The organism is Oceanospirillum sediminis (genome assembly GCF_014164585.1).
Lineage (GTDB): Bacteria > Pseudomonadota > Gammaproteobacteria > Pseudomonadales > Halomonadaceae > Oceanospirillum > Oceanospirillum sediminis.
This window is the reverse complement of record NZ_JACJFM010000004.1, coordinates 115,344-170,839: the sequence shown is the minus strand read 5'-3', so window position 1 is coordinate 170,839 and position 55,496 is coordinate 115,344. Positions and strand designations below refer to the sequence as shown.

Annotated in this window: 65 protein-coding genes (1 of these 65 only partly in view); 19 read left to right on the top strand and 46 right to left on the bottom strand. The window is 46.7% G+C overall.

Annotated features, from left to right (window positions below):
• Nucleotides 1–724 carry the 3' portion of an MOSC domain-containing protein gene (locus tag H4O21_RS04955; protein ID WP_182807744.1) on the top strand. Its footprint begins 125 nt before the window's first position, so only the last 724 of its 849 coding nucleotides appear in the window; its start codon lies beyond the left edge, outside the window; it ends in the stop codon at nt 722–724.
• 89 nt (nt 725–813) lie between these two features.
• Here the strand turns inward: H4O21_RS04955 and H4O21_RS04950 are convergent, their stop codons facing one another.
• The 3 genes from H4O21_RS04950 to H4O21_RS04940 all read right to left on the bottom strand — a co-directional run bounded on the left by H4O21_RS04950 (nt 814) and on the right by H4O21_RS04940 (nt 4,440).
• Nucleotides 814–1,983 carry a flagellin N-terminal helical domain-containing protein gene (locus H4O21_RS04950; RefSeq protein ID WP_182807743.1) on the bottom strand — a complete coding sequence of 390 codons (1,170 nt, stop codon included), beginning with the start codon at nt 1,981–1,983 and terminating at the stop codon, nt 814–816.
• Nucleotides 1,984–2,848: 865 nt separating this feature from the next.
• Complete coding sequence (locus H4O21_RS04945; RefSeq protein WP_182807742.1) at nt 2,849–3,904, bottom strand: hypothetical protein; 1,056 nt, start codon at nt 3,902–3,904, stop codon at nt 2,849–2,851.
• Nucleotides 3,905–4,215: 311 nt separating this feature from the next.
• A complete protein-coding gene (locus tag H4O21_RS04940) occupies nt 4,216–4,440 on the bottom strand; it encodes a hypothetical protein (RefSeq protein ID WP_182807741.1) in 225 nt (74 codons plus the stop codon).
• Between the two features lie 559 nt (nt 4,441–4,999).
• Here H4O21_RS04940 and H4O21_RS04935 point away from each other — a divergent pair.
• On the top strand, nt 5,000–6,067 hold the full coding sequence (locus H4O21_RS04935) for a porin (RefSeq protein ID WP_182807740.1): 1,068 nt from the start codon (nt 5,000–5,002) through the stop codon (nt 6,065–6,067).
• A gap of 197 nt (nt 6,068–6,264) precedes the next feature.
• On the opposite strand, the gene H4O21_RS04930 is transcribed toward H4O21_RS04935, so the two are convergent.
• A complete protein-coding gene (locus tag H4O21_RS04930; RefSeq protein WP_182807739.1) occupies nt 6,265–7,245 on the bottom strand; it encodes a sensor domain-containing diguanylate cyclase in 981 nt (326 codons plus the stop codon).
• Between the two features lie 147 nt (nt 7,246–7,392).
• Entirely contained in the window at nt 7,393–7,881 is a 489-nt protein-coding gene (locus tag H4O21_RS04925; RefSeq protein ID WP_220495511.1) for an HPP family protein, read from the bottom strand.
• 167 nt (nt 7,882–8,048) lie between these two features.
• Between H4O21_RS04925 and H4O21_RS04920 the strand changes: the two genes are divergently transcribed.
• The gene (locus tag H4O21_RS04920) at nt 8,049–8,684 is read left to right on the top strand and encodes a TetR/AcrR family transcriptional regulator (RefSeq protein ID WP_182807737.1); all 636 of its coding nucleotides are present in this window, start codon (nt 8,049–8,051) and stop codon (nt 8,682–8,684) included.
• A 98-nt stretch (nt 8,685–8,782) separates the two neighbouring features.
• The gene (locus H4O21_RS04915) at nt 8,783–10,036 is read left to right on the top strand and encodes a DUF3095 family protein (RefSeq protein ID WP_182807736.1); all 1,254 of its coding nucleotides are present in this window, start codon (nt 8,783–8,785) and stop codon (nt 10,034–10,036) included.
• Here the strand turns inward: H4O21_RS04915 and H4O21_RS04910 are convergent.
• From H4O21_RS04910 to H4O21_RS04890, 5 genes are all read right to left on the bottom strand, one after another.
• Nucleotides 9,933–10,472: a DUF924 family protein gene (locus H4O21_RS04910; protein WP_182807735.1), complete on the bottom strand. Its 540-nt coding sequence runs from the start codon at nt 10,470–10,472 to the stop codon at nt 9,933–9,935. The two genes, H4O21_RS04915 and H4O21_RS04910, sit on opposite strands and share 104 nt — an antisense overlap.
• A 126-nt stretch (nt 10,473–10,598) precedes the next feature.
• On the bottom strand, nt 10,599–11,270 hold the full coding sequence (locus H4O21_RS04905; RefSeq protein ID WP_182807734.1) for a DUF3299 domain-containing protein: 672 nt from the start codon (nt 11,268–11,270) through the stop codon (nt 10,599–10,601).
• A 41-nt stretch (nt 11,271–11,311) separates the two neighbouring features.
• Complete coding sequence (locus H4O21_RS04900) at nt 11,312–12,607, bottom strand: ABC transporter permease (protein WP_182807733.1); 1,296 nt, start codon at nt 12,605–12,607, stop codon at nt 11,312–11,314.
• The gene (locus tag H4O21_RS04895; RefSeq protein WP_368737519.1) at nt 12,601–13,374 is read right to left on the bottom strand and encodes an ABC transporter ATP-binding protein; all 774 of its coding nucleotides are present in this window, start codon (nt 13,372–13,374) and stop codon (nt 12,601–12,603) included. The genes H4O21_RS04900 and H4O21_RS04895 overlap by 7 nt, the downstream gene beginning before the upstream one ends.
• On the bottom strand, nt 13,368–14,072 hold the full coding sequence (locus tag H4O21_RS04890) for a ZrgA family zinc uptake protein (protein WP_182807732.1): 705 nt from the start codon (nt 14,070–14,072) through the stop codon (nt 13,368–13,370). Before H4O21_RS04890 ends, H4O21_RS04895 begins: the two co-directional genes overlap by 7 nt.
• A gap of 234 nt (nt 14,073–14,306) precedes the next feature.
• Here H4O21_RS04890 and nth point away from each other — a divergent pair, with 234 nt between their 5' ends.
• Entirely contained in the window at nt 14,307–14,942 is a 636-nt protein-coding gene (gene nth, locus H4O21_RS04885; protein ID WP_182807731.1) for an endonuclease III, read from the top strand.
• 62 nt (nt 14,943–15,004) lie between these two features.
• On the opposite strand, the gene H4O21_RS04880 is transcribed toward nth, so the two are convergent.
• From H4O21_RS04880 to lexA, 11 genes are all read right to left on the bottom strand, one after another.
• Nucleotides 15,005–16,444 (bottom strand): histidine kinase sensor domain-containing protein, encoded by a 1,440-nt coding sequence (locus H4O21_RS04880; RefSeq protein ID WP_182807730.1) that lies wholly within the window; start codon nt 16,442–16,444, stop codon nt 15,005–15,007.
• A complete protein-coding gene (locus tag H4O21_RS04875) occupies nt 16,441–17,184 on the bottom strand; it encodes a response regulator transcription factor (RefSeq protein WP_220495510.1) in 744 nt (247 codons plus the stop codon). The genes H4O21_RS04880 and H4O21_RS04875 overlap by 4 nt, the downstream gene beginning before the upstream one ends.
• A 112-nt stretch (nt 17,185–17,296) precedes the next feature.
• Nucleotides 17,297–18,619, bottom strand: coding sequence for a tetratricopeptide repeat protein (locus tag H4O21_RS04870; RefSeq protein ID WP_182807729.1), 1,323 nt, complete (start codon nt 18,617–18,619; stop codon nt 17,297–17,299).
• A gap of 16 nt (nt 18,620–18,635) precedes the next feature.
• The gene (locus tag H4O21_RS04865) at nt 18,636–19,283 is read right to left on the bottom strand and encodes an energy transducer TonB (RefSeq protein WP_182807728.1); all 648 of its coding nucleotides are present in this window, start codon (nt 19,281–19,283) and stop codon (nt 18,636–18,638) included.
• A 96-nt stretch (nt 19,284–19,379) separates the two neighbouring features.
• Nucleotides 19,380–19,784, bottom strand: a complete 405-nt coding sequence (locus H4O21_RS04860; protein WP_182807727.1) for an ExbD/TolR family protein — start codon at nt 19,782–19,784, stop codon at nt 19,380–19,382.
• 2 nt (nt 19,785–19,786) lie between these two features.
• Nucleotides 19,787–20,422, bottom strand: coding sequence for a MotA/TolQ/ExbB proton channel family protein (locus tag H4O21_RS26255; protein ID WP_220495509.1), 636 nt, complete (start codon nt 20,420–20,422; stop codon nt 19,787–19,789).
• Complete coding sequence (locus H4O21_RS04850) at nt 20,406–21,857, bottom strand: MotA/TolQ/ExbB proton channel family protein (RefSeq protein ID WP_182807726.1); 1,452 nt, start codon at nt 21,855–21,857, stop codon at nt 20,406–20,408. Before H4O21_RS04850 ends, H4O21_RS26255 begins: the two co-directional genes overlap by 17 nt.
• Nucleotides 21,854–22,654: a DUF3450 domain-containing protein gene (locus H4O21_RS04845; RefSeq protein WP_182807725.1), complete on the bottom strand. Its 801-nt coding sequence runs from the start codon at nt 22,652–22,654 to the stop codon at nt 21,854–21,856. Before H4O21_RS04845 ends, H4O21_RS04850 begins: the two co-directional genes overlap by 4 nt.
• Nucleotides 22,655–22,869: 215 nt before the next feature.
• Nucleotides 22,870–24,294 carry a PepSY-associated TM helix domain-containing protein gene (locus tag H4O21_RS04840; protein ID WP_182807724.1) on the bottom strand — a complete coding sequence of 475 codons (1,425 nt, stop codon included), beginning with the start codon at nt 24,292–24,294 and terminating at the stop codon, nt 22,870–22,872.
• A 414-nt stretch (nt 24,295–24,708) separates the two neighbouring features.
• Entirely contained in the window at nt 24,709–26,337 is a 1,629-nt protein-coding gene (locus H4O21_RS04835) for a methyl-accepting chemotaxis protein (RefSeq protein ID WP_182807723.1), read from the bottom strand.
• Between the two features lie 503 nt (nt 26,338–26,840).
• Nucleotides 26,841–27,458 (bottom strand): transcriptional repressor LexA, encoded by a 618-nt coding sequence (lexA, locus tag H4O21_RS04830; protein ID WP_182807722.1) that lies wholly within the window; start codon nt 27,456–27,458, stop codon nt 26,841–26,843.
• 464 nt (nt 27,459–27,922) lie between these two features.
• Here lexA and H4O21_RS04825 point away from each other — a divergent pair, with 464 nt between their 5' ends.
• The 5 genes from H4O21_RS04825 (at nt 27,923) to H4O21_RS04805 (ending at nt 32,883) form a co-directional block, all read left to right on the top strand.
• Complete coding sequence (locus H4O21_RS04825) at nt 27,923–28,828, top strand: hypothetical protein (RefSeq protein ID WP_182807721.1); 906 nt, start codon at nt 27,923–27,925, stop codon at nt 28,826–28,828.
• A gap of 291 nt (nt 28,829–29,119) precedes the next feature.
• Nucleotides 29,120–29,689, top strand: a complete 570-nt coding sequence (locus tag H4O21_RS04820; protein ID WP_182807720.1) for a hypothetical protein — start codon at nt 29,120–29,122, stop codon at nt 29,687–29,689.
• 178 nt (nt 29,690–29,867) lie between these two features.
• Nucleotides 29,868–30,647 (top strand): DUF1826 domain-containing protein, encoded by a 780-nt coding sequence (locus H4O21_RS04815; protein WP_182807719.1) that lies wholly within the window; start codon nt 29,868–29,870, stop codon nt 30,645–30,647.
• Between the two features lie 122 nt (nt 30,648–30,769).
• Nucleotides 30,770–31,765 (top strand): GTP cyclohydrolase FolE2, encoded by a 996-nt coding sequence (gene folE2 / locus H4O21_RS04810; RefSeq protein ID WP_306667866.1) that lies wholly within the window; start codon nt 30,770–30,772, stop codon nt 31,763–31,765.
• Between the two features lie 221 nt (nt 31,766–31,986).
• Nucleotides 31,987–32,883, top strand: a complete 897-nt coding sequence (locus H4O21_RS04805; protein ID WP_182807718.1) for a PhzF family phenazine biosynthesis protein — start codon at nt 31,987–31,989, stop codon at nt 32,881–32,883.
• 31 nt (nt 32,884–32,914) lie between these two features.
• Here H4O21_RS04805 and H4O21_RS04800 read toward each other — a convergent pair whose 3' ends face one another.
• Together H4O21_RS04800 and H4O21_RS04795 are read right to left on the bottom strand one after the other, a co-directional pair.
• On the bottom strand, nt 32,915–34,180 hold the full coding sequence (locus tag H4O21_RS04800) for a response regulator (protein ID WP_182807717.1): 1,266 nt from the start codon (nt 34,178–34,180) through the stop codon (nt 32,915–32,917).
• A 235-nt stretch (nt 34,181–34,415) separates the two neighbouring features.
• Nucleotides 34,416–35,003 (bottom strand): DUF1131 family protein, encoded by a 588-nt coding sequence (locus H4O21_RS04795; protein ID WP_182807716.1) that lies wholly within the window; start codon nt 35,001–35,003, stop codon nt 34,416–34,418.
• Between the two features lie 93 nt (nt 35,004–35,096).
• Between H4O21_RS04795 and H4O21_RS04790 the strand changes: the two genes are divergently transcribed.
• Together H4O21_RS04790 and H4O21_RS04785 are read left to right on the top strand one after the other, a co-directional pair.
• Nucleotides 35,097–35,444 carry a YkvA family protein gene (locus tag H4O21_RS04790; RefSeq protein WP_182807715.1) on the top strand — a complete coding sequence of 116 codons (348 nt, stop codon included), beginning with the start codon at nt 35,097–35,099 and terminating at the stop codon, nt 35,442–35,444.
• A 101-nt stretch (nt 35,445–35,545) separates the two neighbouring features.
• Nucleotides 35,546–36,079: a lecithin retinol acyltransferase family protein gene (locus tag H4O21_RS04785; protein WP_182807714.1), complete on the top strand. Its 534-nt coding sequence runs from the start codon at nt 35,546–35,548 to the stop codon at nt 36,077–36,079.
• Nucleotides 36,080–36,117: 38 nt separating this feature from the next.
• Here the strand turns inward: H4O21_RS04785 and H4O21_RS04780 are convergent, their stop codons facing one another.
• Both H4O21_RS04780 and H4O21_RS04775 read right to left on the bottom strand, forming a co-directional pair.
• Entirely contained in the window at nt 36,118–36,444 is a 327-nt protein-coding gene (locus H4O21_RS04780; protein WP_182807713.1) for an antibiotic biosynthesis monooxygenase family protein, read from the bottom strand.
• Nucleotides 36,425–36,793: an NIPSNAP family protein gene (locus H4O21_RS04775; RefSeq protein WP_182807712.1), complete on the bottom strand. Its 369-nt coding sequence runs from the start codon at nt 36,791–36,793 to the stop codon at nt 36,425–36,427. Before H4O21_RS04775 ends, H4O21_RS04780 begins: the two co-directional genes overlap by 20 nt.
• A 190-nt stretch (nt 36,794–36,983) precedes the next feature.
• On the opposite strand from H4O21_RS04775, the gene H4O21_RS04770 reads away from it, so the two are divergent.
• Nucleotides 36,984–37,592, top strand: coding sequence for an ArsR/SmtB family transcription factor (locus H4O21_RS04770; protein WP_182807711.1), 609 nt, complete (start codon nt 36,984–36,986; stop codon nt 37,590–37,592).
• A 77-nt stretch (nt 37,593–37,669) separates the two neighbouring features.
• Here H4O21_RS04770 and H4O21_RS04765 read toward each other — a convergent pair whose 3' ends face one another.
• The 18 genes from H4O21_RS04765 to H4O21_RS04680 form a co-directional block, all read right to left on the bottom strand.
• The gene (locus H4O21_RS04765; RefSeq protein ID WP_182807710.1) at nt 37,670–37,813 is read right to left on the bottom strand and encodes a hypothetical protein; all 144 of its coding nucleotides are present in this window, start codon (nt 37,811–37,813) and stop codon (nt 37,670–37,672) included.
• Between the two features lie 118 nt (nt 37,814–37,931).
• The gene (locus tag H4O21_RS04760; protein ID WP_182807709.1) at nt 37,932–38,228 is read right to left on the bottom strand and encodes a hypothetical protein; all 297 of its coding nucleotides are present in this window, start codon (nt 38,226–38,228) and stop codon (nt 37,932–37,934) included.
• Nucleotides 38,228–38,713, bottom strand: a complete 486-nt coding sequence (locus H4O21_RS04755; RefSeq protein WP_182807708.1) for a lytic transglycosylase domain-containing protein — start codon at nt 38,711–38,713, stop codon at nt 38,228–38,230. Before H4O21_RS04755 ends, H4O21_RS04760 begins: the two co-directional genes overlap by 1 nt.
• Nucleotides 38,706–39,356, bottom strand: coding sequence for a DUF4376 domain-containing protein (locus H4O21_RS04750; RefSeq protein ID WP_182807707.1), 651 nt, complete (start codon nt 39,354–39,356; stop codon nt 38,706–38,708). Before H4O21_RS04750 ends, H4O21_RS04755 begins: the two co-directional genes overlap by 8 nt.
• On the bottom strand, nt 39,353–40,483 hold the full coding sequence (locus H4O21_RS04745) for an Lcl C-terminal domain-containing protein (protein ID WP_182807706.1): 1,131 nt from the start codon (nt 40,481–40,483) through the stop codon (nt 39,353–39,355). The genes H4O21_RS04750 and H4O21_RS04745 overlap by 4 nt, the downstream gene beginning before the upstream one ends.
• Nucleotides 40,483–41,202 (bottom strand): hypothetical protein, encoded by a 720-nt coding sequence (locus H4O21_RS04740; RefSeq protein ID WP_182807705.1) that lies wholly within the window; start codon nt 41,200–41,202, stop codon nt 40,483–40,485. Before H4O21_RS04740 ends, H4O21_RS04745 begins: the two co-directional genes overlap by 1 nt.
• 3 nt (nt 41,203–41,205) lie before the next feature.
• The gene (locus tag H4O21_RS04735) at nt 41,206–42,453 is read right to left on the bottom strand and encodes a hypothetical protein (RefSeq protein ID WP_182807704.1); all 1,248 of its coding nucleotides are present in this window, start codon (nt 42,451–42,453) and stop codon (nt 41,206–41,208) included.
• A gap of 220 nt (nt 42,454–42,673) precedes the next feature.
• Entirely contained in the window at nt 42,674–42,832 is a 159-nt protein-coding gene (locus H4O21_RS04730) for a hypothetical protein (RefSeq protein ID WP_182807703.1), read from the bottom strand.
• Between the two features lies 1 nt (nt 42,833).
• Entirely contained in the window at nt 42,834–43,145 is a 312-nt protein-coding gene (locus H4O21_RS04725; protein WP_182807702.1) for a hypothetical protein, read from the bottom strand.
• Nucleotides 43,146–44,015 carry a major capsid protein P2 gene (locus H4O21_RS04720; RefSeq protein WP_182807701.1) on the bottom strand — a complete coding sequence of 290 codons (870 nt, stop codon included), beginning with the start codon at nt 44,013–44,015 and terminating at the stop codon, nt 43,146–43,148.
• A gap of 1 nt (nt 44,016) precedes the next feature.
• Nucleotides 44,017–44,181 (bottom strand): hypothetical protein, encoded by a 165-nt coding sequence (locus H4O21_RS04715; protein WP_182807700.1) that lies wholly within the window; start codon nt 44,179–44,181, stop codon nt 44,017–44,019.
• Nucleotides 44,182–44,384: 203 nt separating this feature from the next.
• On the bottom strand, nt 44,385–45,092 hold the full coding sequence (locus H4O21_RS04710; RefSeq protein ID WP_182807699.1) for an ATP-binding protein: 708 nt from the start codon (nt 45,090–45,092) through the stop codon (nt 44,385–44,387).
• Entirely contained in the window at nt 45,067–45,585 is a 519-nt protein-coding gene (locus H4O21_RS04705) for a hypothetical protein (protein WP_182807698.1), read from the bottom strand. The genes H4O21_RS04710 and H4O21_RS04705 overlap by 26 nt, the downstream gene beginning before the upstream one ends.
• A 19-nt stretch (nt 45,586–45,604) precedes the next feature.
• Nucleotides 45,605–46,021 (bottom strand): hypothetical protein, encoded by a 417-nt coding sequence (locus H4O21_RS04700; protein WP_182807697.1) that lies wholly within the window; start codon nt 46,019–46,021, stop codon nt 45,605–45,607.
• Nucleotides 46,014–46,190 carry a hypothetical protein gene (locus tag H4O21_RS04695; protein WP_182807696.1) on the bottom strand — a complete coding sequence of 59 codons (177 nt, stop codon included), beginning with the start codon at nt 46,188–46,190 and terminating at the stop codon, nt 46,014–46,016. The genes H4O21_RS04700 and H4O21_RS04695 overlap by 8 nt, the downstream gene beginning before the upstream one ends.
• On the bottom strand, nt 46,162–46,353 hold the full coding sequence (locus tag H4O21_RS04690) for a hypothetical protein (protein WP_182807695.1): 192 nt from the start codon (nt 46,351–46,353) through the stop codon (nt 46,162–46,164). Before H4O21_RS04690 ends, H4O21_RS04695 begins: the two co-directional genes overlap by 29 nt.
• On the bottom strand, nt 46,346–48,337 hold the full coding sequence (locus H4O21_RS04685) for a replication endonuclease (RefSeq protein WP_182807694.1): 1,992 nt from the start codon (nt 48,335–48,337) through the stop codon (nt 46,346–46,348). Before H4O21_RS04685 ends, H4O21_RS04690 begins: the two co-directional genes overlap by 8 nt.
• Before the next feature lie 140 nt (nt 48,338–48,477).
• Nucleotides 48,478–48,702, bottom strand: coding sequence for a hypothetical protein (locus tag H4O21_RS04680; RefSeq protein ID WP_255487135.1), 225 nt, complete (start codon nt 48,700–48,702; stop codon nt 48,478–48,480).
• A 112-nt stretch (nt 48,703–48,814) separates the two neighbouring features.
• On the opposite strand from H4O21_RS04680, the gene H4O21_RS04675 reads away from it, so the two are divergent.
• The gene (locus H4O21_RS04675; RefSeq protein ID WP_182807693.1) at nt 48,815–49,090 is read left to right on the top strand and encodes a helix-turn-helix domain-containing protein; all 276 of its coding nucleotides are present in this window, start codon (nt 48,815–48,817) and stop codon (nt 49,088–49,090) included.
• 90 nt (nt 49,091–49,180) lie between these two features.
• Nucleotides 49,181–50,044: a hypothetical protein gene (locus tag H4O21_RS04670; RefSeq protein WP_182807692.1), complete on the top strand. Its 864-nt coding sequence runs from the start codon at nt 49,181–49,183 to the stop codon at nt 50,042–50,044.
• Nucleotides 50,045–50,667: 623 nt separating this feature from the next.
• Here the strand turns inward: H4O21_RS04670 and H4O21_RS04665 are convergent.
• Nucleotides 50,668–51,063 carry a hypothetical protein gene (locus H4O21_RS04665; protein ID WP_182807691.1) on the bottom strand — a complete coding sequence of 132 codons (396 nt, stop codon included), beginning with the start codon at nt 51,061–51,063 and terminating at the stop codon, nt 50,668–50,670.
• 30 nt (nt 51,064–51,093) lie between these two features.
• Nucleotides 51,094–51,261: a hypothetical protein gene (locus H4O21_RS25420; RefSeq protein ID WP_220495508.1), complete on the bottom strand. Its 168-nt coding sequence runs from the start codon at nt 51,259–51,261 to the stop codon at nt 51,094–51,096.
• A 209-nt stretch (nt 51,262–51,470) separates the two neighbouring features.
• Here H4O21_RS25420 and H4O21_RS04655 point away from each other — a divergent pair, with 209 nt between their 5' ends.
• Entirely contained in the window at nt 51,471–52,487 is a 1,017-nt protein-coding gene (locus H4O21_RS04655; protein ID WP_182807689.1) for a phage integrase, read from the top strand.
• Between the two features lie 357 nt (nt 52,488–52,844).
• On the top strand, nt 52,845–53,393 hold the full coding sequence (locus tag H4O21_RS04650) for a hypothetical protein (RefSeq protein WP_182807688.1): 549 nt from the start codon (nt 52,845–52,847) through the stop codon (nt 53,391–53,393).
• A gap of 89 nt (nt 53,394–53,482) precedes the next feature.
• Here the strand turns inward: H4O21_RS04650 and H4O21_RS04645 are convergent, their stop codons facing one another.
• Nucleotides 53,483–54,196, bottom strand: coding sequence for a S24 family peptidase (locus H4O21_RS04645; RefSeq protein ID WP_182807687.1), 714 nt, complete (start codon nt 54,194–54,196; stop codon nt 53,483–53,485).
• Between the two features lie 113 nt (nt 54,197–54,309).
• Here H4O21_RS04645 and H4O21_RS04640 point away from each other — a divergent pair, with 113 nt between their 5' ends.
• Together H4O21_RS04640 and H4O21_RS04635 are read left to right on the top strand one after the other, a co-directional pair.
• Nucleotides 54,310–54,813: a hypothetical protein gene (locus H4O21_RS04640; protein ID WP_182807686.1), complete on the top strand. Its 504-nt coding sequence runs from the start codon at nt 54,310–54,312 to the stop codon at nt 54,811–54,813.
• Between the two features lie 11 nt (nt 54,814–54,824).
• Complete coding sequence (locus H4O21_RS04635; protein WP_182807685.1) at nt 54,825–55,376, top strand: hypothetical protein; 552 nt, start codon at nt 54,825–54,827, stop codon at nt 55,374–55,376.
• Nucleotides 55,377–55,496: the final 120 nt, after the last annotated feature.

The following is a 55,496-nucleotide window of genomic DNA, read 5'->3' as shown; positions in this document are numbered from 1 at the left end:
TGGGAACTTTGTAACTCAGAGAAACCTTCCCCGAATGGCATCTGTATCCGTTGCTATAACCGATGAAACTTTATGCCTCAGTCATGCTGATCATGGTGATTGTCCAGTTCCTCTGGTTATGGCTGAAAATACTACTGCGGTGAAGGCTGTGGTATGGGGGGATGAGTGTGATGCATTTGATGAAGGCAATATTGTCAGCGAATGGTTAACCGGGGTGCTGGGGGAGTGGAAAGGTCAGTCTTTGCGTTTGGTAAGGTTCTGCGAAAACTATCAGCGCCAGGTTGATCCTGAGTATACAAAAGCAGATGTGGCTCATACCGCATTTTCTGATGGTTTTCCTCTTCTGGTGACGTCTGAGGCTTCTCTGGAAGCTTTGAATCAATCTTTAAGCGCAAAGGGAGCCTCACAAGTTACAATGGAGCGTTTCAGGCCTAATATCGTTCTGAAAAATACAGTTGCTTTTGAAGAAGATCGCGTTGATCAGCTGATGTCTGATAAAGGTTTTGTGCTGGCTTTGAGAAAGCCTTGCCAGAGATGCAAAGTAACCTCGATTGATCAGTTATCCGGAGAGATTGCTGAGCCGAAAGAGCCTCTGGCAACTTTAATAGCTATGAAAACACAGCCGGATCTGAAAGGTGCTTTTTTTGGTCAGAATGGCATTCTTTTATCCGGAGAGGGAAGCGTGATTCAGGTTGGAGATTTGCTGGAAATATCTTTGAAATAAGAGATGGCAGTATTCTGAGTGGGAAGGCAGAACCGATGCAGGTGATACTGTATCGGCTCTGGTCTGCTTATAAGAAGTATATCTGGTCGCTATCTGAGAAGAGAAAGAGCAATATTGGGTGTTTGTGTGGCCTGAGAAAGGATGGTGTTGGCACCTTGTAACAAAATCTGGTTCCTCGTCAGCTTGACGGTCTCAGTTGCAAAATCGGTATCGGCTACACGGGATCTTGCATCTTTGATGTTAACGATAGAGTTGGTATTAGATCTGATTGTGGATAACAAGCCGTTCTGTTCGGCTCCCAGTCGCGACCTCTGGTTAGTTACTTCAGTTGACAGGCCACTTAATGTATCGAGTAGTGTGTCTGTTGAGAAACCGTAAATCTGGTTTAATTGTTGATCGGAGAAACCGATAGTAGAGTGTACATCGGTATCGGCAAATCCGGTAAATGCACCTGCAGCGCCGGTCACTACGGCTGATTGCCCTGTTTGTGCAGACAGCTCATTGACCAGCAGTGTATTCATTTCATCAATATCCAGCTGAACAGCACTGTTGGTGGCCAGGGTACTGATCGCGCCGGTTCTTGTGCCGGTTAGTAAAGCGTCTGCAGCCACGCCAGCATCAGATTGATTATTGATCAGCATATAAGCCGCAACCATTTTACCCAGATCACCTGTTGCTCCCAGGTTAATACTGACCAGGGATAGCATCTGTCCAGTGATATTGTCGCTATTCAATGCTTTACCAAACAGAGAGGTCAATATTGCATTGCCTGTTGTTACTGTTTGTGGGCCGCCAGGTTCCGGGCGGGATTTGATCAGAAATCCTTCCTCATTTGATTCGTAGTTGAGAATGTTAATCGAGCCGAACAATGTGTTGTTTGCAATGAGATTATTGGTTTCAAGTAATGTTTTAAACTCATCTCCCAGTGCTACCCTGTCACTGCTTTCCAGGCTACGGTTTCCCCCCATAACACTGAGTTGATAAGCCCTTTGGAGGTTATTGTTGATTTCGGAAAGAGAGCCTTCAGCAATCTGGGCCATAGCAATACCGTAATTGGCATTACGGTTAGCCTGGGTCAGTCCGGTTAGTTGCGTATCAAACAGGTCAGCCAGCTGAACGCTGGCAGCATCATTTCGGGCGCTGGATATCCTGCTGCCTGTGGTTAGCTTTTCAATAGAAGAGTTAACCTGGTCCGAAATTTGCTGTACGTAGTACTGACCTTGTAACGCTGTCATGTTGGTATTGACGAGAAGCGTCATCGGGTCACCTCTGATTTACTGACCGAAGATTATTTCAGCCAGAAGGTTGAGATAAAAAAGTCGCAATGTTTGTCAGAGAGTGCAGTCATCAGTGGTTTGCTGTCTGGAGTGCAACCGACTTTCTGCCGTTCTGAGGTGTTTTATTCCGGATTGGTCTGGTCCCCGGTCCTTGTATCCGCCTCATAATGTTCAGAATGTTATTGCACACTGTAATATTGTGGCAAAAAGCTGCCGTTGTTGCTGGCTGGTCCCCGGCAATAACTGGCCGCTTTTGCTCGCAGAAAACATACTTCTGTATTGACTGTTCTCAGATGCTAAGGGTTTTTGTAACAAAGTGTCAGCACTCTGGGTCGTGCTGTGCCTTGTTGTAAATTTACTGGTATATACTCCTTGAGTATTTATCTGTATCCCTTGTTTCTGTGTGCTTATGCTCAGGAAAAGTTGGTCCCTTTTCCTGAGTATTTCAATAAAAAAAACAATGAGATAGCCAAGTTTTTCGAGAGTCAAACGATTTGGCTATGAAAAATACCTTTTGATTGTTTATTTAGAAATTAACATAGCCATCGGCTGATATTAATTAAACTTTAACGATTTTTTACATAATTATACCTTTAGGTGTATAAAGTCATGGTTTGAGTAAAAGCTCTTTACAAATATCAGCTTTCCTTGGGGGGATGCGGTACTCGGGCAGAGATCAGTATTGCTGATATTGTCTTTTCCTTATATGGGATAAGTCCCTGTGCTGCTTTCAAGAGGGGGATTGTGATCGTTAACCGGATGCAGAGCGGTCAGCTGCAACCGCTCTTTATTCTGTCGGGGGAAGGGGCGTGAGTATGGCGCAGACTTATATAACCCAGTCCGGTCATTACAACAACTTTAACAGGGTCAAATGCGTATAGATTTTCATCTGGTCCTCCTGTGACAGGTCAGCGATAAACTGATGCATAGGCGATTCAGACTCAACCTGTGTTTCCAGCCAGCGATTCAGATAGTGCTTCACGGCCTCTTCTGGTGACAGGTTACTGGTATCAATATCAGCCGGGTCTTTGGTCAGAGCCTCTTTTAACTTTTCAAGGCGACCCTCTGGCCGTAAAGCAGAGCCGTCTCCAAGTCTGTACAACGGGGTATGCAGGAAGGCCTTTTCTCCATCTCCTGTACCGGCAATTTGTTCAAAAAAGTCCAGATTGAGCATTTTGGTCGTAAAGCGCAGGTTTTTTTCCGGATTCAGTGCATAGTCAAGAAAGCCTTCTTCAAACTGAACAACGCCTGTTCCATCATTTGAGTATATGGCTTTGGCCTGTTCCACTACTTCCGGTTCATAGGGTTTGCGCTTATCAGGGTAAAAAAGCCCCGGGTATTTGGCTTCGTCATTACGATAGCTGGCCATTACAGTTCCCAGCCTGTCGACCTGCTCTGTATCCAGATTATTTTCTTTCGCATAAATATAAACATCTGTCAGGGCTTGTACGTCTTTTTCTTTCAGATGATAGAGGCTCATCTCTTTGATGAAAACGTTCTGACGTTTCGAACCTTTAAGCGGGTTTTCTGTGGTGATACCACTGCTATCAATTAGTTGTTTTTTCAGTGCATCAGTGTCGAGATCGTCACCGTACTGACTTTTAAGTGTATCGACCTGCTGATCAACCAGGTACAGGTTATAGCGCCCCACATCAATTCTGGCGCTAATTCCGAACAAACCCTGCTTTGGTTTGGTAAAGCCCTCCAGTGCTTCTTCCTGAAGGTTCTTTATCGCATGATCAAAGTCTTCCTGTCTGATCAGGCTGTTTGGGCTGAGTTTTGTTGATGATGCAGCTACTTGCACGGAAGCCTGAGCCGATTGCTGAATTTGAGTGCTTGCCGTTTTTGCCGGAGTCTTTGGTAACGATACGCCATTAGCATAGGTTGAGGGTTTTATATCCATAAGTTGCCTCATTCAATCCAATTATTTTATCTAAGTGCTTCGATTTCTCTCGCCTTGACTAATTAACCTATCGGCATGATGGATTGGAACATAAGGCAAAGTAGATTTACCCGAGTAGATCAGAAAGACAACAGGCAAAACCCTGATTACAGGTGAATGCCTGCGTAAAAGTTCTGCGGGAAGTGCTAAGAAATTGAGAAAGCTTGCAAAGCAAAGTTAATAATCGCGAAAAAAGCTGTAACGATACATTATGCCTCCTGATCTATTCCGCTATCAGGAGGCATGGCTTGACCTGTTTAATTCTGGCTTGATCAGGCAGACAAAGTCATTTCAGAAAACTTTTCACACATACCGCTTTGCGGGTATTCAGCCTTCAACCAGCCCATAATATCAGCTACAGACATAAGGCCTGTCGCTTTCTTCCACATAGGGCGTTTGTTATGGTTATCCGGGGCAGCAGTAAAACCAACCCATTGGGTATAGCCGTTTGCTTCGTGTTTTTTCACACTCAGCCCATGACTTATATTGATTAACATATTTACAATTCCTTTGTGTCTTTTTCCCTTACACAACGATATATCAAATGTACTTTTTGACCATACGGGATCAGACACTCTCTTAAGTTCTGGTATGACAAGAAGTGGTACGCAGGGCAGGCATAGTCTGATTTCAGTACTATCAGAGAAACCTGATTGCCCCGATAACTATTAACAGTGGTTTTCGTTTCTTCAGGACACGAACAGGTACTATCTTCTTATCAGCATTTTTTACGCCTGTCGTCACGATCTGGTTTTAAAGTGGACATACACACCCTGACCACTTTTAACGCAATCAACCGGAGCCAGTGTCTGCCTCTGAACAGGCTTATCGACAGTCAATCGATTCTTGAGCATATTGTTACACTTGTTTCAAGTACTGTCTGTTGATTTAGTCCTAATTAATCACTTGATTATTCTTCAGTCTTTAAGACTTCTTCATCTTTAGTTAAATACCATAAAGTGTCGCTATTTCAGGGCTAAAGCGCCATGCTAACTCTATTTCATGGCTCTCATAATCAAAGTGCACCACAACAATAACAACTTTGATGAGAGCATTATGAGAACGAAAACAATCCTCACCAGACTCTGCCCCATTGCTCTGGGTATCGCCGTTTCTGCACAGGCCAGTGCCGCAGTTACCCTGTATGACCAGGATCAGATGACTTTCTCTGCTGATGGCCACTTCAATGCCTTTTACACCCATACAGATAATGAAGAGACAAACGAAACGCAAAGTCGTGTTCGTATGGGCTTCCTGCCAAACTACATAGGTTTTAATTTTAGCAAACAGCTTGATAATCTGACGGTTGGTGGACGCTCTTCTTTCTGGGTGACGATCAATGATGGCAGTGACAACGTGACAGATACTGCAATCGACGTACGTCAGTTCTATGCAACGGTTGATGGCCGCTTTGGTCAGGTTCTGTTTGGTAAGGATTTTGGTATTTATGCCCGTACCAATATCTTCAATGACGAACTGCTGTTCGGTACCGGCCTGCCAATGGAAAACAGTGGCGGAGTAACTTTCGGTAATATCTCAACAGGCTATCCTTATGCTGTGCCTAAAGCGCAGATTACCTGGCGCAGTAAGGATCTGAATGGTTTCAAACTGGCTGTAGCCATGCTGGACCCTCAGAGTGGTGAATCTGATGATGCGAATACCAGCAATGGTCTGCGTCTGGAAGCTGAAGCGACTTATAGCAAAGCACTTGCTGGTGGTGATTTTTCAGCCTGGCTGGGTGGTGTCAGTGGTGAAAATGATGCGGCAGATGTGGACACTTCTGGTGTAGCTTATGGTGCGCGCTTCGCGATATCCGGTTTTCAGGCCACGCTGTCCGGTTTTGACCAGACCGGACTGAGTCCTGCTCTGGGAGATCAGGTATTGGCTGACGAAACCGACAGTGATGGTTTTCTGGGGCAGCTGTCTTACAGCTTCGGAGCAAACCGCATTGTACTGTCCCACGGTGAAACAGAAATCTCTGACAGCACAACAGAACTGACCGCTGTTGCTCTGTTCCATGATGTAAACGATTATCTGAAACTGATTGCTGAATACGATGTGAAATCAGTGACAGGCAGTAAAGATACCAAACAGCTGGCCCTGGGTGCCTCGCTGAGCTGGTAAAGGAAGTGTTTTAAAGGAATATCAACGTCAGACCGGCTGTCAGATAAGCCTGTGCCAGCCAGTCTGTCCGGCAATTTCTTTACTCTCTTCAGCAACTCCGGGATTCAATCGCCTTTATCCGGAGTTGCTTTCTTATCTCTGAGTCAGAATAAATGAATGCCAAATAACCATCTGTTTTGTTTTATCAGCCCGTTTATTCAGACAGCGGTCTCTTTCTTAACCTGTTTTTGCTGATACATCAGCAGGTCTGCCTGGTCTATCATTTCTGATAAAGACAGTACACTGTCAGCCTGGAAGAATTTATAACCATAGCTGATGCTCAATGCTCTCAGGCGTTCATCCTGATCTGTCATCCGGGTATACTCATCTACCATACGGGCACAGAAAGTGGGTATAAACAGAGGGTCGGTCGCCAGCATCATCACCACAAACTCATCGCCTCCCATACGAGCAATCAGATCGGCATCCCGGGTATTTTTCTGTAACAGCTCTGCCAGAGCCTTAAGGCCCTTATCTCCGGCGTCATGCCCGTGATGATCGTTGGTTTGCTTCAGATTATCGATATCGATATAGACAATCCCCACTTCCTGGTTGAAACGTCTGGCATCACGAATGCGTTGTTCACCCAGAGTGACCATGCCGCGGCGATTAAACAGCCCGGTCAGTTCATCGGTTAATGCCAGGGAGCGTATCTGTTCATAAGATTCCATGCCTTTCAGGTCTGCCTGAACATAATCACGGAACTGTTCCAGCATTTGCATTAACAGAGGGTTATAACCCGTCGGCTTACGGTCAATAATACAGATCGTGCCAAACGGTTTCTGATCAGGCCAGAACAAGGGAAGGCCATAATAAGAGCGTACAGGGCCATGTTCAACAGCAGGAGCACAGCACCATTGCTCATTATCAACGGCATGCCCTTCATACACTTTCTCTCCGGTTTCCATTATCTGGCGGCAAAAGCTCTGTAGTTCCCAGGGCCAGGAGTCTCCTCCTTTCAGAAAGTTGTCTTCGTTTTTACTGGCAACAATCGATTTAAATTCATTCTGTCTGAATTGCACAATAGTGGCGCAAGCCGCATCGTATAGTTCAGCCAGTAAGTTAACAGTCACCTGCCACTTTTCATGGTCAACAGCCGGATGCGGCGATTCCAAAATACAGGTCTGATAATCAATCACAGTCCACTCCAACATCTTGGGGTATAACAACATAATGAATTAATTATAGACCTTCGTGCAATGAATAAATGCGATAAACGAGTGCAGTCCCGAGAGAGAGCAAATTATGTAATATTCAAAAGGCATGGGGTTGAATGTAAAGGGAAATTACCACCAGCGTACCGGATATTGCCGTTTCATAATCAGTCTGTGCCATACCCAGCCCATCAGAACAATTAATAACACGCCGGTTGCGACGGGTGTCATAACAAAGCTGAGTGGCAGCCCGGTCATCATGACTAATAATGGATTTGCTCCTGCTGGAGGGTGTACTGTTCCCGTCAGCATCATCAGAGAAATTGCCAGCCCAACTGCCAGTCCTAAAGACCAGAAGCTGACACCTACCAGGCCCATGACGGCTAACCCGATTGCTGTCGTCATAATATGGCCTGCAATAATATTTCTGGGTTGTGCCAAAGGGCTATCCGGCAAAGCAAACAGCAGAACCATAGTGGCTCCGAAAGGAGCCATTAACCAGATTTGTTCCTGACTGAACCACTCTGATCCATATTGTTCCAGCATAGCGAGTAAAGATATTGTTAGAGCAGCTCCGCAACCTGCAGCCAGAGCAGGCCATTTAAATAAAGTTCTGATCATTGTATTTCCTGTGTTCATTTTGAGTTGAGGTATTCAGCTTTTTCGCTAAAAGAGCGGTGTAGACAGATCGGTCTACCTTTGGTTTTGATAAGATAGACAACTCAGTCTACCTCTGTCAATATGAATAACACTGCCAATGTAACTTTAAATACCCGGACCGCAGAACGATGCCCGAACCATTATCCCCCGAGTTATCTATCTCTCATTCTGATAGCTCTGATCTCAGTAGCAAACGCCAGCAGTTGATAGAAACAGCGTTCCGGTTGTTTTACCGGAACGGTATCCATGCCGTAGGTATCAACCAGATTCTGAAAGAATCCGGTATTGCTAAAAAAACCCTTTACCACCATTTTTCAGGTAAAGAAGCTCTGTTACTGGCAGTATTGAAATATCGCGACGAATGCTTTCTGCAGTGGCTATCTGGCAGAATGGAAGAAACTCGCGAGGGGTTACCTGCACTGGAAGTGATATTTGATGCGCTGGATGACTGGTTTAATAATCGTGTCGATAGTCTGATGCACTTTCAGGGATGCTTCTTTATTAATACCTGCGGTGAATTCGGAGACCTGCAGCACGAAGTCCATCAGCAATGCACTCAGCATAAAACAGCCGTTGAGCAATTGGTTCGCAGGCAGGTTAATCAGCTGGAAGGTATTACGTACCCCGAACAGCTGACACAGAATATCTGTCAGCTTAAAGACGGTGCAATTGTTCAGGCTCATGTGCAAGGGGATACTATGGCAGCTCTGCGCAGTAAAAAACTAATACGTCCTATGGTTCAATGGGCAAGTCAGGTGGAATAATTGCCACAGTATCTTTTTCTCTTGCTTGTTCTTTGTAGCGACAGCTAACACTACAGAACATAAAATATACTGTGCAGCTGCACAATCAGGGTTTGATAATGTCTGATAATTTTTACCAGGAACTACCCGGATTCAGTGATTTTAAACAACTTTCAGATGATCGATATTATTACCCGGTGCCGGATGACTGGTTGATCATCGTATCGGATATCAAGGGTTCAACCCAGGCTGTTCAGAGCGGTCGTTACAGAGATGTCAATCTGATAGGGGCGGCTTGCATCACTACCGTGATCAATGCCATAAAAGCTGAAATTCCTTTTGTGTTTGGTGGTGATGGTGCCAGTCTGCTGATCCCTCCGGAGTATAAAGATTCAGTTTTCCGGGCCTTAAAAGATCTTATCAGTGTCTCACAATCAAATTTTGGCCTGACACTGAAAGCAGGTTATGTCCCGGTTAAAGAGCTGACAGATCAGGGATTGAAGATGGAAATTGCCCGTTTTACTCCTTGGCAGAACCGTAGTCTGGCACTGTTCCGTGGCGGGGCTCTGACGGAAGCAGAAAAGCTGATTAAACGTCATGAAGAATATCAGCTGGAAGCAGACCAGCAGCCACCGGATGACCTGCTATTTGACGGCCTGACCTGCCGCTGGAATAAAATTATCAGTAAAAAAGGCGTAATCATGTCATTGCTGATTACTCCTCTGCCTTTATCGGATAACAGTCAGATGGGGGCTGTGGTACATGAAATCAGTGATATCCTGGGCGGTGATCTTGAACAAGGTAATCCGGTTAATATCGAACTGAGCCGTTATAAAAGCGTTACAGAATGTCTGCAACAAGAACTGAGATTTCACCCGGGGTGGCGTAGTCCCGGTTATATGAAACGCGTTGTGGAAATTAGTATGGCCGTTCCTTTATTTGGCTGGGGTCTGCATAACTATTTCCCGAAAGCCAATCATTATTACCATAACATGAAATCTCATGCAGACTTCCAGAAATATGACGACATACTGCGCATGATTATTGACTGCACTCCTGAGCAAAGTCGTCATATTGAAACTTACCTGTTGCAGGCAGAAGAAAAGGCACAACTGATTTTTGGTCTGCATCGTTCAGATGCTGCTCAGATGACCTGCTATGTTGAGAGTCTGGGGGATGGCGAGCACCTCCACTTTATTGATGGCAGTAATGGTGGTTATTCTCTGGCCTCAATACGCCTGAAAGAACAAATGAAAAAAATACAATCTGTCAGAAAGACGAGCCTGGCTGCTTCAGAAATTCAACTTCTTCAGGCGTTGACGCCCGACCCAGAATGTCATTCCGGTGAGGATAGCGACCAAATCGATCAATAATATCTTTATGCATAATTTCAAATTTCAGATTATTTTCATTGCCCAGTGACTTAAACAGCTCAAGGGCAATGACATGCATCTCTGCATCTTCACTATGCATCAGCGGCATATAAATAAACTGGCGCTCGGCCTGGGTCAGGGAGCGGTCATCCCGTGAATCAATGGCTTCCAGCGCCAGTTCGACTGCCAGAGCGTCGGCTGCAAATGCATCTGCTGTATCACGATAAATATTACGGGAAAACTGGTCTAAGACAATAATTTCTGCCAGACGACCTCTGGGCTGGGCTCTCCAGTCACGGCTCTGTCCATTCTTCGCTTTAATCAGATAAGGCTCAAATCGGGATCTGATTTCGTTATCCAGCTCAGAGCTTTTCTGCCACCATTGTTCAGGTGTTAATTCATGAAACCAGAATTCAATAACAGGCTGCCACAGCATATTTGCCTCCAACTCTTCTTGTATCTATAAAGCCCGGAAACCGGCTATGTTTTATCAGAGTAAGAGTAAATACGGGAATCTGCCAGTGACGAAGATAGATTCTCGCAATGGAGTTCGTATTCCAGATTAATACTCAATGGGGGTAATGTCCTCAGCAAACAGGGTATAACCGGCCTGTGCCAGATTTGTCGTTTCCCCTTCTACTGATAAACGGCCACTGACCCAGACAGCATCCTCTAGTGAATCCTGAGCAATTGGAGTCTCTGTCTTAACATAAAGGATCTGATTTGATGGCGGTGGTGGAACGTGGATACAGGCACCAAAATAAGGCACCAGCAAAAACTCAGTAACCCCTTCCTGTTCCAGTTCAAGCGGCACGATAAAGCCTCCGAGACGAACAGGCTGATGATCCAGAACACCAACAACCGGAGCAGAAAGATAAGCTTCTTCCAGCTTGCCCATAATCTCCTGTATTAACGGATCATCGTCTGTTAGCACAGCGATTTTTTCCGGATCATACTGATCCAGAATGGCATCGGCTCTGAAACCTTCAGGAACCAGATCATCCCACTCCAGATCAAGCAGCTGTCCGTTCCATCGGGCCTGAATACGTTCCGGCAGCTGATCGAATCCTTTCGGGTACTCTGCGGCGATTACTGGTGATGCAAGCAGTAACACCAGAATCGTCACAACAGATGCTCTGATGCCCTGCTGGCAAAGAGAAAAAATGGATGCGATATTTCCGGAAAAAGACGAACCCTTTCGGAAAGAGAAGGTAGCTTGTGCGCTGTCAATCATATCACTCTTGCCTTTATTGCATAGCTCTCTGAACCGGGGCGCTACAGCCTGACTGACAGCCCATCATTCAGAGATATACGGTATGCCCGAACACCTGGCCAGATCCCCACAAGCAGCCCGCAAAGACTGATCAGAGATAACAGCTTCAGCTCAGTAAGAGATAAGGCGCTGACCTGAATCCAGATCCCCCAGTGATCATATACCAGAGGCGCCATAACAATCTGTAATAAATAAAAAATTCCTGTACCGAACACTACACCAGCTATCGTTAGCAGTACAGCCTCAGCCACCAGCAAAAACATCACCTGCACAGGTCCGGCACCAATAGAGCGCAGAATAGCAATTTCCCGCCTGCGTTCATTTAACCCGGTCAGGATGACAGACATCAGTCCAATCAGGCCGCTGATCACTACGAACCCGGCAACAATCAACAAGGCATTTTCTGCCACAGAAACCAGCTGCCAGATCTGCTGTAGCGCTACTCCCGGAATGACGGCCTGAACCGGCTCAGATTTCTGATTATTCAATTTGCGCTGTAATCGGAAAATCTGTGTCTTCTTCTTCACTCCCACCAGAATAGCAGTGACTGCCTTTGGCGTAAGATCCTCTGCTTTCAGCGTCTTATTTGCAGCTTTAAGGCTATTCTGTTTCAGCCTCTGGCGAATATCCATTACGCTGGGAGCCCCCCAACCCACATGGACCGCTTCCAGGCTTTGCAGACTCACCAGCACAGAACGATCAACCGGTGTTCCGGTGCGCTCAAGAATGCCGACAATGCGGAATGGCTTGTCACCATGCTCCTGAAAACTGTTTTTCCCCAGTCCATGGGCAATAATAATCTCTTGCCCTGTCTGATATCCCAGTGTCTGAGCAACTTCTGCTCCGATCACTGCTTCATACAGGTGATCATCAGAAAACATCTTACCATCAGCAAAATTCAGGGATTGTTTCCTGCCATACTGATAATGACTGAAATATCCGCTTTCAGTTCCAACAACCCGATACCCCCGGTGGGAATCTCCCAGCGCCAGAGGGATCAGCCAATCGACTTCCGGTGCCTGTTTTAACCGTTCGACCTGCCTCCAGCTGATATTATTGCTGGCATTGCCCAGATGAAAAACAGAGTACAGCAACAGCTGAATATCGCCGCTGGGTGCACCCACAATCAGGTCTGTACCCGAGATGGTCTGGCTGAAACTACTTCTGGCTTCGGTACGTACCCTTTCAACGGTTAATAACAAAGCCACACTGAAAGAGATAGTAAGCACTGACAAAATCACCGTCAGACGGCGATTCTGCAAACTTTTAACAGAGAGACGAATAAGCGTATTTAACATAAGGCCTGATTCACTTCAGGTAAAAACAGGGTGCGGGAAAAATGCCGGACCAGATCTTCATCATGGCTGACAAATATCAGACTGGTGCCACTGTCACAGGCTTCGGCCGTCAGCAAAGTCAGAAACTGATCTCTGTGGTGCCGGTCCAGAGCAGAGGTCGGTTCATCGGCAATAATCACCGGAGGTGAGCCTATCATAGCGCGAGCAACGGCCACCCTTTGTTGCTGACCGATACTCAGGTGATTAACACCGGCGTTCCACAAGGCTTCGGGTATTTCCAGACGAGCCAGTAAGCGTCGTGCTTCCTGCTCTGGCGTAACAGACTTATCTTTAAGACGTTGCTGACGGCGTTTTGAAAAACGACAGGCCAGAGTGACGTTATCGATCACGGACAGATAAGGCAACAGATTAAACTGCTGAAAAACAAACCCAATATGATCCGCCCGGAATCGATCTCTGCGCGCTGCTGAGGCCGATGACAACTCAAAGCCAGCCACATGAATACTGCCCTGATCGGGTACCAGTACTCCCGCCATCAGAGATAAAAGTGTACTTTTACCACAGCCGCTGGGGCCGTAGATAAATACACTTTCTCCTGCCTGCACCTGCAGAGAATCGATCGATAATATGGGCTGTTGCTGCCCGGGCCAGTGGTAATGGATCTGATTCAGATCCATTACATAAGCAATCTCGTTCTTCTGCCCTGGCAAAGAAGCTTCAGACAGTGGGCGCTTGCTCTCTGTCGAAGCATCTGAAAGATTTACCACTCCAGTTCTCCATCTGCTGTTCTTTCTTCCGCCAGAGTACGTCTTTCGGAAATAGATTCAATACGCAGATGCTCCAGGTGAGGCAATTCCTTAAACAGCATCAGCTGTGTAGGAGAAACCTTTTGCCCCTCACAATTAAACTGATAACTGACCCGGATATCTGTATGAGATGAATGCGGATGCGCTTTATGATCATCCTCATGATAGTGGTCGTGATCGTCGTCATGATGATGCTCAGCATCATGGTCATGCTCTTCGTCATGGTGGTGCTCTGAATCGTGATCATGCTTTTCTTCATGTTCATCATGATGATGTTCCGACTCATGGTTGTGTTCTGATTCATGCTCATACTCTGACTCATGGTCATGTTCTGATTTATGCTCATGCTTATGAGCCGGAGCAAAAGGCAACGCCTGATCAACGTCTGTTAAACGACAGCCAGCGGCCAGAGAGATCAGGCGCTGAGGCTGATTCAGCAACTCTACCAGATCGGCCAGTGCCTGCTGCTCCTGCTCGGTTACAGGCTGATATTCGAAACCCAGAAAACTATCTGCTGCGGCTTCCAGCTCTACGGTAACTTCATGACCATCCTGAGCCAGCATTAAGTTCATGACACCGTGCTCATGGGCGTTCAGATTCTCTGCCTGAGCCTGACCTGCAGCCATCAGCAAAGCCGCTAAAATTACCGGATTACGCATCCTTATCTCCTCAATCAACACTGTATTACCGGGTTATCAGTTCCCCTTGAAGGGAGCTGAATACTATTAGTGTTATATTACAACATTTTGTTCCATCAAATCTTTGTTTATCCCTGATAAACCTTCCTGCGGCTCTGGACTTATCAATACAGGCTGGAATAATAATCGCCATTAAACAGACCGACTAACTCAGGTATCTGCCGATACTGAGTACTTATATAAAGAATAAATACGATGAACGCAGAAAAACGCTATGAGATTTTTTCCCGCCTTAGGGAACAGAATCCTGAGCCCACGACAGAACTGAATTACAGCTCCCCCTTTGAACTGCTGATTGCTGTTATTTTGTCGGCCCAGGCCACAGACGTCGGTGTCAACAAAGCTACGGATAAACTATATCCGGTCGCCAACACCCCACAGGCTATTTTCGACCTGGGTACAGATGGTTTAAAAACCTATATCAAGACAATTGGGCTGTTTAACAGCAAAGCCGACAATGTCATTAAAACCTGCCGCATTCTGCTGGATAAGCACGATGGTGAGGTGCCTCAGAACCGAAAAGATCTGGAAGCTCTGCCCGGTGTGGGCCGAAAAACAGCTAACGTTGTACTGAATACGGCATTTGGTCAGCCCACGATTGCGGTAGATACCCATATTTTTCGGGTATCCAATCGTACAGGTATTGCGAAAGGTAAAGATGTTGATGAAGTGGAGAAGAAACTGCTACGTCATGTCCCGAAAGAATTCAGACTGGATGCACACCACTGGTTGATTCTGCATGGTCGCTATACCTGCGTTGCTCGTAAACCGCGTTGTGGCTCATGCCTGATTGAAGACCTGTGTGACTTTAAAGAAAAAACGGAGATTTAGTTAGTCGCCTTCCGCACACCCTTTTATTTTCGAGGGTGTGCGCTTGATTAACACCATCCTGACTATGATGCCAAAGATACCGGGATTCTCAGGCACATAATCAATCCACCCTGACAGGCATTTCGGGCGTGAATACTACCGCCCAGTCGTTCGATCTGTTTTCGGGCCAGAGTCAGGCCTAAACCAAAGCCACCCTTCTTTCTCATTCTGGCTTTATCAATACGGTAAAACGGCTGGAAGATCTGTTCCAGTTTTTCTTCTGGTACGCCTGGTCCCTGATCCTGGACCTGAATAAGAATACTACGTTCACGGGCGCAGACTCTTGTCTGGGAGCAAGTATCCGGGCAGCCCTCACTGGCATGCTGGCAACCGGAAACGGTTTCTGTGGCATCTGTCTCCAGCTGTATTGCTGTGATGGTTAATTGCCCGCCTTCCGGGCTATGCAGGAGGCCATTGCGCACGATATTTTCGATACTCTGACTCAATGCCAGGCTGTTGCTGTTGAAGAGTTTCAGGTTATCAGGATAACAACGAATGATCTGTTTTTCTTCGAATTCAAACTCAGCATCGTCACAGATCAGATCCATTAGCACTGATAGTGAAAAATCTTCTTTAAGATGCTGGGGCAGAGTATGCATGTGCTCACTATCAAGCCAGGCCAGGGTCATGGCATCTTCAATCAGCTGATTCGTCAGTTGTATCTCCCGGCGTATACGTTGATGCTTTTCAGCTTCACCCAGATCACCGTCCAGTGCCAGTCGCATTCGTGTCAGAGGTGTTCTTAACTCATGGGACAGATCGCCAATAAGCTGGCGCTGAGAGGTAACCAGTGTCTGAATACGGCCTGCCATGCTGTCAAAGGTTGCTGCCAGTTCGGCCAGTTCATCCTGGCGTTTACCCAGCTGTGGTCTGGCCGGTCTGGCTTTTTCTGTATTAGCCAGTTCATCGGCCGCTATTCTGAGTATATCGACGGGTTTTATCAGATAACGATACAGCCAGTGAGTAAAGATCAGTAAAACAATCAGTGGGGCGATGACCGTCATCATCATATGTGAGAAAAACAGATTAGGTCTGGGGTGCATTGACTGAGGCAGCAGAATTACAAAGCTGGCTTTGCCTTGTTCAAAGGGTACTCCAATCAGTACTTCATTCCAGCGGTTGTGTACCGGCCATTCTGGCTTCCGTTGAAAGTTAAGTCGTGTCAGATATCTGTCCGGTACCTGAGTGCCCATAGCCGGAGACAGGTTATGGGTAATAATTGCAGCCCAGGTCTGGTGTTCCTGATCAATTTTCTGCATTAATCTGGCAATGCCTGCCTGATCCTGAGCATGATACAGATGCTCTGCGGAAGTAGCGTACGTTTTTAACTGCTGCTGATCAAGATCAGAAATGGTAGTGAGTTTATGAGACAGTATTGCATCTGCCCTGTGCAGGGAGGCAAACAGAACAAGGCAACCCAGACAAACTGAGGCCATCAGAATCAGATATAAGCGTCGATTCATCGGTAGCGGTATCCTTTGCCCCGGATCGTTCTGATCAGATCTTCTCCGGGCAGTATCTGCTTCAGCTTTTGTCTCAGATTGCTGACATGCATATCCAGGCTACGATCATAACGGCTATAGCTGCGATTCAGGACAGCCTGATAGAGATAAGGACGGCTTAGTGTTTCATCGGCATGTCTCATCAACAGCCAGAGCAGTTCAAATTCAACCGGTGTGACATCTATGATTTCTGAGCGGATACGGGCGCTCTTATCCAGTCTGTTCAGATCAATATAGCCATCGGTCTGCCGGGATGGATCTTCTTGTAGCTGTGGCTGATAACAACGCCTTAACAGGGCTTCCATTCTCAGCTGTAGTTCCTCCATGCTGAAAGGCTTCGGCAGATAATCATCTGCCCCGGTATGAAAACCGTTAATTCGATCCTGTTCGGCACCGCAGGCAGATAATACGATAACAGGGGTGTTGTTTTTCTGATGACGCAATCGCCTCAGAAGTGTCAGGCCATCCAGTCCGGGCAGCATAATATCCAGCAGAATCAGCTGCCATGATTGATTGAGTGCTGTGATAAGGCCTTTTTCACCATCATGGCAGACATGCACGTCATAGCCTTTTTTGAGTAAAGCCCGGCTAATCAGATCGTTTACCTGGGGATCATCTTCTATTAACAGGACTTTGCAGTTATAGCGGCTTTCTGATGACAAGTCGCTGTTCAGCAGATCCGGTTTTGTTATCGCATTCATAACATCGCCTGTAAGTCAGAGATCAGTATGTTCTGGGGGGCTGCAGAAGTATCGCTGCCCTGAATGACAGGGCAGGAAAACAAGCGGGCCTCAGATGGTGTATCTGATATCATCAGCGAATGCTGGCCAGATACTGCAGCCATTGCTTAGCGCTGTGCTGATTACGTTTATTTTTCCGGGCCAGTAAGAACTGTCCTTCAGCCTGATCCAGTTTTTCCAGCTGAAGCAGGGTAATACCATGCAGTAAGAGTACATCGCCCGGATTTTTCGGTTGCATAGCCAGTAGTTTTTTCAGAGACTTTTCAGCATTGCTCCATTTTTGTTGCCGGATCTGGATTCTGGCAATTTGCTGTAGCAGCTTTTTATCCGGTTTCTGTCGTATCAGTTGTGCAAGCACCTGCTCGGCCTGCTCCAGTTCCTTTGCTCTTAACCATAGTCCTGCCAGCTGGCGATGGATACGACGTTGCTGCTGATTGCTTTTCGCTGTGAAAGCCTGTCGTTTAAAGCCGTCTTCCAGTACTCTGGCCGCTTTATAAGGCAGGTCATTCAGGCTGAACCACTGGGCCAGCATCTGATAGTCATTGGCTTTATCAAACAGGCCTTTTTCCCAGGCTGTGCGCAATGTTGCCAGGGCTGATTCTGGAAACCCACTGGATGTTTTTCGCTTTTTCTCAGGCTGGCTCTGGTACTGCAACAACGCTAGCTGTCGCCATTGACGCATCTCTCCAGCCTGGCGATCCAGTACCACTTTTTGCATACGAATTGCCTGAGGCCATTGTTCCAGGCGTGTGTGCAAACTGACCAGCAGTTGATACCAGGATACGGGCACCGTATCTTTTTTGCTTTTTATCGCCACTGCTTTTTTAGCGTGAGGCAGAGCCGATTTCCATTTTTCCTGTACAGTATATGCCTGAGCCAGTGCCAGATAGTGCCGGGCCTCATGCTTGTCTTCTGGTGTTTTTGACAGCCAGTCCAGAAATAGCGGAATCCCTTCTTTGTACTCTTCCTGCTGTAACATCAGCTGGGACATAATACCCTGCAGGCTCAGTTGTTCCTCATCTGACAGCTGTTTCAGTCCCCAGGCTTTTTTCAGAGCGGGGAGTGCTTTCTCATAGTCAGCATCCTGAAGTTCTACCTGGGCCAGACTACGCCATAGCATCGCTTCCAGCAGGGGACGTGGCTCATCCTTAAGATGCTGTCTGATGACTTTGCGCGCTTCACTCCAACGAGCTTCAGTCTGTAGTATCTGCACCTGCTGAATACGTTTGAATTCTCCCGGACTCAGCTGCTTATCTTTTGCTTTGGCCTGTGGGCTGCAGATCAGACATGCTGCCAGAACGCAGAGACACAGACACCAGTGCAGATAGCCTCCATCATTATGACCAGATAAATGCATGCGCTGAGCAGGATATATTGAATGATCTTTCCGATACATAGGATAGATGTCCCTGTTATTTCTCTAACTTAAATACCAGTGTCTGCCGGGCCAGGAAGGGCGCGGGCTGACCATTCTGCATGCGTGGCTGAAAGCGCCATCGAGTCAGAGCACGAATACTGCTGTGGTCAAATACTCCTTCGGGCTTTGAACTGATGATTCGAATGGTATTTTCGACCACACTCCCATCCGGGCCGACCGTAAACTCAACGACCACCTCTCCTTCAATACCACGCCTGATCGCTTTACGAGGATAGCGAGGATTGACACGGCTTAATGGTGTCGGGTTTTCAGCAAAGCTCAGCACAGGTTCGCCAGGTTTAAACTGACTGATATCCACATCCAGCTGAAAACTGCTTTCAACATCAACCCGTGGAACATCAATATCCGGCACCGGTGTATCCATCTGATTCTGCGCGACTGGCGTTGGGTCAGGCATACTTGGCATTGCCGGTTGCTCTGGCTGAGGCTCGGGTGGTTCTGGTTTGTCCCGGCGGCGTAGTGCCAGTTCACTTTCTTCTGGCAGAGGCACCAGATTCAGCAGGGTTGTATCCTGATCAGGCAGTTCTCTGATCTGCTCCATCTGAACCATCTGTGCCAGTAGCACAAAAAACACACCGGCTGCGACTAAACCGAACGGTGTCGCAATAATTAAACGCAACACAGCGATACCCCACTTACGTTGCTGGGTGGGCGACAATCATACTGTCGCCCGAATGTTTCTTTGTTGATACGCTTCATCAGGCTGTATCTTCTGGCATCAGTTAGCATTTTTAGTGGCAACCGTATACTGAACACCGGCCATACGTAACTGATCGATCAGTTGTACCAGATCCCCCGTGGTACTCTGAGCGTCAGCCTGTACGACAACGCTCAGACCAGGCTGCTCAGTACGCAGGCGTTCCAGAATAGGACGAACCATGCGTACATCCGTTGCCTTGCGATCCAGCCAGATTTCACCATCCGCTGAAATAGCGACCATGACAGCGCTTTGTGTCTGGCCGGTACTGGTTTCAGCAGAGGGCCGATTGACTTCGATACCGGCTTCACGGACAAAGGAAGTGGATACGATAAAGAAAATCAGCATGATAAAGACCACATCCAGCATGGGGGTCATATCAATGGCAGCATCATCCTGATTACGGGTCAGAGAAATTCGTCTCATAATTAAGCGTCCTTCGTCATCTGACTACGCTGGTTTGAAACCATCGAGATCAGTTGTTCTGTTAACAGTCCTGAAACCTGTTCACTTTTTCGATCCGTCCAGCTTTTCAGGTGGCTGTACAGCAGAAGCCCGGTAACTGATACTGCCATGCCTGCCAGAGTGGGCAGAGTGGCACTGGCGATACCTGCAGCCATCAGGCGGGGGTTGCCTGTACCGTTCATGGCCAGGGTATCAAATACCTGAATCATGCCGGAAACGGTTCCCAGCAGACCGAGCAGAGGGCATAGGCTGATCAGGGTGCGGATAATGGTCATACGCTGATTCAGTGCCAGACGCAGATCACAACACAGGCTCTGATGAATCGGATGATTCACTCCCTGGCCGGCCATTAATCGCATTAATGCAGCAGCACCCAGTTCACCGTTTGCCAGGCGTGAGTACAGGTCGGTACAGGTCTGGCGTGCCATACGGGAAAATACCAGCCAGCGAAACCAGTAGCGTTCAGCCAGCAGGCTGAACAGCAGAATGCACAGCAAACCGATCAGGTTCATCACCCAGCCACCGGCTTGCAGAAACTGGTCGAGGGTCAGCTGGTGCTGCTGCAGATAAAACAGCAGATCATCAAACCACGGCTTCACCAGCACCCTCTCCCTGTTTCTGAGTGTTCTGTTCCAGAGACTTGCGACTCTGTTGGTTCTGATGACTCTGACCTGAAGTACTGTCAGAGCCACTGATCATATTCAGCTGAGCAAGACTTTTCTCCTGCAGAATCATCAGCAGTGAGCGGCTCTGACTGCTGAGCATGCCATGACAGAACAACATAGGAATGGCTACAATCAGGCCGAATACCGTGGTAATCAGTGCCTGAGAAATACCACCTGCCATCAGCTTAGGATCACTGGTGCCAAACAGCGTGATACTCTGGAAGGTGCCAATCATACCCGTTACCGTACCTAACAGCCCCAGAAGAGGTGCGGCGGCGGCCAGCAGTTTCAGAATGGATTGACCGGATTCCAGATAAGGCAGCTCTTTCAACAAGGCTTCATCCAGACGGTTATTCAGCTGTTCCAGGCTATAACGTCCCTGGCAAGCCAGCAGGATGCGACCTAATGGGTTATTGGCCTGTGGCTCAGGATTCTTTAATTGCTTACGAATCTTCAGACGGGTAATACTCAATGCCAGCAGGCGAATAGTAGCGGTGAGTAAACCCAGCACTCCAAGTGCCAGAATGATATAACCCACATAGCCACCTTTATGGATCTGATCTTCCAGCGTTGGTTTCTGGCCAATTAGTGCCAGCAGTTGTCCGTTACTGATATCGGTCAGTACGTGATCGCCCTGTCCGGTATAAAAGGCTCTGGCATCAGACTGATTCTGTAGCTTTGGCTGGCCTGCCAGTACACTCAGTTGCTGCTGCACAGGATTCCACTGCAGATACTGACCGTCGCTGTTAACGGCGTTAAACCCGCCGATTCTTAATACATTCTGTGATGAGAACTGACCATCGATACCTGCTACCTGAGTATCAAAGCGGGCAATTTTGCCAGAGTGGGTCATTTCATGCTGTAGCTGGAACCAGAGGGTTTCCAGTTTATCCATGCCCGGAATCGCTTTGTCGCTGGCGAAGGCCAGCGTGTCCTGACGGCCAGGGAACTGAGCGTTGACCAGCGATTGATTCAGCAGCTCTTTCAGTTCAGCGGATTGCTCTTTAACGACCCCGAACACTTCACCCAGCTGGCCTGTACGCTGCTTCAGCAGTGTTTCCAGTTCTGCCAGCTGATCTTCCTGAGTATCAAACAGGCTTTTCAGTCGGTTCTGCTCATCCTCAGATTGTTTCAGTCGATTACGGGCCTGGTTCAGCAGTTTCTGCTGTTCTGCCTTGTCCTGAGTAAAACTATTTAAACGGGCTCTGTCTTCCTGACGATCTTCCTGGGTAAAGGCTCGAACTTCATTCAGCAGGCTGTCCAGGTTTTGTTCCTGGGCACTGGCAGTCTGTATCGGAAAAAGGGCCAGACCTGCAGTGCAGATAACGGATGCCAGAATTTTACGGCCAGATAACATCAGTGTTTTCATGCGTCGGCCTCCTGGTCAGGCAGGGGTAAATTAAGCAGTTCCGGGATCACCTGCTGACGTGCCATGCGAATGGCTTGTTTCAGGGTTACGTTGTCTTTCACTGCCAGGGTTTGCCATTGGCGTTCAGCAGGCTGCCACAGGGCGCTGATCTGGCCATCCGCTGACTGGAAGTACAGGGCAACGCGTCCCAGGCGCAGGAAAGTAACCTGACGTTCACCCTGAGTGGTTTCTACCGTGCCTTCGTAGGCTTCCAGGGTACGGCCGTAGTCAATCTCAATACGATAGGCCTGCAGGATCTGGCGATACTTTTCCGCCAGACTGACATCAGCACGATCCATCAGGCTTTGTAGACGCTCAACACGCTGCTGGCGTTCTTCTGGTAAAAAGGGCGTATCGCTGGCAACAAATTTATCCAGCATGTTCACCATACGCACCAGCATAGGCAGTAATGCCCGGTCTGTATCTTCAATCGATTCTATCTGTGACTGCAGACTGGTAATTTCACCCTGCTGACTCTGAGTAAGTCGCATTAACTGACGATTGTATGCTTCTGTGGTTTCAGCCTGACGCATTACATGCTGGTATTCCTGGTAGATTTCCTGGGAATCATTTTCCAGACGATCGATTTTGCGCTGAGTGACAGCACTTTGCTGGTGACTGACCATGACTTTCTTTTCACTCTGATTCAGAGCTTCTGTACTGGCCTGTGCTGATAATACCGGTACCATAGACAGTGTGGCCGGAATCAGCCAGCGCGCGACAGTGGTCGACAAGAGCGATACGTGCGGGGTAAACATGGGTGAAATATCCATATAGGTTGTATTTCAAAGAAAAATGAAAGCAATTATCATTGCCAGACCTTCCTGCACCAGTGATTTTACTATCTTTACATTAACGATCCGGGTGAAAACAGATCATGTGCAGGTAGCAGGAACGTCTATTTTATTTAAATGAAAACTATTATCAATAATATTTTTTATTGTATCTGACTACGCCGACTGCTAACAGCCGTTTATGAATTGTTGCTGAATTGTCTGGTAGTCATGGCATATATGCTATCTGCTATCAGAATCAATATGACGGCGGCTCCCATTAAGGGGACAAAAACAGAGATGCTTGCCCATATCAGTACTGCAGCCTTCCAGGAGAGTAGTTCTGGTTTTTCAGATAAAGGGGGAGCATTTAATGACTGTTTCTGAGCAGATGGACGACGCTTCCACCAGAGTACACAACCTCCTGCGCACAGAAAAATAGTCAGCAGGCATGCTATCAGGTTTGATACCAGATTCCAGTTACCCCATAACCCCATGTGTAAGCCAATGCCTGTCGCCATGCTTTTGGCTATAAGGCTGTAGTCATTATAGCCAATATCCCCCAGCTTATTACCTGTGTACTGGTCAATATGAATTGTTCTGTCTTGTCGGGCATCTGTGATATCACCGCTCATTGTTGCAGCCATCAGAGTGTAAACACCGGTTTCTGATTGGGGAATACTGACTCTGAATGTGGTCATGCCATTATCCTTGCCATAGGCCACTACGGTATCCAGATTAACAGAGAAGGTTTCCGGTATACCTGGCTTACCTGTCAGAGAGCCTGACTCAGGCATAGGGACAAGCTCAAGATTCCATGGCACTTCTTCGTTAACACCCGGATTCAGTGTGGCATGTGTCTGATCAGATACCGGCACACCACCCCATACTCCAGCAGGGAAGCTGTTCCAGGGCTGTACTATTCTGGCTCCCCATATACCGGTCCAGGACAAGCCGGTTATGATAAAAAAGACCAGTATTGCAGATAGCCACACGCCTGTTACACCATGTAACTCTTTCCAGAAACTACGGCCTTGATAGCCCATTGAGGGTTTCCAGAATGATACTTTGCGTTGTTTCAGGCGAGGCCACCACATATAGAATCCGGTTATCAGTAACACCAGACTGAATCCCATTGACAGCTCGATCAGAGCATCGCCTGTTTTGCCCAGTAAAAAAGTGCCATGAATTTCATCGGCCAGGGCATACAGGGTGTCATTTTTGTCGTAATTGCCCAGCACGTCACCAGTATAAGGGTTGATAAACACCTGAAGGTTTGTGCCCTCAGATGTTTTAACCAGAAAGCGGCTGCTTTCATCGGCTGTTTTGGGTAAAGTCAGTTGAGTGACCTGCCCATCAGGGTATGCCTGAGCCACTTTATATCGCTGTTGCTCCCAGCTCAGGTAGTTTTGTCCGGGTTGTACGTGAGTGATTTCTGAATACAGAGCCGGTTCAATCAGTGGGCGGAATAACAGCATGATCATGCCGGTGATAGCCAGCATCAGCATAAAGGGGATAGCATACAATCCGGCAAAGAAATGCCAGCGCCAGGCCTGACAATAGCGCGCTTTCTTGGCAGGTATTGCTGTTTTAATCTGAGGTGGTTCCAGGACCGGATCACTCATTATCAGAACTCCGTGATATCAGCTGGCAGATTATTGACTGTCAGCATTACTGTTTTTATCAGGTGATGGAGTCTAACAGTCAGCTGTCGGAAAGAGGGTGCGGCACAGTGCCGCATTCTGACGGAAAACGCCACTTTAGCCACTTTTAAAGGATTAATGCGACTATTTGACGCAAGAAACAGATAGTATCCGAAGAAGTGCAGCCTGGTGCAGATCGATGTTTTGTTTGCAAAGAAGGAGGAGGCAGATCCTGAATAAACCTGTTTTGTTATTTATCTGCCAGTCTCAAGTGAGAAGTTTCTTTCGGCAGGCGATTTTGTTAAGGGACTCGGCAACGATATACGAACAGGTATATCGCTGCTGAGTTAATGCCTGATTGGCTGACTCATACCAGGCGGAAAAGTATATATCTGATCAGGCCGTAAAGTGTGCGACCTGATTAGTGAACTGGTGAGACAGTCCTGCCAGTTCTTCCCCATTACGGGCCAGTTCTGTGGCTCCGGCAGCATTCTGGCTGGCAATTGCTGTGATCTGCTCGCTCATCAGATTCAGATCACGGGTTAGTGAACGTTGCTCTTCACACTTTTCAAACACCCGGTGATTCTCTTCTACAATACCCTGAATGGCCTGATTGGCACGACGTGCTTTTTCTTCTGTTTCTGCCAGTTGAGTATTGCTGCGATGGGTGTGTTCCACACTGTTGGCCATAGAATCTACAGAACGGTTCGCTTTTGCCTGTAATGATTCCAGTAACAGGCCTACATCACTGGTGGCATCGTGGGTTTTCTGCGCCAGAGAGCGAACTTCATCCGCTACAACGGCAAAACCCCGGCCTTGCTCTCCGGCTCTTGCGGCTTCAATAGCTGCATTCAGCGCCAGTAAATTGGTCTGATCGGCAATCTCCTGAATAGCACTCAGAATATCTCCAATACGACTGCATTCTGTTGCCAGGGCATTAATGTCTTCAACAGAGGATTGCATGGTTTGTGTCAGCTCAGAGAATTGTCGCTGGCTCTGAGATAAGTCGCCAACAGCCTGATTCAGCATGGTCAGTGCCTGCTGTCCGGTTTCATTACTACTGGCGACAGACTGGTTTACATCTTCTACGTTGGTGTTCAGTAAGCTGATAGCCGACAGAATTTTTTCAGTCTCCATCTGCTGAATGTGGCTGCCCTGACTGGTTTGTTCAGTGACTGTTGCCAGATTCGTCGCGTGTTCTTCCAATTGCAGACTACCCTGACGAATACCTTGCACTGTGTCCTGAAAGTTGATCATCATGTTATTGAAAGTCGTGGCAATGGAGCCAATTTCATCTTTGCTTTGCAGTTTCACTCTGTGAGTCAGGTCTCCTTTAGCAGAGATATAATCCATGCTTTCTCTGACCTCTTTAATAGAGGCTATCATGCTTTCAGCAATACGCCAGATAATCAGAGAGGCCAGTAAAACAACCGCTGCAATCAGTTCTCCAGACAGGATCACCTGTTCCCACATATGGGCATCAACATCATCAATATAGATACCTGTGCCTATAATCCAGCCCCAGGGTTTAAAATGCTCTACATAGGAAATTTTGGCTGAGGAATGGGTATCACCAGCCCGGTTCCAGTAATAATCAACAAAACCTGAGCCTTGCTGCAGTGCTTTTTCGGTTAGTGCGCGGAAGACATATTTGCCGTTCACATCCTTAAGATCAGAAACATCCTTGCCTGCAATATGGGGCTTCTCTCCATGCACCAGCAGGTGATTATCCTGATTGTGCACCCAGAAATAACCTTTACCGGAATCATACTTCAGGTGCTGAATATAATCTTTCGCTCTGGCCTGAGCGTCTTCACGGGTGATTTCACCAGATAGCTCTTTCTGATAGAGAGTGTTCAGCAGACTGCTGGCACTGGATACCATTTCACGAGTGAATGTCTGCTTTTCACTCAGCAACATATTTTTCAGTGTCATAGCCGATTCAATCTGGAGAGCAATAAATCCCAACAGGCAGATAACCAGCAGTAAAGTGAATTTACCGCGCACAGGAATGTTTTTCAGCATAGGAATTCCGTTTCAGAATGTAACAGGGAGGTGCATTCTAGAGTCTGTGTCACAAAATGTCAGTATGTGGGTAGGCTAAATTAGCAATACTTTAGTATAAAGAGGTTTGGAATATATATTTTTTCATTGCGACAATTTTGGCATGTCTTCCATGACATGACAGGAAGGATGCCAGGCGGAATGCCTGATCATCTGTAAGCGCTTTTTTCATCACATTTGCGACAAGGTGATATAAGTTAGCAGGGATATATTTCAGTCGTAAATATCGAGCCTGAGCCATACCCAAGAGCATATAACAGGGCATTGCTCCTGATATGCCATATCGCCTTTAAACACAGGACGGGCCTGAGGCACAAACTGAAACAGGCCATTGTAAAAAATTTCAACAGAGGTTCTCTTTTCTGATATCTGGCACCATACTAAAAAGAATGCAGACCGCGGCCCCGTCGCACGGTTTCAGAGAGCTGGTTCCAGACAGATAAGCAACGACGGGATAAAGCTGATTACTGCAATCCCTGGCCATGTCCACCACGGATAATGCCAACACCGATACCTTCAATAGCCAGTGATTCACACTCCAGGTCAACCACAATCGGATCGAACTCTTCATTTTCAGCAATCAGGTACACCATATTCCCTTCCTGCTTAAAGCGTTTAACTGTAACCTCATCTCCAATACGGGCGATAACAATCTGGCCTTCACGTATTTGTGCCGTCTGATGAACTGCCAGTAAATCGCCATCCAGAATGCCGATATCTTTCATACTCATGCCTTTAACTTTCAGCATGTAGTGGGCTTTAGGGTAAAAGAAATCTGCATTAATGCCTGAGTAGCTATCAATGTGTTCCTGAGCCAGAATCGGACTACCAGCTGCAACCTGGCCAATCACCGGAAGGCCTTGCTGATTCTGTTCTGGCAGGCGAATACCACGGGAGGTGCCAGGTATCATCTCAATGGCACCTTTGCGAGCCAGTGCTCTTAAATGCTCTTCTGCTGCGTTAGGTGAACGAAAGCCCAGCGCTTTGGCTATTTCAGCACGGGTTGGCGGATATCCGGTATCATCCATGTGTGAAGTGATGAAATCCAGCACTTCCTGTTGGCGTTTAGTCAGTTTATTCATATCAGCTCATTATCTGTCATTCATACAGAGTGTCTGTCATTTTATACAGCGTGTATTTCTGTACAGTTTACACAAAAAATGGTTTGTGTCTCCAGCTTTAATAAGAATTCCCTGCCTGAACATCAGTATTTCGATTTTCCAGCTGCCGGTTGGAAACGCGACAACCTGTTACGAAAAACCCGGGTTCAGGTAGTTATGACTCAAAATCATTCTGGCACTGATTTCTCTATTTATAATAAAGTGTGCATTAATCGAATGATTAAATAAGTGGATTCTGTTGTCATGGCCAGCGGTGTAACATCATGTAAAACAACCTGGGGTTGCTTTCTGATCTGAGCGTCGTCTTGATTTTTTGAGCGGGGCGTCAGGTAATGTGCAGGCTTTGCGTCTTCAGAAAGAGATTTTAAGAAAAAGTTAATATTTTCCGGAGATATTATAAAGACTATATAATAACTTTCTGGTATGTGGTTTTTAATGAGAGATTTGCGTTTATGCAGTGTTTAAGACTGGTTTTTGCTTTTTTATTAAGCTTTTCAGGACTTTCTGCTGCTCAGGGAGATACACCCGTTAATATTTCCAGGGCAGATGCTTTACCTGAGCGTGGCAGTGGTGCTCATAGTGCCGCCTTACTGGATATTACACTGACGGATATTGAAATAAGGAAAATCACCAGGAATATTTACTTTAATGAAGCCTCTTCCAGAAAGGAAAACTTACTGTTCTGGAATGATAATGAAAATTTTCTCTCGCTCGGAATTGCTCATTTTATCTGGTATCCGGCAGGAAGGGGAAAAAAGTTTTCTGAGACTTTTCCCGAATTGGTCCGCTTTTTCAGGAAAAGTGGTATTGATGTGCCAGTGTGGGTCACCCATGCTAAGGGCTCGCCATGGAAAAACCGGGATGAGTTCTTAAACAGTGTCGGTAGTAAAAAATATAATGACCTGCTGAGGCTGATGGATTCAACTAAAGAGTTGCAAACCAGAGCACTGATAACACGTCTGTCTTATTCTTTAGATAAAATACTGAAGGTTACTGAAAATCAGGATGATAAGGATTTTATCAGCAGACAGTTTTACAGAGTCTCCAGTACTGAGATGGGCTACTATGCGTTAGTTGATTATGTGAACTTTAAAGGGGAAGGGATTAAAGAATCAGAAACCTATCTTAATGCTCAGGGAAAGCCTGAAGGTTGGGGCTTGAAGCAGGTTCTGGAAAATATGAAAGGGAACTCAACGAATGCATTGAGGGAGTTTGCAGAGTCTGCACAGTTTGTTCTGAACAGAAGGGTTAAAAATTCTCCGCCGGAAAAAAATGAACAAACCTGGCTCAAAGGGTGGACGAAAAGAATAACAAGTTATGTAATTATGTGAGTGTTAGAAACTGATAAAATCTTATTTTTGAATCGGTGTGATAATCCCGGTTTGACCTTTTCGGAATATAGCTTTTCATTGTTAATGTTGAAAAACGTAATTTAACATGCTCTGATTCTATAGCTTTTGTGGGCTAAAGCGGTTATTGATTACTCGTTTTTTAATGTTTTTATGTCAGGTTTTATTTGTTTTTATGGATTTAATTGTTATTTGTTATGGGGTGTTTGTATTTTTGTAAAAAATTGTTATTATTTTTGACTCGTTTAAATATGACTTTGACTGAAGTATATCATGAATGCTTTTGCTATTTGCGTTGCTTTGATTTTTTTCACTATGTTCATAATCTGCCTTTATTTAATGAGAGAAGTCAGATCTGGCAGGAGTAAGGTGAAGCGCTATCAGTCAGCATTGTCTGATAAACAAAAGATTATTGACGTTATGTGTCAGGAGATTCTTGAAATGAACCGGTCACATAAAGAAAATATAGATAACATAAAGCGCTATTATAATGATCAGACAGGGATTTTTTTTAATAGTGAAAACTATTTTCGGTTCAAAGCTGAGGTTGACCAGAAAATTGATCAGATGAAAAACTCTGAGAAAGGCTTTTATCAACCAGTGGGTGTTAGTTTTTATCGTCCCCCTTACTCTGTGATCAATCCTTTATACTCTGATGATTTATTCAAAAACAGCTCTTACTACCCGGTGGTTAAGGATGCTGAAAATAAACAGATGCTTTCAATTGTCGAGTATATTGTCGTTGTTGATGAGTTCTTAAAAAAAGAATTCCCTGAATCTTACCTGCAAAGAAAAGATCAGCTGAAGCTTTATCTGAAATATTCATATCAGTATTTGTCGTAATCGTAAAACCTTTCTTATTTTGCGGGTTTAGTGCCGATCAGATTATTTTCTGGCAAGTCAGCAAATGTTTATAGCTTTTTATTCTGACCGTCAGCGGGATGACAGAATAGGTTGATTGATAATAAATTAAGTTATGTTATGTTGTAACATCAATTTATTTGTTATGAGATAAACCTGAATGAAAGAAAGTCATGGAAATCAGCCGGAGTTTGTTGCTAACCCGGTCCTCTTTGAGGAAAGTTCTCACAGTGGTGCCGATTTATCAGATATCCTGGTGGACAAGATGCCATGTACTGTTGTTTCAAAGCAGCAGGAGTGGGTTTCTGATGATGACCCGGTCGTTCTGACAAGAATTTTTGAGCAGGATATCAGTCTGGTGCAATGGAATCGCCAGCCGGATGCAGGAACCATGATTTATGTAAACTGGTTGCTGAACAGGGGGCGCTTACTCCCACTGCGTCTGGTTGCCTCGCCAGAGCTTCTGCAAGAGCAGCTGAAAGATGATTTACCAGATCACCCGCACAGGGATGCTTTTATCAATGACATGATCTGGCTGGCGGAGATGTTTGCCTGTCTGTTTGGCATGGAGGAAGTCGGTTTACGTTTATCTTTGCTTAAGGATGCTATGTGTCCTCGCTTTCATGTGGATCGTATCGGTGCGCGTATGGTCTGTACTTATGCTGGTGCCGGAACTGAATGGCTATCGTCAGCAAACCTGAACAGGTCCCGCTTAGGTGCTGGAAGTGGAGGTTTATCGGATGAGGATTCAGGCCTTTATATCAACACAGGCGAAGCCGGAGTAACGGAAAAAAGTGATATTCATGCTGTACCGGCTGGTGCTGTGGCTTTGATGAAAGGAGATCTCTGGCCAGACAGGGAAGGGCAAGGGCTGGTGCATCGTTCCCCTGCCTGTTCAGAAACCCGGCCCCGACTTTTTCTGAGTATGGATGTTTTATAGCCGTTATCCTGTTTCTCCGGACGTATGGCAATCTGATTGCACCGTAGGGTATCGTCCGGCGTATTTAATCTGTCTTTGGTGTCGATAACTTTATGTCACACGCTGAATTTCCCGAAAAAAATATGATGACTGATACTCGAACCGGTGATCCGATATGTTCTGTGCCGGAAACAGCAACAGGCAAAAAAGATATGCCTGATGTGGCTGCATCAGATACAGCAGATGTCTGCGGAGTACTGGACTGGGTCGGAATGTCTGGTATCGCTCTGCCTGTCAATATAGAGGACAGCCTGCATGGTAAAGTGTTGTGCCAGGCCAGAGTCAGTACCTGTGTCAGCCTGGATGATGCTGAGGCGAAAGGCATTCATATGTCTCGTCTGTATCTGCTGCTGGAGTCTTTCTTCAGTGAAAATGCCCTGTCATGTCAGAGTGTTCAGGCGTTATTGCAAGCGCAACTGCATAGCCATAAGACGCTGAGCCAGCATGCCAGACTGGTGTTTGAGTTTGACCTGATGCAGAAACGTCCTGCGTTGAAAAGTGGTTATGAAGGCTGGAAATCCTATCCGGTTAAACTGGATATCAGTCTGTCCAGTGGCTGTCAGCCTGCATTGATTGATCTGTCGGTCACAGTGCCCTATTCCAGTACCTGTCCTTGCTCTGCTTCATTGTCTCGTCAGCTGACAGAAGAAGCGATGCGAAAATCATTTGATGGTAAGGAAACGCTGAGTATGGCTGAAATCAGTCAGTGGTTACTTTCTGCTCAGGGATCTTTTGCCACACCTCATAGTCAGCGTTCTATGGCCAGAGTAACCGTGCGATTGAGTCAGAAACAGAATAGCCTGCCAGTCACGGCCCTGATCAATCAGATTGAAGATGCTTTGCAAACTCCGGTTCAGACAGCGGTTAAACGTGAAGATGAACAGGAATTTGCTCGTTTAAATGGCCATAATCTGATGTTCTGTGAAGATGCAGCCCGCCGAATCAGAGCCAGCTTAAACACTGATAGCCATTACCAGGATTTCTGTCTTAAAGTAGAACATCAGGAAAGCCTGCATGCCCATGATGCTGTGGCTATAGCCAGTAAAGGGTTGCCTGGAGGGCTAAGACATCAGGAGTGACTGCTCTGGGTTATTATACCTTGTCATTTATCTTTGATTGAATACTGTCGGCATAGTCAGATGGCAAATAGAAGCTTATGATGAGTTGGCAGTATTGTTTTGTTGCGGGTGATTTTTCTGGTCAACCCTGTGTTTTGCCGGTTGCAGCAGATTCTTCAACAGGGTGATTAAAAGCACCGTAATCCGTTAGCAGGATATTCGTTAAGGAGCTAATATCGGTTATGCGCAAGGTTTACCCCTATACCCTCCTGGATGTGTTTACTGACCAGATTTTTGGTGGCAATCAACTGGCTGTCTTTACTCAGGCTGAGGGGCTCAGCGATGAGCAGATGCAAAAAATTGCCAATGAAATGAATCTGATGGAAACAACGTTTGTTCTGGAAGGAGAAACGGAAAAGGCTCCCAGAGTTCGTATCTTTACCACAGTGGATGAAATGCCATTTGCAGGGCATCCGACAATAGGGACTGCAATCTGTCTGGCTATTAATCAGCATTGTGAGGGCCAGGTGACAGACTGGGAGCTACAGGAAAACGTTGGCCCGGTTCCGGTGACAGTAGATGGGACCTGTGATGTTTTTTCTGCTGAACTGACTACGGCTGTACTGCCGGAGTTATCCGCATCGGCTTTGAATCGTGAGCAGATGGCCGCCTTGCTGAGTTTGCCTGTACAGGCTTTAGTCTCTGCGCCCAAAAAAGGAAACTGCGGTGCGCCTTTCACTCTGATTGAACTGAAAGATAAAACGGCTGTTGATAATGTTCAGATTCAGTCGGCAGATAAGAGTTTGTTATTTGCCGATGATGACTGGCCTGCTTTCTATTTTTTCTGTCGGGATGGACATAAGCTTTATGCCCGTATGATTTGCCAGGAGGTTAATCTGGTTGAAGATCCGGCAACCGGCAGTGCGGCGGCGGCATTATCTGGCTATCTGGCGCATAGTATGCAGCTGGATTCAGGGATTCACCATTTTGTAATTGAGCAGGGTGTCAGTATGGGGCGACCTGCCACAATCGGGTTATCTATCTCAGTGGCTGAAGGCCAGCAGGGACTGTCCGGAGTGGAAAAGGTGACCGTTTCCGGACAGGCTGTGGTGACAGGTGAAGGTTATCTTAAACTTTGACAGGTTTCTGTTAGTGTTTATGGGCAGCAGATTAACTTTGATTAGCAGGTAGTTGTAAAGTGATCCGGCTGCCCGGCCCAGGCTGAGTTTCTGCTTCAATATGACCATTCTGCATTCGGGCCAGCAGGGAAGCGATCCATTCTGTTTGTCTGATACTATAATCCGGACTACCCAGAGTATCTGTCGGGTATTTATTCCGAAAACAGTTAATCTCCTCTTCTGATAGCACTACGGGCAAAAACAGACTGACCCTGATATTGGCTATCCCTTGTTCTTGATCGTTTGTACGTCGGGTGCTAATTTCCAGCGTGCTTCTGGCCGGACATTTATTTAACGCCAGGTTGATCAGCAGGTCCATCAAGGTACGTGTTATAAGAGGATCTGCATGGGCTATCAGGGTATCAGAGCCTTCATAGGCAATGGTGATCTCCTGCTGACGGGCACCCGGACGATGCAGTTGCAGGAGATGACTGATCATCCCAGCCAGATCGAAAGTGTGGATGTGGGCATCGAGCAAACCGGTTTCGATCTGCCAGAGATGAACCGAAGTATTCAGCTGACTCATTAGCTGATGGATCAGTAAACGAATCTGTTCACTTTGCTGTCTCTGTTCAGCGTTCATTGAACGACTGCTGCTAAGCTGATCACACTGTTCCAGCAATCGGGAAATCAGAGGGCGATAATCCTGCTGACTGATCAGGTTCAGATCAGATCTGAGCCGGGTATTTTCCTGCTCCAGTTTGCGGGTCAGTTCAGCCAGTTCCTGATAGTTCTGATCCGATTCTCTGCTAGAGTCAGCAACGGTCTGCTCAGGCTTTATCGCCAGTAGTGCTTTTAACCGATTCTGTTCTGTCTGGTCCAGCAAAGGATGAGGCCATTGTAGCTTACTATGGGTGGTTATATTATCGGTTTGTAGGTGCTCACGCTTATCCATCATGCGGATGACTTTTTCGCATAGAACAGCAGGAGTGAAGGGTTTTATCAGCAAATCATCAGCACCGGCTCGAATCATCTGCTGTACAGTCTCCTGTTTGCTGTCTGGAGTTACCATCATAAAGAGCAGTGTCTGGTAATCCTGATGCTGACGGATCTGCGTCAACAGGGATAAACCATCGGGGGCGGGCATATGACGATCAGCGATAATGGCGTTAACACTCTGTTTTTGCAGTATCAGCAGTGCTTCCCGCCCACTGTCTGCTTCCAGAGTTTCAAACCCTTTCCTGAACAAATGTTCCCGAACAACCAGCCGGGTGGTTTTAAAGTCACCGACTACCAGAATTACTTGTTTCTCTTTCATATACTGGCCGGCTCTCTGTTCCATTTATTGTATATCTGTCAGGGCTACACGGGTTGTAAAGTATAGCAGCTGCCTTTGATTGGACTGGTAACTGTATGTTTTAAATCAGTATCTTATTGATTGTCTCCCTGAAAAAAGTATCTGCCCCCGTTGGTTATATTATGCAGTGGCTGCTGTGTATTGAAATTCTTTTATTCAGGTCTGTATAGCAGAGGAAAATGTTGTCAGCTACAGACTATATATCCCTGTTCAGCCAGATGGCATGATCCAGTACCCAGTTGCTGAATACCTGCTCTGGAGGCAGTTCTCCATCAGGCCCGGCCCAGGGTGTTTCTGGTTGAAAAACCAGTACAATCTGTTGGCTATCCGGTGCTTTGCATAAGACTGAGCCGGATAGTTCTTCCTCTCCGGGATAACAATAGGGTTCTGATTGCTGATAAATACTTTTGTAACGACTCTTTCCGGCCAGAGCTTTTCCAGGCAGCATGATGCGATCAGAAAAAATAGCCATACTGAACAGGGTGTCGGCATCCGGTGTCAGCGTCAGTAAATGCTCATCTTTATCGAGTAGAACAAACACAGGGTAAGGTTCTCCTTCACTCCATAACTGATCTTTACTGATACTTAATCCGGTAAACGCTTTCTGCAGCCAGTCCTGAGTTATCGGGCTGTCTGATCTGAGTACATCCTGGCCATGAACCTGGAGTCCCCGGTCTGTCAGTTCCATTGATGCATAGGAATGACTATTCTGATCAGCATTCAGTGGTGTTGTTAAAACTGTACAGGCAATAAGGGCTGCATAAAACAGAGATTTCAGTGGCATACAGAATATCCTTATGGGGAACTGAGCGAATGGTATACTGTCTCTGTGTAATGAAAAAGTCAAAGACAAGCAGACACAGATCAGGAGACAGGTATGTCTGAGCATTCACAGGATAAATACTCTGCTCAGTATTCTGATGAAGGATTCTGGCAAAAGGTCAAACGTTATGCCAGAACGGCTGGAGAAGAAGTGCTGGAAACAGCCTTAAAGCTTTATTTTGCTGCCATAGACGCTGATACACCCGCCTGGGCAAAAACAACGATTTTTGGTGCGCTGGGCTATTTTATTTCGCCTCTGGATGCGATTCCGGATGCAGTACCTGCGGTAGGTTTTTCTGATGACCTTGGGGTGTTGGTTGCCGCTGCCGCGACAGTCGCAATTCATATTAAAGATGAACATGGTGAAAAAGCCCATCAACTGGTTGAGCAGTGGCTGGGGTAAATGTAAAAGCGCCTGCTATCAGAAAAAGAATTTCATAATATGGATTCTTCTGTCTGATAACAGAATCTCCAGAGATAAACAGCTAAGCCATGGAAAAAGAGATGTCTGAAAAACATACCTCAGAGCAAAAACAGTCGAAGCTTAACCCGTGTCCGGGGGATATTGTCGTTACCACATTTGGTATGTATCAGCACTGGTCTCTGGTAACCGACCAGATGGGAGTTGATGGTCGTTATATGCTGATCTCCGCGACAAAAAGAAATGGCACCGTAAAAGAGGAAACCTGGTCTGTTGTTACTCAGGGAAAGCCGACATATATCACCCGATATACGCTAAAGATACCATTGGGTGATGTTCTGAAAAAAGCTCGGGGGCAGGTCGATCAGTGGCGTTACTCTGTATCCAGAAATAACTGTGAGCACTTTGTGAAATGGGCAACGGGTATGAAACTGAGCTCCAGGCAGGTCAGATCCTGTATTGAGGGTGCTGTTGTTGGCGGTGTTGTTGCAGGAATGGCAACGAAAAAAACTCGCTGGCTGAATGTGCTGGGTGGGGCCGTCACTATGGCCGGGCTGGCTGTTGCTTCCAGCCGGGCCAGTAAACGTAAGGTAACGGACTATTCAGGTACAGAATAAGTATCTGAAATGATGCGTACCTTAACATATGTTGTTGGTCAGTTCCCCGGAGCCTGCTCTCGTTGTTGCTTACCGTAATCCCGATGGACCTCAGCGACTCTCAGACGATAATCTGCAAATAGTCTGAAACGTCCCTGTTGTTGAGCCATGTGATGTTGCTCCAGTTCACGCCATTGCTTTACAGCGCCTTCATCACGCCAGAAGGACAAAGATAAAATTTTTTCCGGATCTGTAAGGCTTTGAAAGCGTTCTACAGAGATAAAGCCATCAATATCCTCTAGTATGGGTTTTAAGTCCGCTGCCAGGTCAAGATACTCTGCTTTACCTTCCAGGGAAGGTACCACCTCAAAAATAACGGCAATCATATATTGTCCTCATTGCTTCGGTATTACTGAGTTGCAGATAGCTTTCAGGAACAGCCTGAATAAAGGTTCGCTTTTCTCCCAGAATGAATTTTTCCCTCTGAGCAAAGGCAAAGTTTTTCTGCCCCGCAGGATCTGTTTTCAAGCGAGCCCGGTAGCTTTCATAATCGGCCAGGCTGTTAAACGAAGTCAGACCCCAGGCGATATTATTACTGCCCTCATGAGGCATAAAATAGCCTAATAGCTGCCCTCCACAAGCTGGAATGATCTTTCCCCAGTGACAGGCATACTGTCGGAATAGTTCGGTTTTGAACGGATCAATCCGATATTCAATCAGGCAGGTAACAGTCATAATGTACACTCTTATTAATGATGTTGAATCAGGAGCCAGGAGTGTAAATTCAGGGTATCGTGCATGCTTCGTTGTTGGACGAAGCATGCTGAACGTTTGTCTGCTTTATTCTATTTGATGCAGAGTTTTTGCTGAGAGGTTTGCTTTCAGGAGCTGAATGAAATGATAAACAGAGTAAACCGGAGGGTATATGCAGCCTGATATCTCAGTAGTAGCAGGACTCATTGGTGATCGTGCGCGTTCTCGTATGTTGCTGGCGCTGATGTCAGGCAAAGCACTGACAGCCACAGAGCTGGCTCTGGATGCAGATATCACCGCACAAACGGCCTCTGTGCATCTGGCAAAACTGACAGAAGCTGGTTTACTACGGTTCAGTAAACAAGGGCGGCATAAGTATTTTCGTTTAAGTCATGCCGATGTCGCGCAATTACTGGAGAACCTGCTTAATATCACAGCAGGTGCCATTGAGCCCGATATCCATACCGGGCCTGCAGATGCTGAGCTACGACTAGCCAGAGTGTGCTATGACCATATGGCTGGAGAGCTGGGAGTTGCACTTTTTCAGGCTTTAAAACAGCACGGTCTGGTGACGAATTCCCCTGATGCGCCTGAAATGACAGAAAAAGGACAGATATTTTTCGCTGATGTTGGATTTAAGGCTGATTTAAGAGCGGGAAAGCGCCCGGTATGCCGGAACTGTCTGGACTGGAGTGAACGGCGAGATCACCTGGCCGGACAACTGGGACAATGGATTCTGAATCCCAAGACAAAAGAATCATTTAGATTCATTATCTTTTGAATCAATAGCTTACTGATAAAACCGCTTTCATTATGTGCCTTTATATATCTATAAAGTGAACACATTGTGGACACTTTTTATCCATCTGACTTAGGACACTTGTACTTCAGGTGCATTTCAATTTGCATCACCCGGCGCTCAACTCTGAGCAGCACAATTCCTATGATTAGCAGACCGGCATTACCCCCGGCCTGTATTGCCTGCAATATATCCAGTTCCATTTTTTTACATCCAGAGTGTTCTGTTTCCCCGTTTTCCGGAGAACCCCTGTGTGATTAACATAGCTGCGATAACTCCGATAAAAGCTCCTGCAGCCGCTCCCATGATTTGGTTCTTCATTTAGTATTCTGGCTCCGGTATCTGTCCTGCCAGTACCAGGGCTTTCCAGTTCTGGTACTGAGCATCATTCATTAATGTTTGTTTGTGTCGGTGTTTTCTGTCGAAAGCATCAAACATAAACAGGCCATTCACAGCACTGGCGGCATTGTCGTACTGATAGCCCCACCAGTAAGCACTGTCTGAAACGGCATCACCGGCAGCAGTGGCTACGGCCTGAGATTTACGGTACAAAAACCATGCGGCAAAACAGCCCAGGCCAACGACTACCGCAAACTGCCGATCCGTGAACAGGGCCATTAGCTGATATCTCCCCAGATCTGAGAAACATAGTTCTGTGTTTCAGTCGGGGCATAATCCAGCCAGTCGTAGCCGTAATCCTCTCTCGCGTTACTGACATTGCCCGGCCCCCAGTTATAAGCCGCCAGTGCGGTTTGCCAGTCACCAAACTGGTTATAGAGATTTGTCAGGTACTGAGCAGCATAGTAAATCGCAGCCTGTGGATTCAGTGGATCTACATCCGGATGCCAGCGCGGGACGATCTGGGCAATGCCCTTTGCTCCTGCTGAGCTGACTACTTGCCCTGAGATAATGTCTTCCCGGTACCGGGATTCCTGATAGATCAGACGGGCTAACAGGTTTTTCGGCATATCGTGTTGCCGTTCTGCCGCTGAAATATCAGCAAGGTATGGCTGTGCTGCAGCCGGTGGTGTCCATTTTTTACGAGTCATCAGATAAATTCCTATCAGCCCCACAATGATCAGCAGGGCTTTCCCTTTAATCATTGTTAAATGCCTGGCTGAATTCGTGCTGCAGGTCGATGGCTAACAGAGCATCGGTATCTGCTGCGTTATCAATCAGATCACTGACGGCTTTTTCTGCCGAAAAGCTCTGGCTGACATGAACCGCGACAGCCTGAGCAATAGGTTGCAGTTCTGCCAGTGTCACAGTGATAAATCTGGTGTCAGACTTCCAGCGCGTTGAGTTGATCAGGCCGTTTTTCAGACTGTTGTATGCTCCGGATAGCTGTGCCTGGGATTCACGGTCCGTTCTGATCTGAATGCCTCCGGCCAATGTGATTCCGCCTGTTTCGTGTTGCTTACGAATATCTGCAAGCGCCTGTTTCAGGTTCTGCCGGATCTGGTCATCAGGCAAAATTTGCCAGACAGCCTCCCGTACCATTTGATTATTATCAATGGTCCAGGCTGATAGCTGTTTCTGATAAGCCTGCAGGTGTGGCGGCTGAGTCAGGATTTCAACGCCAGGCAGAATACGTAAAGGGCCACATTCTACCGGTGCGACCGGTGCCAGATCCGGCACGTTATCAGGCAAACCGCCATGACGGGTGATAATGTCCCGGAAGTACTCTGCAGAATAATTAACAGGGTCACAAATTATAGTTTTTGATTGAATAATGCCATATTTCATACTGGCACTCTCCTGACAGGCAGCACCCAGGCGTCACCTTCTTTGGGATATACACCCATAGTCTTTGTATTGAAGTCCATCGTCCATGAAACTGCACGATGACACTCAGAAGATGACCAGCATTTTACAGCGCCCCCCAATCCATATGAGATATAGTCCCCTAAGGTATTACCCTCCCCATCAACAGAATCAATGACCTCCCGACTCTGCCAGATAAAGTACAATTCCTCTTTATTTGGCAGGTCATACCCAAGAGAGCGGCAGTACTCCGCAGCAGGGGAACCTATAGAGCCAAGACCATCGTTGATATTACGGTATGTATCAGACACGAGAACATCTGTATTCTGCTGACCTGTTTTATCGTCTGGCTCACTTGCGCTACTGATATCTTTTAAAGAAACCTCGATATTGCTAAGTCCCCATTTTTTTAACGTCCGTTTAGCAGCAGGGGCCAGTAAAAGCCAGTCTCCCCCAACAGGTCCCAGTACAATGTCACCCTGATATATATCCCCGTGAAATGCAGGCCCGAAACTATCAGTTGTCGTAAATGATGTATCCATGTCAGACCATTCTGAGTACCCAAACGTATTTCCACTGTGCCGCCCCTGTGGGCGGTATGTGTGAGCAGGAGACAAAACCCCTTTGGGTACTTTCAGCTCAGTGCCTGGCACCTGATCTTCTAATTCCCAGACCACATTCCCTTGCTGATCGATGATACGCACAGATACGCTTTTCTCAGAATCAGCATTTGCAGGGTATGTCTTAAAATCAGACAACATAATGACCGGACATTCCACAACATCAACGGCACCATTTACAGGCGCAACCACTGACGGTTTAGCAACTGCATTTTCCGATATAGTGATCTGAACTGAATCAGTAATACCGTTACGCGATACTGTCAGGTTTGCTATGCCTGCAACCTCTCCGGCAGGAATATCCAATGTAATTAACTCATCTTTTCTTGAGATTACTCCTTTGTCTGCCGTAACGTCCCAATGATGGAAGCTATCGTAATTTGTAATGATGTATGCGCCTGATCCACCGGGATAAATAAGGGAAGGCCCGATAATGGATGCAGCATTACGCTTCAGACGCGGAATACTGGTGTAATCAAACTGAGGCATTAAACAACCTCCTCAAAAATACTGATAACAGCCACTGTTTCTGAGGTATTCCAGATTTTTAGCGCTGCAGTTGTCCGCAAAATCTGCTCCCCCATCATGCCGTCACCGCCAATCAGACGGAGGCCGTACGGGCTGACTGCATCCGCTTCTGTCACACGGCACTTCGTCAGGGCTTCGGAATCATTCTGAAGAATAATGCGGCTTCGGTTATTCCGGGCTGCGATGCTGGCCGATCCGGAAGGAGGGATAGTGATTTCTGCCCCGATAACCGAAGCTGAACGGCTCCCGACAACTTCAACGGCTCCGTTCACATTGGCATTTAAAGTTGATCCGGATACATCCACCGAGCCACTGACGGTGACAGCCGAACCAGATACATCTACTTTTGAGCCGGTTACATCAGCCTGACCGGTAATGGCAACGGTAGAACCCGTCACATCCACCGGGCGGTTAATACGCTCAATCGCAGTCGATGTAATGGCTGTAATTGCAGGCTGGAATTTACCCCAGCCTGTCCGGATCTCAATTTCCTGATCACTGTCCCCGGATTTAAACTCCAGACCATCAAAAGCAATTTCAATTGTCTCTCCGGCAGAGAGCTTCAGGCGTGTCTGGTCGGAAAACCGGACTTCTACGTCACCTGATGCAATCTTGATATGCAGATACTGGCCTTTCACTGGTACAGGAGTAAAAAAGTCTGAATAGATATTTACACGCATGACTTACCCCTTAATCGCAATCATCAGGACAATGGCAACCACTGCAGCACCGGCAACCCAGCCGACGGTTTTCATGCCCTCGTTTGCAGCCTGCTGCATAGAGACCTGGCCATTTGTCAGTACATTGCCCAGAGTGTCAGACATCAGATCCGCCGATCTGCCAGCAATGCTGACCATATCCGCCTGTGCTGAGCGATTCGACATACCCAGCTGAGTCATACCGATATCATATTGTTCTTCTGCAACGGCCAGTGCATAACCTGCCAGCGTTGTCAGCGCCTCTTTGGAATGTGCCGATTCATTGGACAGAGCTGTCATAGCGAATACACCACTGTCACCGAGTTTATCCAGTCCGGTCTGAGCAACATTCTGTGCTGTGGTAAACCCCATGCCCGAAATATTCTGTGCTGTAGTAAACCCCATACCGGCAGTATCCCGGATCGCACCCATGCCAGTTTCAGCCATGTTCATGGCTTCTGTAGCGATGTTGTTAAGTACAGCAAGGCTGCTTTCGCTGTTTGCATTCAGGGCATTAAAACCGGCTCCTGCCAGTGCGGTATTGTTGCTATGGGCGGTGGTCGCAAAATCAGAGAAGGTCTGTGTTGCGGCATTGCTGTTACCAACAATCTGACCGGCTAACGCCGTAATGTTGTCGTTTGTATTACCGGCCAGAGCAATGGAACTGTTAGAGGCACTGACCGCAGCACTGGCCGCATTTGCTGCCGCCTGGGCAGAGGCATTCGCCCCGCCCATCATTTCACCGGCCAGCGCGGTAATATTGTTGCTGAACACGCCACTTAGCGCGGCCATATCATCAATCGCATTACCTGCCAGTGCCGTATTATTCTCAACCACTTCACCGGCCAGAGCGGTATTGTTAGCGACGACCTCCCCAGCCAGAGCCGTATTGTTATCAACTGTGACACCAGCCAGAGCGGTAATATTGTCATTAGCACCGAGTAACTTCCCTGTGGTATCAGCGGCTAACAGGGCGGTATTATCCAGTGCTGCAAGGGTTGCTTCATTGGCTCCCTCAATGGCTCCGGCATCGGTGATCGACAGGTTGATTGTGGAGTTTTTGCCCGAGCTGACACCGGCAATAGAGTTGCCGCCGTCAGTATCAACAATCGTTCCGTCATCAACACTGCCTACAGAAGAGAAGTCCTGAGTACCAGTGGTGTTGTTATTATTGCCCTGGTCATGGAAGTTGTTGGTTGTCGTCTTCTTTGAGTCACCAGTAAGGATTCCCATCAGCGCCTCCCCATCATCCAGAACAACATAAGCACACAAGCACCAGTGACTAAGGGCCAGATGTAATTTTTAGAGGCAGGAACCATATGATTCGGTGTCTCTGGCAGCATATAGACGGTCTGGCTATTCGTGCGCCCGCCATTACCAAAATCAAACGAGTCTGCACCGCCCACACCAGATGATGCTGAAAGGCTTCCACCTCCTAAATCAAAACCGGGAATCATTTTTTCTTACCCCGCATCAGCAGAGCCAGACCAGACACGACCACAACACCAACAATCAGCAGATATTTCATACGCTGTTCGTGTGCTCGTTCGCCCGGCATTTTGGGCATTTCTGGCATTTTCGGCATGGACGGCATTTCTGGAAAACGAAACATATCAGCGCCTCCCTGTGGCCATAATTAAGGTCATCACCAGCAGAACGCCCCCGCCAATCATGGCAGGCATCAGCCATGCGGGCTGAGCCTGCGCGGGAGCAGTTGGTTGTGCTGACGGCACCTGTGGAACCACCACGTTAACCGGCAGGTTAGCGGGTGGCGTGGCATTAACGGGCTGTTGCTGAGTATGGCTGGCCGTAGCCGTTGGCGTCGGATTCGGTGTATTGATTGGAAAATTCTTTTCCAGCCCGTATTCAACAGCCCGGTCGACAATACGACCGAACTGATCTCCTAAATCATCAAACAGGCTCATTTACTTCACCCGTCGTACGTAGTCAGTCAGGATTTCAATCGGGCCTGATGCGTTGCTTTCAAGCTTCATGATGATTTCTTCAAAGGCCACCGGCATCATGTCCCGGACTGCGAAACCGGTAGCAATAGGATCAATGATCAGATAGCCCGGAATGTCAGCAATACCATTTTTCTGGCCACGGATTTTCTGCAGGAAGGAGTTCAGTTTGCTGGACAGTTTCCAGCGGTGGGCAATGTTGCCGTTACGCTTACCTTCAAACGTGACCTGAGAGATATCACCCTTGATGTAGATGGTACGGATATTTTTATCAGCACCCCGGATCAGCTTATCAAAGGTGTTTTCACCATCCACACCCGCTGTCAGTACTTTACGGTCCAGGCGACGTTCAAACATGCGGCGACGCTGACCGGCTTTCACCTGACCATCCTGTACAAAGCCTTTTACGATACTGGATGTTTCAGCCCAGACACGCAGATACCAGCCACCGGATGGCGCAGACGGTAACGTACTCAGTTCAACCTGAAACAGCCAGCTGTCACCGGCTTCTGTCACCAGACTGCACAGTTCCTGACCTTCCAGTGTGTTGGCATCCGGATCAGCAAAACGAACCGGGATAAAGTCACCTGTTGCCGGGTTCAGATCACGGCCACGGTGCTTTTCAAACACATCAATGATTTCTTTACCGCTGGTGACAAGGTAATCATCCGATCCGTTCATAACGGAGATGGTTTTCAGCTTGTCGTATGGGATATTGGTATCCAGATAAAGGTTTTCGTAAACCACACTGTTTGGCATAGCCAGTTGCAGAGTGGCATCTGATGCGATGTTGCCATCAGGGGTTTGCATCAGGTCGGTAACAGTACGGGACATATTATTTACCCCCCTTAGCAATTGCGGCCAGTTGCTTACCCATCTTGCCCATTTTACTGAGTGCAAAAATGGTCAGGCCCAGAGCAAAAGCGGTTGCAACACCGGTTACCACCAGTTTGGTGTCGATATTGTTTTTAACTTTCTGGGTTACTTCGTTCGCTGTCATTGGTCTTTTTCACCTGTTGTTTAATCACAATAGCGAGAGTCAGTCCAATGACTGCCCCGCCTAAAAAACATGCTGTTCGCATTGGGTTCTCCCCGTGTTGTGATCTACAGGTGTAACAAACTGCAGTCGGCATCCGTCAAGATACAAAAAAGGCCTCCCGGCATCGGGAGGCCTTTAGGCCTTATGGTAACAATTATTTACAATTAAGCGGCTTTTCTGGGAAAGCTGAACTTGCTGTGGGTGTACTGGCCAATGGTGTGAGTCGGATCTTTCAGCACATATTCAATGTGACCAATGGCGGCAGGTTTGGGCAGTTTGACGATAACATCCATCGGGATATCCAGCTCATCAGACAGATATCTGGCATCCTTCTGACGTTCCTGCAGCCCGATCCATTTGTATGGTGCCTGGCCAAAGACTGTTTTCGGGATTTCCTGACCACGCTGGAAACAGCAGTGAGCATGAATACTGAACTTTCGGCCCCCGGTGAGGATTTCACCGAAGTAGCCGTCTGCTTTGGCTGAGGTTTTAACCATTTTCGCCAGTTCTTCAAACACCGCTTTCAGGGGCTTGGGGTGTTTGCCGTTACCGCATGACCACACGATCTCGCTGAACAGCTCCAGTGCTTCCGGTGTGGCCTTGGGCGGTTTCATGGCAATCTTAAAACCCCGGTTACTCTTCCGGGCTTCACGCAGGGCTTTATAGAACTCGGCCCACTTTGTGTACGTGCGGACTTTCCGGCCCAGAAATTCGCCTTCGTAATCGTTGTACGGATCAAGAAAAACAATCTGGTCCGTGGGTTTCAGCAGGCCCAGCTTTTTAACGGCAGAGGTTTTACCCCCGCCAGAGCTGGCACAGTAGATTACGTGTTCAGCATTCAGTGAGTTATTGGGATTGATTGGCTCTGGCATCCTGACCTGCCTCCTGTTGCTGCTGGGCCTGTTCTGCTGCGGCCTTCTGGTCTTCTTCGGCCAGCGTTTTGAGGCCGACCACGGTGCCTTTACCCAGTACGGCTATGGCCTTCAGGCCTCCGATTTCTTCTTTGTACTTCGCCAGCCAGAGCGGGATCTTATCGCCATACTTAGCGATCAGAGGCCCCATGTTCTCAATGGCATAGGCCTTATCCTCATCTGAGAACTTAAAGCGATGATGTACAAAGGTCTGCAGTGCGCCTTCAATGGCTGAGATTCCGGCCCATGAGGCAATGGCGGCCCCGGCTTCAACATCTTCTTCTTGCTGTTTTTCGGCCTGGGCCTGTTGTTCTGCGGCCTCCGGGTCATAATCCGGGTCGTTTTCAGCATCCAGTTGATTCAGTTCAGCTTCGAACGCTTTCGCCTGGGCGGTGTCTACGTCTGTGATTTCCAGTTGTTCTTCAGCAACCGGAGCGGTGTTCTGTTCTGTCATGTTTAGTTTCCTGTGCAATTTAAGCTATACAGAGGCCGACCAGACCTCCGAAAATCATTCCAGCAAACCCAAGAACCCCCATTCTTGTGGCTTTGCTGGTCTTAACCGGTTGTTTTACCTCGCCGGGAGAGGTATCAGGCCGGGCAGGCCTTGTAACATCTGGCCTCTGGGTACTTTCAGTGGCTGATGATGAGGCCGTTTTTTCTGGCAGGGGTGCCGGTGCCTGGGCCACTGCAGGTTCTTTAATCTCGGCATGACTGGGCCTCATATTGTCTGCGATCCATTGCTGATGCTTTGCGCCATTACGCTGATCACAGCCACACTCCGGGCAACGGGTGTAATACTGGTTCCGGGTGCCGGATGTTTTCAGCACAGAGGCAATCTGATCACAGCCGTGTGTGGGGCAAGCCACATAGCCATGAATGGTTTTACTCATGTCGTTCTATCTCCCTGGCGACCAGCTCACGGACAATATTCAGCTGTACATCTGATGCCCGTGAAGCCAGCCTTTTAACGTCGAAAACAGAAGCCTGATCAATTTCTCTGTTCAGTTCTTCCAACTCAGTAATCAGATGGCTAAGTTTGCTGTTGTTTAGTCTTGCCACGTTTTCTCTCCTGATGATTGTTGTAGGTTACTAATATCGCGGTGGTTACGATGACAGCCCCAACGGATGCCGCCGGGCTGTGATACATGCCAGCAATTGCAGCCAGAGCCATAAGACCCAGCTGAATGATGTAACTCAGAGCTTCACTGATAAACTCAGACATACCCATACTCTCCATTGTCGAAAAATAGCCCATCCGGTGGGGGCAGATCGGGCGGCGGTGGTGTGTTCCAGCTTGTTTCTTGAAGCTGAAACAGAGATTCGAGTGTTTTTGTGTCGTCCCACGGTTCTGAATGCCGGGGACTGAAGCGAAGATCCGCTTTTTCTTCCGGGGTGACGAAGTGCCAGGGCTTACCGTGGGCCTCTTCCCACTCTTCTATGAAATCGACCATCTCAGAAACAGACTGTTGGGTGACTTCTTGCCGGATTTTTTCGGCTTCAGGCGGTGAGACCTGGGGTTCCGGACAGTTATTGACACGAGTCCAAGGCGAGGCATTCGCCTCTTCAAAATCAAAAGCCTTACTGTGGACGGGTTTCACTTCCCAGTGAAAGAAACGGGTTAACAGACCATCAATACCGGCCTTAACGCCCTTGATAACTTCCAGTAAATCGCCGTACTGACCCAGACGGAACGGGCCAGCTTCCTGAGTATGAGGGTTATACCCTTCCTGCCAGCGCAGAGCCGGAGTATTCATTCGCCAGACTTTGAGAGGGCGCAGAGCGCGGGGAATAATCGGGCCACCCTGCAGCATGGTGTATTTGGCCCACTCACCCCAATCAGCCAGTTCCCGAGCACGATGCAGAACAGCAGGCAGAGCTTTACCGATCAGGTGTTCCCATTCAGCCATTTGTTCAGCAGATACACGGCGCAGTTCACGCCAGACCGATACGGGTGCACCACCGATTTGCTGGAACTGGCGAATACACCAGACCCCGGCCCATTCAGTGATTCGGGCGGCACTTGTTTTAGCATCATGGCCATAGTGATCAACACCAACGTGTTCACCGTCGATACCTTTGGAAATGTACTTAGCGATGTAGCCAGTCGCAGTGCCTTTGCGCTTGTCGATCTGCTTAAACACACAGCGGCGTTTTCTGGCTCCTGCTTCAGTACCATCGACTTTCCGGGCGTGTTTATGGCAGATGGTTTTAACAATGTCCCGGTGTTCTGGCTGCATATACATCAGCATGTGCCAGTGTGGGCAACCATCTTGGTGGGGTTCTACAGTGCGAAAGCCATAGATACGAATACCGGCTTCATTCAGCTCTTTCCGGATACCGGTCCAGACTTCAACCAGATAATCATTGGCCTGCTTTGGGGTGTAACCCCGGTACTTAGGATTCAGCCCTTTTTTAGAACTTCGGGCATGGTATTTACTCGGGCAGGTCAGAGTACAGAACTCAGCCACATGACCCAGACTGTCCGCAACCTCTTCAAAGCCACGTAACCGGGTCATCATTTCTGCTTTGCGGATAGCGGGTTTACTGACAGAAACGTCGGCCAGTTCGGATAACAGAGCGGTATAACCATGCTGATTCACGGCCTGCAGAGATTCCAGCAAGGCCCGGTTACGTGTCTTCTGTTTCAGGCGAAGCCCTAAGGCCTCATGACTCAGATAACACTGACCATTTGCATGGATCAGGCCCAGTAACCGCGCGGCCTGATCAATACTCTGGTTCCTGCGGGTACGCATTTTTCTACGCCACCAGCCCGGTGTCTCCAGCTTGAGCACCATGGCCAGAATATCGCTGTTTTTGGTCTTTGGGTGATCCGGATCGACAGGCAGGCAGAAGCCGTAAAACTCGCATAACCGCTCACACAGATCAGCGGCTATCAGAAAATCATCTTTATTCCGGGCTTTGCTGATCCGTTCGGCCTGAACATCAGCCCAATCCCGTAACGCCTGATCATCATGCGTCAGGCGAAAATCACCGCATTTCAGCAGACGATCAACAACGGTTTCTTTCAGCTTGCGTAGCCAATGATTAGCCTGGACATAACCAGACTGCTTTGTGACCTGCTTATAACGGCGGATTACATGAGGCTGCATGTTATCCGGAAAAGCCTGAATGATACCGGCCCGCCAATTCTTCAGAACAATGGCAGGCCCGTATTCAGGGGAATCAAGGTCAGACAGAAAGGACATTTAACCCATTCCACTTACAAGCGACAGGAGATAAATGAAGCCAGCACATGCTATGCATCTGGCCAGCTCATATTTAATACGGCGTGAATCTAACCGGAATCTGTTCCGCATCTGAGAACCTCCCTGTTAATGCTGGTGTCTCAAATACCTGAACGGAGTTCGTCCACGAACAGAACGATATTGATCAAAGTGCGCTTGCCCACTTTCTTAGTCGGGTAATAACCACGGTTTACCTGGCTCTTTACTGTGGCCGCAGTCAGGCCAACCAGATCAGCAAACTTATCTATGGTCATCACCGGGGGAAGGGTTCCGCCTAACCATTGCGGTTCTTTTTGGCTCATTACGTGTTCATTAGCACTATCCATTTGATAAACTCCGTTTTTGGGTGCTGCCACACCCAAGGTTCATTAACGTTCTTTATGTTCCCTTAAGGGAGCATTTGAAGGAAATTTAATTCCCCTTAGGGAACATTGTCAAATGCAAATTTACGAAAAAGTTAAGGCTATCAGAGAAGCAGAGGGCATAACTCAGGTGCAACTTGCTGAAATGACAGGAATTTCTCGCTCTACGATCAGCAAATTAGATAGTGGAGTTAAAAAAGATATGAAAGCAGAAACCTTACTCAGATTTTGCAATATTCCAGAGTTCCAAAAGTACACACTCTGGTTAATGACTGATCAGGTAAATCCAAGTGCAGGCCAGATCTCGCCAGAGATAAAGCTCTCTGCTGATCAACTCAAAACTGGGTCTTAGCAGCAAAAGTGCTATCTCGCTGGTTCTCTGATATCGGCACAGGTTCTACCAGGGTGAACCCTGAAGTTTAGAAAAAACATGGAGTTAGGAATGGAATTTAAAGCAAAGGACAGCATTCCCAGTTGGAAACATGCCGTTCTGGGTGCGTTCGCCTATCTATTATCCATCGAAAGCCTGAACACCTTCGCTTTAGCTGAAGCTGATTACCTAATTTTTAATCCCAAAGTAGGCTGGTGGTTATTGCCTGTTGCTATAGGAGTGCTGTTCTTGAAAAAGAATTGGAAAAACAAGTTATCAGAGAATAAAGAGGCGTCTGTTTTTATAGCATTTTTCTTTCTTCTAACGTGTTTTTTTTTCTTCGTAAGCGACGTCTCAGGACAAGGAAAAGCTGTAGATCATTTAGCCAGTTATGGCTCTTTCATTGGGGGGACACTAACGCCAATAGGTATTCTTCTTGCCTTATATTCATTTAAACAATCAAAGCATGAAGTTGAGACAGACATAGAGCTGGAAGCATTTAAAAGCAGCTTCTACATAAAAAAGGCTCACATAGAAAACGTTATAGAAAGAAAAATAAAATACCTAACAGAAAAAGACCCAATGGAATTAAGAGAGTGCACAAAAAATATATTCGGCCCAGAAGAAACAAAGTCATATGATTGCTTTTATATAGAACAGGACTTAAAGATCACAATAGAACTTATAAACCATCTTGTAGAGAACAAAAGTAAAGATAAAAATAAAAAAATATCTACTTTCTGTGAAACAGAACTCAACAAACTTCTTTATTCACAATTAAGCTCGATTCAAATAATACAAAAAATTGGATTTGTGCATACATTTAAAGATTCACAGCTTGAGAAAATAGTAGCAAAAGATGCATGGACATTTAGACTTTTAAATCCTATGGATATAGCATTTAGCGAAGAATTTCAAGAGTGGAGAGGCCAGTAGCTAAGACCTTTCCAAGTAACTGAAGAGCTATAATTAAGTGTCTTTTTGAACCCTTACTTTGATGTCAAAGGTCTTTGAATGTGGCAACTCAGAATAGTATGGCCTTTTTTATAGGCTTATTAACAAATAAAACATAAGAAACAAATTATTATGCTATCAACAGACAAAAACAAAAAATCATTATTAACTATAATCCTATATTCATTCCTATCTATTGTAATATTTCATCTGACTTCAATAGACCAAACAGTTCTCGACAAAAAAAACATTGCCTTTCTCTTATTCATATTGGACGCTATATTCCTATATATCATAGCCAGCATAATAAACAAGAAAAACAATAACCACGCCCCTATACCAAAACCCCATGAGATAATAGAGTCATACGGAATAATAACCCTTCTCAACTATACAGCTCTGTATGCATTAAAGAATGTTATACAGGTATCATCCGAAAATAAAATATTTGTTTCCGAACTAGATGAAATAAAGAAATCCGAGTACATACTAAGCACAAGTAACGACATACTATTTATAGCTGTAATACTTCTTATTGTAATATCAGTTTCTTATGGGCAAGTAGAAAGCAGAGAATAAAAAAGCCGCTAATCAGCGGCTTTTGTTTACTGCTCAAGATACTTTTCAGGTGGTAAATAAAAGCTTCCATCGGCTTTCCAGTGCTCGTACATATCGACCAGAATTATCCGCTCTTCATCCTTTTTCCATTGGAAGTGGAGCAGCCAGTCTGAAACCATATACAGGCCATGCTCTTTCTCTTCATATTCAGGATAACCGACATGGTAATGCCATAACTCGTGAAAACGAGCATAGGCCTCGTCATCTGGAGAGGCATTTTTCCAGCTGGGAGTTACTTTTCCAGGAAAAATAGAGAAGTCTTGTAAACCGTGTTGCTGAACCAGCGCTATGAATTGGAGAACCATCTTGCGCTGGTCAAGGTCAAAGCGGGAGTATTCAATTGAGAACTGGTCTGAAAAATCAACCTGTACGACTGCATTCATCCTTAGCTATAGCCTTGGTTCCAGACGCAACTATCCTACTTTTTTAGCATGAGACATTAACATAGCGTCCATCTCTTCCATGCTTAAGCCTGCAGGTATTGTATGCGTCTTACTTTTTAGTGATCTCTCAATACGCTCTTTGTCAAACAGCTTTGTGCGTTTGTGAGCCATTGGAGCATTAGCAACATGTGCATTCATAGCCATGTCCCCTTGGTTTTTGGTCTCTGTACGTCTCTGTATAGGTTCACCTATATATAGATGATAACTGTAATTCAAAAATGCATAAAGTGCTTTAGTACTCATTAACATTCATTAAAGATCAATAGCATTGATGTACCAGGCCTTATCTTATATTTATCAAGACATTAGCTTACAGTCAGGGGAAACAATTAATTTCAGGAGTCAGGATGGCACTGCAAAAGTTACCCAATAACCGCTGGCTGCTTAGTTTTCGTCCAACGGGTGTTGGGGGTAAGTATGTCCGTAAACGGTTTGACACCAAAGCAGAGGCTTTACGTTACAAGGCAATGGCTGAGGCTGAGTCGGCCAGAGGGAAAGAGTGGAACCCAGCCCCGGTGGATCGTCGGGTTTTGTCTGAGCTGGTCGAAAGCTGGTTTCGGTTTCATGGCCAGTCTTTAAAAGATGGTGAGAAGCGTAAACGGGTACTGCTGAATTTATGTGAACGCCTGGGTGATCCTGTGGCCAGTCAGTTTTCTGCTCGGGATTTTACTGCTTACCGGGAAAACCGCCTTAAAGTGGTGTCTGCTAATACGGTAAATCATGAGCAGGCTTATCTGAGAGCCGTGTTTAATGAGTTGATCCGGGTTGAGGATTGGCAGAGAGCTAACCCTCTGGAGAAGGTCAGAGCAATCAGGCTTGATGAAAGTGAACTGACTTTTCTGAGCCTTGATCAGATTACTGCTCTGTTTGATGAGTTACGTAAGAGTAAGAATCCCGATGCGCTAGTAGTGGCGACAATTTGTCTGTCAACCGGGGCCAGATGGTCTGAGGCTGAATCGCTAAGAGCAGAGAATGTTTATTCTAATAAGGTAATGTTTACTAACACTAAGAATGGTAAAAACAGAGCAATCCCTATTGATGCAGAATTATACGGCCTGTTACGCAGCAGAAAAGGGCGTCTATTTGGGTATTGCTATGGTGCATTCCGCCATGCGGTTCAGAGATCTGGCATTGATTTACCACATGGGCAGTTGAGCCATGTATTACGGCATACCTTCGCCAGTCACTTTATGATGAACGGGGGTAATATTCTGGTGCTGCAAAGGGTCCTGGGACATGCTGATATTAAGATGACTATGCGCTATGCCCACTTTTCACCAGATCACTTTGAAGATGTGATCAGGTTTAACCCAATTTCAAAGTGGACACAAAGTGGACATATTACTCAGGCATGTTCACAATGATCATGCCATCTGAAGTTTAATGCTTGATTAACTCATTGAATTTTAAGGTTATTTTTGATTTTGAAATTCAGCTTTAGTGAAGCTTGAATCCAAGAACAATGGATTCTGAATGATTCATTACAAAAAGGCTGGGTCAGAAGAGTACCTGACAGCCGGGCGTTATATTTTACTGATCAGGACCTGATTTATTTCAGGAAACAGTATGGTATTTCTGACAATAAAAAAAGCTGGTAACGATAAAACTTAAAATAAATCACAGTATTATCAGGGCGTTCTGATTAAACTGATTATTCAGAGAGTGCAGTATTTTCTGCGAAAACGAATCATGCTTCCCTGAAGGGAAAACAGGAGACAATAATGAAGAAACTGATTGCGGCAGCAGTGATTATGGCCAGTTCATCGGCAATCGCTGCAGGTCATGGTGTCAGCCACGATATTCTGGATATGGCTGCAGCAGAGAAAAAAAATCAGGCTCTGGGTCTGGTGACACGTACTGCAGTAGATGCTCTGGCACGTAAAGGAAAGCAACTGTTTAATGGTGGTGATTGTCAGCAGGCTATGCCGGTACTGAAAGAGTATGCTGTGAAGGCAGACTGGCTGGCAACTATGATCGACACGACACTGACACCATATCATAATGCCAGTGCATCTGAACAAAAAAGTATTATGCAAAAGCGCAAGGGCGAGCTGATGCCAGTACATGACCTGGCACAGTCTTATCGTGAAAAAAGTGCTGTGGCTGTAGCCATGTATGGCGACTGTCTGATGCAGTTAGAAAATCCTAAAGCAGCCGTGCCGGTATTGATGAAAGCACTGGAGCTGTTGCCTGCGTCTAATGAAACATGGTGGAATCGCACGGGTGAAAGCCTGCTGAAAGCGATTCGTGTTGATCCTGAGAAAAAATAAACACCGTCGTGAATGATAACGTATTCACAATGTGTTTATAGTGAAAAGCCGGATCAGCTGATCCGGCTGTTTGATATCGGTGATATCACTCAGAAAATAAGACCGGAGTACCAGAAAATTTTCCCCAGAATTTGTATATTCTGGCTGAAATAGTCCACGTTGTAATCTTCGTCAGGGTAATCATCCCTGTTCAGACTGCGGATTCTCAGCCCCCCTTCAGGAAGTCGGTAGAGGATTTTGACCTTCAGCATACCTTCTTGATCCAATGCATAAATGGCGCCATCCTTGATCCGGGTTTCTGCCAGGTTGACCCCGACAACCACGCCGTCAGACAACATGGGTTCCATGGAATTACCAGATACCGTTACACAGGCTGCATTTTGTGGCTGAACGCCTACGCGTCTCAGAGTACTCCTGGAGAATCTGAGCTTTGCTCCTTTTTTTTCAATCACTTGTGTTGATCCATTCCCTGCAGACAATTCAACTTCCATAAAAAATGGTAGCTCTGTTTCATCCTCATCAAGTGGTGTGGAGCTGTCCCAGGGATCAAGATATCCGGCCAGTTCAGCTTCATTTCTGGATTGATCCTGCGGTGTGCCCGTACCAAACTCCAGCCACTCTGGTTCTATGCCTAAGGCGGCAGCAACAGGTAACAAGGATCCTTTCGCCACACCCCGGTTAAACCAGTTATTCAGGCGTTGAGGATCAATGTCCAGTTGAGCTGCCAGCTCAGCCGGTTTTATCCCATGTTCTGATATGTAGTGGCGAAGCCTTTCGCCAGAATGTGAATTTTTCATAAACATGGAGTTTACCCTTCTTGCATTCTGTTTAGAATAAACATATTGTTTATAATGTGCGAGGTTATTTCAAGTTTTTTGTTTATCTCTCACCGACAACAGATATGGAGAAACTGTTTATGAAACATCTGAACAAAAGCAGAGCAGCGGTTCGAAGCCTGTCTGCGTCCACCATCAGCAACAAATTAGCGAAATATGATTTCTCTCAGGTCGATCGTTTATTGATCGAAGTGTATGGCTTCTCAGGTAAACCCGTGACACGCAATATGCTGGCAGAGCGCACCAGCATTCGCCTGACATCGGTCTGTGCCCGTATCCGGCAGCTACTGGATTATGAACTACTGGATATTACCGGACATGTTTATTGCCCGGTGACAGGCAAGCTGGTGACATCACTTAGTTGTACTCCGGAAGGAGAATCGCTGGCCCTGTGTTTGCTGAATGGCGATAAACATCAGTCCGGATCAGGCAGGCAGAGAATGAATCCTGATAAACAGAGGGCGAGTGGAGATAAACGTATTAACGATACTGGTAAACAAAGTGTAGGGGCCGCTAAACGAAATGTAGGTTTAGTTAAACAATATCAGAATAAAAAACAGGCAATGGATGGCATCTGGCTATGAGAATCAGTGCAATGGAACGCAAGACTCTGAAAATGATTAAAGAACTGCCTGCACCGGCACTAAGACAGGCCTGCCTGCTACAGGGGGCACCAGGGCGTATTGCCCGTAATGAATATTGTGAGCGACTGGTATCACGCTGTGTGGATGATCTGCTGGGATATCACGAAGCTGGCTGGTATTCATGTTCTCCTATGGCTGGAGCAATGGAATATCAGGGTGCGATGCCACAGGATATACGTCGCTCAGGTTGTGATCGTATGCTTAACGAAGCGATGAAAGCCCAATGGCGCAGTGAAGGATTTGATGTACTGATAAAAACAATTCCTGCCCGACAGTGTATAGCCATGTTAGTCAATGACCTCAGAGAAAGAACTGAATTGACTCAGGAAGAAGCCTGCCAGGCAGAGCACTGGGAAATATTAACCGCTCAACTTCAGTTAAGCCGCTTTTTTACTCCGGCCCGGTTAAAAATGATGTCCGTTAAAAATATGAGAGACAACTGTCATCTGGGTAAAAACAAGTTGCTTCAGGTGATGCTGGGGCCGGTAGCAGAAGCGGCGTAATCATTTTTCCTGTTTCTGGCTAAAGATAGCGTTAAAAATCATTTAAAAACAAGGGGTTGAAATTCAATTTAAAAAATACTGTAAAAATATACAGTTTTTTCTTGCTCTTTTCGGATTTCG

Bases quoted from the DNA above. Each gene is read 5' to 3' on its own strand.
- H4O21_RS04765 (WP_182807710.1), bottom strand. From the start codon at position 37,813: ATGGAACTGGATATATTGCAGGCAATACAGGCCGGGGGTAATGCCGGT.
- H4O21_RS04815 (WP_182807719.1), top strand. From the start codon at position 29,868: ATGAAAGAAAGTCATGGAAATCAGCCGGAGTTTGTTGCTAACCCGGTC.
- H4O21_RS04690 (WP_182807695.1), bottom strand. From the start codon at position 46,353: ATGTCTGAGTTTATCAGTGAAGCTCTGAGTTACATCATTCAGCTGGGT.
- H4O21_RS04735 (WP_182807704.1), bottom strand. From the start codon at position 42,453: ATGGGAATCCTTACTGGTGACTCAAAGAAGACGACAACCAACAACTTC.
- H4O21_RS04915 (WP_182807736.1), top strand. From the start codon at position 8,783: ATGTCTGATAATTTTTACCAGGAACTACCCGGATTCAGTGATTTTAAA.
- H4O21_RS04755 (WP_182807708.1), bottom strand. From the start codon at position 38,713: ATGATTAAAGGGAAAGCCCTGCTGATCATTGTGGGGCTGATAGGAATT.
- H4O21_RS04725 (WP_182807702.1), bottom strand. From the start codon at position 43,145: ATGAGCCTGTTTGATGATTTAGGAGATCAGTTCGGTCGTATTGTCGAC.
- H4O21_RS04850 (WP_182807726.1), bottom strand. From the start codon at position 21,857: ATGAAAACACTGATGTTATCTGGCCGTAAAATTCTGGCATCCGTTATC.
- H4O21_RS04685 (WP_182807694.1), bottom strand. From the start codon at position 48,337: ATGTCCTTTCTGTCTGACCTTGATTCCCCTGAATACGGGCCTGCCATT.
- H4O21_RS04635 (WP_182807685.1), top strand. From the start codon at position 54,825: ATGGAACGCAAGACTCTGAAAATGATTAAAGAACTGCCTGCACCGGCA.
- H4O21_RS04820 (WP_182807720.1), top strand. From the start codon at position 29,120: ATGAATGCTTTTGCTATTTGCGTTGCTTTGATTTTTTTCACTATGTTC.
- H4O21_RS04780 (WP_182807713.1), bottom strand. From the start codon at position 36,444: ATGATTGCCGTTATTTTTGAGGTGGTACCTTCCCTGGAAGGTAAAGCA.
- H4O21_RS04665 (WP_182807691.1), bottom strand. From the start codon at position 51,063: ATGAATGCAGTCGTACAGGTTGATTTTTCAGACCAGTTCTCAATTGAA.
- H4O21_RS04655 (WP_182807689.1), top strand. From the start codon at position 51,471: ATGGCACTGCAAAAGTTACCCAATAACCGCTGGCTGCTTAGTTTTCGT.
- H4O21_RS04800 (WP_182807717.1), bottom strand. From the start codon at position 34,180: ATGAAAGAGAAACAAGTAATTCTGGTAGTCGGTGACTTTAAAACCACC.
- H4O21_RS25420 (WP_220495508.1), bottom strand. From the start codon at position 51,261: ATGAATGCACATGTTGCTAATGCTCCAATGGCTCACAAACGCACAAAG.
- H4O21_RS04875 (WP_220495510.1), bottom strand. From the start codon at position 17,184: ATGAATGCGATAACAAAACCGGATCTGCTGAACAGCGACTTGTCATCA.
- H4O21_RS04905 (WP_182807734.1), bottom strand. From the start codon at position 11,270: ATGATTGACAGCGCACAAGCTACCTTCTCTTTCCGAAAGGGTTCGTCT.
- H4O21_RS04790 (WP_182807715.1), top strand. From the start codon at position 35,097: ATGTCTGAGCATTCACAGGATAAATACTCTGCTCAGTATTCTGATGAA.
- H4O21_RS04860 (WP_182807727.1), bottom strand. From the start codon at position 19,784: ATGAGACGAATTTCTCTGACCCGTAATCAGGATGATGCTGCCATTGAT.
- H4O21_RS04675 (WP_182807693.1), top strand. From the start codon at position 48,815: ATGCAAATTTACGAAAAAGTTAAGGCTATCAGAGAAGCAGAGGGCATA.
- H4O21_RS04900 (WP_182807733.1), bottom strand. From the start codon at position 12,607: ATGTTAAATACGCTTATTCGTCTCTCTGTTAAAAGTTTGCAGAATCGC.
- H4O21_RS04745 (WP_182807706.1), bottom strand. From the start codon at position 40,483: ATGCCTCAGTTTGATTACACCAGTATTCCGCGTCTGAAGCGTAATGCT.
- H4O21_RS04835 (WP_182807723.1), bottom strand. From the start codon at position 26,337: ATGCTGAAAAACATTCCTGTGCGCGGTAAATTCACTTTACTGCTGGTT.
- H4O21_RS04705 (WP_182807698.1), bottom strand. From the start codon at position 45,585: ATGACAGAACAGAACACCGCTCCGGTTGCTGAAGAACAACTGGAAATC.
- H4O21_RS04645 (WP_182807687.1), bottom strand. From the start codon at position 54,196: ATGTTTATGAAAAATTCACATTCTGGCGAAAGGCTTCGCCACTACATA.
- folE2 (WP_306667866.1), top strand. From the start codon at position 30,770: ATGATGACTGATACTCGAACCGGTGATCCGATATGTTCTGTGCCGGAA.
- H4O21_RS04760 (WP_182807709.1), bottom strand. From the start codon at position 38,228: ATGGCCCTGTTCACGGATCGGCAGTTTGCGGTAGTCGTTGGCCTGGGC.
- lexA (WP_182807722.1), bottom strand. From the start codon at position 27,458: ATGAATAAACTGACTAAACGCCAACAGGAAGTGCTGGATTTCATCACT.
- H4O21_RS04925 (WP_220495511.1), bottom strand. From the start codon at position 7,881: ATGATCAGAACTTTATTTAAATGGCCTGCTCTGGCTGCAGGTTGCGGA.
- H4O21_RS04935 (WP_182807740.1), top strand. From the start codon at position 5,000: ATGAGAACGAAAACAATCCTCACCAGACTCTGCCCCATTGCTCTGGGT.
- nth (WP_182807731.1), top strand. From the start codon at position 14,307: ATGAACGCAGAAAAACGCTATGAGATTTTTTCCCGCCTTAGGGAACAG.
- H4O21_RS04945 (WP_182807742.1), bottom strand. From the start codon at position 3,904: ATGGATATAAAACCCTCAACCTATGCTAATGGCGTATCGTTACCAAAG.
- H4O21_RS04640 (WP_182807686.1), top strand. From the start codon at position 54,310: ATGAAACATCTGAACAAAAGCAGAGCAGCGGTTCGAAGCCTGTCTGCG.
- H4O21_RS04720 (WP_182807701.1), bottom strand. From the start codon at position 44,015: ATGTCCCGTACTGTTACCGACCTGATGCAAACCCCTGATGGCAACATC.
- H4O21_RS04770 (WP_182807711.1), top strand. From the start codon at position 36,984: ATGCAGCCTGATATCTCAGTAGTAGCAGGACTCATTGGTGATCGTGCG.
- H4O21_RS04730 (WP_182807703.1), bottom strand. From the start codon at position 42,832: ATGTTTCGTTTTCCAGAAATGCCGTCCATGCCGAAAATGCCAGAAATG.
- H4O21_RS04795 (WP_182807716.1), bottom strand. From the start codon at position 35,003: ATGCCACTGAAATCTCTGTTTTATGCAGCCCTTATTGCCTGTACAGTT.
- H4O21_RS04740 (WP_182807705.1), bottom strand. From the start codon at position 41,202: ATGCGTGTAAATATCTATTCAGACTTTTTTACTCCTGTACCAGTGAAA.
- H4O21_RS04950 (WP_182807743.1), bottom strand. From the start codon at position 1,983: ATGACGCTTCTCGTCAATACCAACATGACAGCGTTACAAGGTCAGTAC.
- H4O21_RS04710 (WP_182807699.1), bottom strand. From the start codon at position 45,092: ATGCCAGAGCCAATCAATCCCAATAACTCACTGAATGCTGAACACGTA.
- H4O21_RS04870 (WP_182807729.1), bottom strand. From the start codon at position 18,619: ATGTATCGGAAAGATCATTCAATATATCCTGCTCAGCGCATGCATTTA.
- H4O21_RS04785 (WP_182807714.1), top strand. From the start codon at position 35,546: ATGTCTGAAAAACATACCTCAGAGCAAAAACAGTCGAAGCTTAACCCG.
- H4O21_RS04680 (WP_255487135.1), bottom strand. From the start codon at position 48,702: ATGGATAGTGCTAATGAACACGTAATGAGCCAAAAAGAACCGCAATGG.
- H4O21_RS04845 (WP_182807725.1), bottom strand. From the start codon at position 22,654: ATGTTTACCCCGCACGTATCGCTCTTGTCGACCACTGTCGCGCGCTGG.
- H4O21_RS04670 (WP_182807692.1), top strand. From the start codon at position 49,181: ATGGAATTTAAAGCAAAGGACAGCATTCCCAGTTGGAAACATGCCGTT.
- H4O21_RS04840 (WP_182807724.1), bottom strand. From the start codon at position 24,294: ATGAGTGATCCGGTCCTGGAACCACCTCAGATTAAAACAGCAATACCT.
- H4O21_RS04715 (WP_182807700.1), bottom strand. From the start codon at position 44,181: ATGACAGCGAACGAAGTAACCCAGAAAGTTAAAAACAATATCGACACC.
- H4O21_RS04880 (WP_182807730.1), bottom strand. From the start codon at position 16,444: ATGAATCGACGCTTATATCTGATTCTGATGGCCTCAGTTTGTCTGGGT.
- H4O21_RS04920 (WP_182807737.1), top strand. From the start codon at position 8,049: ATGCCCGAACCATTATCCCCCGAGTTATCTATCTCTCATTCTGATAGC.
- H4O21_RS04775 (WP_182807712.1), bottom strand. From the start codon at position 36,793: ATGACTGTTACCTGCCTGATTGAATATCGGATTGATCCGTTCAAAACC.
- H4O21_RS04700 (WP_182807697.1), bottom strand. From the start codon at position 46,021: ATGAGTAAAACCATTCATGGCTATGTGGCTTGCCCCACACACGGCTGT.
- H4O21_RS04650 (WP_182807688.1), top strand. From the start codon at position 52,845: ATGAAGAAACTGATTGCGGCAGCAGTGATTATGGCCAGTTCATCGGCA.
- H4O21_RS04890 (WP_182807732.1), bottom strand. From the start codon at position 14,072: ATGCGTAATCCGGTAATTTTAGCGGCTTTGCTGATGGCTGCAGGTCAG.
- H4O21_RS04910 (WP_182807735.1), bottom strand. From the start codon at position 10,472: ATGCTGTGGCAGCCTGTTATTGAATTCTGGTTTCATGAATTAACACCT.
- H4O21_RS04940 (WP_182807741.1), bottom strand. From the start codon at position 4,440: ATGTTAATCAATATAAGTCATGGGCTGAGTGTGAAAAAACACGAAGCA.
- H4O21_RS04750 (WP_182807707.1), bottom strand. From the start codon at position 39,356: ATGAAATATGGCATTATTCAATCAAAAACTATAATTTGTGACCCTGTT.
- H4O21_RS04805 (WP_182807718.1), top strand. From the start codon at position 31,987: ATGCGCAAGGTTTACCCCTATACCCTCCTGGATGTGTTTACTGACCAG.